Annotated in this window: 48 protein-coding genes (1 of these 48 running past the window's edge); 16 read left to right on the top strand and 32 right to left on the bottom strand. The window is 73.1% G+C overall.

What is annotated here, in order from left to right:
* Together T328_RS27795 and T328_RS27790 are read left to right on the top strand one after the other, a co-directional pair.
* Positions 1-781 carry the 3' portion of a DMT family transporter gene (locus T328_RS27795; RefSeq protein WP_496498936.1) on the top strand. Its footprint begins 176 nt before the window's first position, so the window shows 781 of its 957 coding nt (coding positions 177-957); the start codon falls outside the window, past its left edge; the stop codon is at positions 779-781.
* Positions 782-797: 16 nt separating this feature from the next.
* Positions 798-2,225, top strand: a complete 1,428-nt coding sequence (locus T328_RS27790) for a TerD family protein (RefSeq protein WP_496498935.1) — start codon at positions 798-800, stop codon at positions 2,223-2,225.
* Between the two features lie 82 nt (positions 2,226-2,307).
* Here T328_RS27790 and T328_RS27785 read toward each other — a convergent pair whose 3' ends face one another.
* The 3 genes from T328_RS27785 to T328_RS27775 all read right to left on the bottom strand — a co-directional run bounded on the left by T328_RS27785 (position 2,308) and on the right by T328_RS27775 (position 7,769).
* Entirely contained in the window at positions 2,308-3,354 is a 1,047-nt protein-coding gene (locus T328_RS27785; protein ID WP_496498934.1) for a 3-keto-disaccharide hydrolase, read from the bottom strand.
* Between the two features lie 206 nt (positions 3,355-3,560).
* Positions 3,561-5,927, bottom strand: a complete 2,367-nt coding sequence (locus tag T328_RS27780; protein WP_496499014.1) for a PQQ-dependent sugar dehydrogenase — start codon at positions 5,925-5,927, stop codon at positions 3,561-3,563.
* Positions 5,928-6,239: 312 nt separating this feature from the next.
* Positions 6,240-7,769: a hypothetical protein gene (locus T328_RS27775; protein WP_496498933.1), complete on the bottom strand. Its 1,530-nt coding sequence runs from the start codon at positions 7,767-7,769 to the stop codon at positions 6,240-6,242.
* A 220-nt stretch (positions 7,770-7,989) separates the two neighbouring features.
* On the opposite strand from T328_RS27775, the gene T328_RS27770 reads away from it, so the two are divergent.
* Positions 7,990-9,825 (top strand): DUF8508 domain-containing protein, encoded by a 1,836-nt coding sequence (locus T328_RS27770; RefSeq protein ID WP_496498932.1) that lies wholly within the window; start codon positions 7,990-7,992, stop codon positions 9,823-9,825.
* On the opposite strand, the gene T328_RS27765 is transcribed toward T328_RS27770, so the two are convergent.
* From T328_RS27765 to T328_RS27710, 12 genes are all read right to left on the bottom strand, one after another.
* On the bottom strand, positions 9,815-10,621 hold the full coding sequence (locus T328_RS27765; RefSeq protein ID WP_496498931.1) for an EI24 domain-containing protein: 807 nt from the start codon (positions 10,619-10,621) through the stop codon (positions 9,815-9,817). The genes T328_RS27770 and T328_RS27765 overlap by 11 nt on opposite strands.
* Before the next feature lie 138 nt (positions 10,622-10,759).
* The gene (gene dapD / locus T328_RS27760; protein ID WP_496498930.1) at positions 10,760-11,755 is read right to left on the bottom strand and encodes a 2,3,4,5-tetrahydropyridine-2,6-dicarboxylate N-succinyltransferase; all 996 of its coding nucleotides are present in this window, start codon (positions 11,753-11,755) and stop codon (positions 10,760-10,762) included.
* Between the two features lie 129 nt (positions 11,756-11,884).
* The gene (locus T328_RS27755) at positions 11,885-12,898 is read right to left on the bottom strand and encodes a CU044_5270 family protein (protein ID WP_496498929.1); all 1,014 of its coding nucleotides are present in this window, start codon (positions 12,896-12,898) and stop codon (positions 11,885-11,887) included.
* Positions 12,891-13,538 (bottom strand): RNA polymerase sigma factor, encoded by a 648-nt coding sequence (locus T328_RS27750; RefSeq protein WP_496498928.1) that lies wholly within the window; start codon positions 13,536-13,538, stop codon positions 12,891-12,893. Before T328_RS27750 ends, T328_RS27755 begins: the two co-directional genes overlap by 8 nt.
* A 141-nt stretch (positions 13,539-13,679) precedes the next feature.
* Complete coding sequence (locus tag T328_RS27745; RefSeq protein WP_420302421.1) at positions 13,680-14,015, bottom strand: metal-sulfur cluster assembly factor; 336 nt, start codon at positions 14,013-14,015, stop codon at positions 13,680-13,682.
* The gene (gene sufU, locus T328_RS27740) at positions 14,012-14,464 is read right to left on the bottom strand and encodes a Fe-S cluster assembly sulfur transfer protein SufU (RefSeq protein WP_496498927.1); all 453 of its coding nucleotides are present in this window, start codon (positions 14,462-14,464) and stop codon (positions 14,012-14,014) included. Before sufU ends, T328_RS27745 begins: the two co-directional genes overlap by 4 nt.
* A gap of 16 nt (positions 14,465-14,480) precedes the next feature.
* On the bottom strand, positions 14,481-15,737 hold the full coding sequence (locus tag T328_RS27735; RefSeq protein WP_496498926.1) for a cysteine desulfurase: 1,257 nt from the start codon (positions 15,735-15,737) through the stop codon (positions 14,481-14,483).
* The gene (gene sufC / locus T328_RS27730; RefSeq protein WP_496498925.1) at positions 15,734-16,504 is read right to left on the bottom strand and encodes a Fe-S cluster assembly ATPase SufC; all 771 of its coding nucleotides are present in this window, start codon (positions 16,502-16,504) and stop codon (positions 15,734-15,736) included. Before sufC ends, T328_RS27735 begins: the two co-directional genes overlap by 4 nt.
* 7 nt (positions 16,505-16,511) lie before the next feature.
* Complete coding sequence (locus T328_RS27725; RefSeq protein WP_496498924.1) at positions 16,512-16,847, bottom strand: non-heme iron oxygenase ferredoxin subunit; 336 nt, start codon at positions 16,845-16,847, stop codon at positions 16,512-16,514.
* Positions 16,844-18,025 (bottom strand): Fe-S cluster assembly protein SufD, encoded by a 1,182-nt coding sequence (gene sufD / locus T328_RS27720; RefSeq protein WP_496498923.1) that lies wholly within the window; start codon positions 18,023-18,025, stop codon positions 16,844-16,846. Before sufD ends, T328_RS27725 begins: the two co-directional genes overlap by 4 nt.
* Before the next feature lie 164 nt (positions 18,026-18,189).
* Positions 18,190-19,620 (bottom strand): Fe-S cluster assembly protein SufB, encoded by a 1,431-nt coding sequence (gene sufB / locus T328_RS27715; RefSeq protein ID WP_496498922.1) that lies wholly within the window; start codon positions 19,618-19,620, stop codon positions 18,190-18,192.
* Positions 19,617-20,378, bottom strand: coding sequence for a helix-turn-helix transcriptional regulator (locus T328_RS27710; protein ID WP_496499013.1), 762 nt, complete (start codon positions 20,376-20,378; stop codon positions 19,617-19,619). Before T328_RS27710 ends, sufB begins: the two co-directional genes overlap by 4 nt.
* Positions 20,379-20,560: 182 nt before the next feature.
* On the opposite strand from T328_RS27710, the gene T328_RS27705 reads away from it, so the two are divergent.
* From T328_RS27705 to T328_RS27695, 3 genes are all read left to right on the top strand, one after another.
* The gene (locus T328_RS27705; protein WP_496498921.1) at positions 20,561-21,496 is read left to right on the top strand and encodes an ABC transporter ATP-binding protein; all 936 of its coding nucleotides are present in this window, start codon (positions 20,561-20,563) and stop codon (positions 21,494-21,496) included.
* A 76-nt stretch (positions 21,497-21,572) separates the two neighbouring features.
* The gene (locus T328_RS27700) at positions 21,573-22,364 is read left to right on the top strand and encodes an ABC transporter permease (RefSeq protein ID WP_496498920.1); all 792 of its coding nucleotides are present in this window, start codon (positions 21,573-21,575) and stop codon (positions 22,362-22,364) included.
* Positions 22,365-22,451: 87 nt separating this feature from the next.
* Positions 22,452-23,426 (top strand): COX15/CtaA family protein, encoded by a 975-nt coding sequence (locus tag T328_RS27695; RefSeq protein ID WP_496498919.1) that lies wholly within the window; start codon positions 22,452-22,454, stop codon positions 23,424-23,426.
* 85 nt (positions 23,427-23,511) lie between these two features.
* On the opposite strand, the gene T328_RS27690 is transcribed toward T328_RS27695, so the two are convergent.
* Both T328_RS27690 and T328_RS27685 read right to left on the bottom strand, forming a co-directional pair.
* On the bottom strand, positions 23,512-24,066 hold the full coding sequence (locus tag T328_RS27690; protein WP_496498918.1) for a hypothetical protein: 555 nt from the start codon (positions 24,064-24,066) through the stop codon (positions 23,512-23,514).
* Positions 24,067-24,090: 24 nt separating this feature from the next.
* A complete protein-coding gene (locus T328_RS27685; protein ID WP_496498917.1) occupies positions 24,091-25,032 on the bottom strand; it encodes a heme o synthase in 942 nt (313 codons plus the stop codon).
* Between the two features lie 262 nt (positions 25,033-25,294).
* On the opposite strand from T328_RS27685, the gene tkt reads away from it, so the two are divergent.
* The 5 genes from tkt to pgl are packed head-to-tail and all read left to right on the top strand — an operon-like array spanning position 25,295 to position 32,002.
* Complete coding sequence (gene tkt / locus T328_RS27680; protein WP_496498916.1) at positions 25,295-27,394, top strand: transketolase; 2,100 nt, start codon at positions 25,295-25,297, stop codon at positions 27,392-27,394.
* A gap of 47 nt (positions 27,395-27,441) precedes the next feature.
* Positions 27,442-28,572 carry a transaldolase gene (gene tal, locus T328_RS27675; RefSeq protein WP_496498915.1) on the top strand — a complete coding sequence of 377 codons (1,131 nt, stop codon included), beginning with the start codon at positions 27,442-27,444 and terminating at the stop codon, positions 28,570-28,572.
* 6 nt (positions 28,573-28,578) lie between these two features.
* Positions 28,579-30,108, top strand: a complete 1,530-nt coding sequence (gene zwf / locus T328_RS27670; RefSeq protein WP_496498914.1) for a glucose-6-phosphate dehydrogenase — start codon at positions 28,579-28,581, stop codon at positions 30,106-30,108.
* On the top strand, positions 30,105-31,211 hold the full coding sequence (opcA, locus tag T328_RS27665) for a glucose-6-phosphate dehydrogenase assembly protein OpcA (protein ID WP_496498913.1): 1,107 nt from the start codon (positions 30,105-30,107) through the stop codon (positions 31,209-31,211). Before zwf ends, opcA begins: the two co-directional genes overlap by 4 nt.
* 8 nt (positions 31,212-31,219) lie before the next feature.
* Positions 31,220-32,002, top strand: a complete 783-nt coding sequence (gene pgl, locus T328_RS27660) for a 6-phosphogluconolactonase (RefSeq protein WP_496498912.1) — start codon at positions 31,220-31,222, stop codon at positions 32,000-32,002.
* A gap of 34 nt (positions 32,003-32,036) precedes the next feature.
* On the opposite strand, the gene T328_RS27655 is transcribed toward pgl, so the two are convergent.
* Entirely contained in the window at positions 32,037-33,020 is a 984-nt protein-coding gene (locus T328_RS27655; RefSeq protein WP_496498911.1) for a BadF/BadG/BcrA/BcrD ATPase family protein, read from the bottom strand.
* A 110-nt stretch (positions 33,021-33,130) separates the two neighbouring features.
* Here T328_RS27655 and T328_RS27650 point away from each other — a divergent pair, with 110 nt between their 5' ends.
* Positions 33,131-33,892, top strand: a complete 762-nt coding sequence (locus T328_RS27650) for a sugar isomerase domain-containing protein (RefSeq protein WP_496498910.1) — start codon at positions 33,131-33,133, stop codon at positions 33,890-33,892.
* On the opposite strand, the gene T328_RS27645 is transcribed toward T328_RS27650, so the two are convergent.
* From T328_RS27645 to uvrC, 12 genes are all read right to left on the bottom strand, one after another.
* Positions 33,862-34,920: a PP2C family protein-serine/threonine phosphatase gene (locus tag T328_RS27645; protein ID WP_496498909.1), complete on the bottom strand. Its 1,059-nt coding sequence runs from the start codon at positions 34,918-34,920 to the stop codon at positions 33,862-33,864. The genes T328_RS27650 and T328_RS27645 overlap by 31 nt on opposite strands.
* A gap of 99 nt (positions 34,921-35,019) precedes the next feature.
* Positions 35,020-36,672, bottom strand: a complete 1,653-nt coding sequence (pgi, locus tag T328_RS27640; protein ID WP_496498908.1) for a glucose-6-phosphate isomerase — start codon at positions 36,670-36,672, stop codon at positions 35,020-35,022.
* Between the two features lie 10 nt (positions 36,673-36,682).
* The gene (locus T328_RS27635; protein ID WP_496498907.1) at positions 36,683-37,909 is read right to left on the bottom strand and encodes an MFS transporter; all 1,227 of its coding nucleotides are present in this window, start codon (positions 37,907-37,909) and stop codon (positions 36,683-36,685) included.
* Positions 37,910-38,142: 233 nt separating this feature from the next.
* On the bottom strand, positions 38,143-38,478 hold the full coding sequence (locus T328_RS27630) for an RNA polymerase-binding protein RbpA (protein WP_078560063.1): 336 nt from the start codon (positions 38,476-38,478) through the stop codon (positions 38,143-38,145).
* Between the two features lie 92 nt (positions 38,479-38,570).
* Positions 38,571-38,801 carry a preprotein translocase subunit SecG gene (gene secG / locus T328_RS27625; RefSeq protein WP_037720488.1) on the bottom strand — a complete coding sequence of 77 codons (231 nt, stop codon included), beginning with the start codon at positions 38,799-38,801 and terminating at the stop codon, positions 38,571-38,573.
* 151 nt (positions 38,802-38,952) lie between these two features.
* Positions 38,953-39,738, bottom strand: coding sequence for a triose-phosphate isomerase (tpiA, locus tag T328_RS27620; RefSeq protein WP_496498906.1), 786 nt, complete (start codon positions 39,736-39,738; stop codon positions 38,953-38,955).
* A gap of 9 nt (positions 39,739-39,747) precedes the next feature.
* A complete protein-coding gene (locus T328_RS27615; protein WP_496498905.1) occupies positions 39,748-40,968 on the bottom strand; it encodes a phosphoglycerate kinase in 1,221 nt (406 codons plus the stop codon).
* An 84-nt stretch (positions 40,969-41,052) separates the two neighbouring features.
* Positions 41,053-42,057 (bottom strand): type I glyceraldehyde-3-phosphate dehydrogenase, encoded by a 1,005-nt coding sequence (gene gap / locus T328_RS27610; RefSeq protein WP_496498904.1) that lies wholly within the window; start codon positions 42,055-42,057, stop codon positions 41,053-41,055.
* A gap of 205 nt (positions 42,058-42,262) precedes the next feature.
* Positions 42,263-43,240 (bottom strand): DNA-binding protein WhiA, encoded by a 978-nt coding sequence (whiA, locus tag T328_RS27605; protein ID WP_496498903.1) that lies wholly within the window; start codon positions 43,238-43,240, stop codon positions 42,263-42,265.
* The gene (locus T328_RS27600) at positions 43,231-44,265 is read right to left on the bottom strand and encodes a gluconeogenesis factor YvcK family protein (protein WP_496498902.1); all 1,035 of its coding nucleotides are present in this window, start codon (positions 44,263-44,265) and stop codon (positions 43,231-43,233) included. The genes whiA and T328_RS27600 overlap by 10 nt, the downstream gene beginning before the upstream one ends.
* Positions 44,262-45,218 (bottom strand): RNase adapter RapZ, encoded by a 957-nt coding sequence (rapZ, locus tag T328_RS27595; protein WP_496498901.1) that lies wholly within the window; start codon positions 45,216-45,218, stop codon positions 44,262-44,264. The genes T328_RS27600 and rapZ overlap by 4 nt, the downstream gene beginning before the upstream one ends.
* A gap of 18 nt (positions 45,219-45,236) precedes the next feature.
* On the bottom strand, positions 45,237-47,255 hold the full coding sequence (uvrC, locus tag T328_RS27590) for an excinuclease ABC subunit UvrC (protein ID WP_496498900.1): 2,019 nt from the start codon (positions 47,253-47,255) through the stop codon (positions 45,237-45,239).
* 369 nt (positions 47,256-47,624) lie between these two features.
* On the opposite strand from uvrC, the gene T328_RS27585 reads away from it, so the two are divergent.
* Complete coding sequence (locus T328_RS27585; protein WP_496498899.1) at positions 47,625-48,572, top strand: carbohydrate kinase family protein; 948 nt, start codon at positions 47,625-47,627, stop codon at positions 48,570-48,572.
* A gap of 38 nt (positions 48,573-48,610) precedes the next feature.
* On the opposite strand, the gene T328_RS27580 is transcribed toward T328_RS27585, so the two are convergent.
* Both T328_RS27580 and uvrA read right to left on the bottom strand, forming a co-directional pair.
* Positions 48,611-52,018, bottom strand: a complete 3,408-nt coding sequence (locus tag T328_RS27580) for a phosphodiester glycosidase family protein (RefSeq protein ID WP_496498898.1) — start codon at positions 52,016-52,018, stop codon at positions 48,611-48,613.
* Between the two features lie 482 nt (positions 52,019-52,500).
* The gene (gene uvrA, locus T328_RS27575; protein WP_496498897.1) at positions 52,501-55,473 is read right to left on the bottom strand and encodes an excinuclease ABC subunit UvrA; all 2,973 of its coding nucleotides are present in this window, start codon (positions 55,471-55,473) and stop codon (positions 52,501-52,503) included.
* A gap of 224 nt (positions 55,474-55,697) precedes the next feature.
* Here uvrA and T328_RS27570 point away from each other — a divergent pair, with 224 nt between their 5' ends.
* The 3 genes from T328_RS27570 to T328_RS27560 all read left to right on the top strand — a co-directional run.
* A complete protein-coding gene (locus tag T328_RS27570) occupies positions 55,698-56,378 on the top strand; it encodes a maleylpyruvate isomerase family mycothiol-dependent enzyme (protein ID WP_496499012.1) in 681 nt (226 codons plus the stop codon).
* Positions 56,379-56,390: 12 nt separating this feature from the next.
* On the top strand, positions 56,391-57,047 hold the full coding sequence (locus tag T328_RS27565; RefSeq protein ID WP_496498896.1) for an MBL fold metallo-hydrolase: 657 nt from the start codon (positions 56,391-56,393) through the stop codon (positions 57,045-57,047).
* Between the two features lie 359 nt (positions 57,048-57,406).
* A partial coding sequence (locus tag T328_RS27560) for a transposase (protein ID WP_496498895.1) occupies positions 57,407-57,671 on the top strand: 265 nt, incomplete at its 3' end.

Here is a 57,671-nt window from a genome sequence, read left to right as displayed (position 1 = left end):
CCGGGCACTGGCCGAGCAGGCCGCGATCGGCGCCCTGTCCCAGGGCGGCTACCTGGGCGCCATCGTCTGGGCCGTGGGCCTCGGCGTCCCCGCCGGCACCGCCGCGCTGATCGCCGCGCTGCAGCCGCTGGCGGCCGGCGCGCTCGCGGGGCGGCTGCTCGGTGAGACCGTGACCCGGCGGCAGTGGGCGGGTCTTGCGGTCGGGCTCGCGGGGGTGACTCTGGTCGTACGGGACGACCTCGGCGGCGCCGGCGCGGCCCCGCCATGGGCGTACGCGCTGCCCTTCGCCGGCATGGCCGCGCTCCTCGGCGCCAGCTTCCTGGAGCGCCGGGCCCGCTCCCCGCTGCCGCCGGCGGACGCGGTGCCCGTGCACGTGCTGGTGAGCGCCGCGCTCTTCGGCGCGGTCGCGCTGGCCGGCGGCCGGGGCACCCCGCCCGCCGGGGCCGGCTTCTGGCTGGCGGTGGCGTGGGTGGTGGTGCTGTCCACGGCCGGCGGGTACGGCTTCTACTGGCTGAGCCTGCGCCGCAGCGGCGTCACCCGGACCAGCGCGCTGATGTACCTGACGCCACCGGTCACGGCGCTCTGGGCGTACGCGATGTTCGGCGAGGCGCCCGGTCCCGCGGCGGTGGCCGGAATGGCGGTCGCGGCGGCCGGGGTGGCGGCGGCGACCGTGCGCACTCCGGCCGCGGCGCGGCCGGCCGGGGGCGGGGGGCGTACCAGCTCACGGACGATCCCCTTCCGGCGGACACGGGAGGAACCGCGGACCGGGGCCGTTCGTTAGCCGGGGCATGACTGCGATGACCCCTGGCTCGAACCTACCGCTCAGCGCCGCCCGGGTGGCCGTGGACGTCACCGCGCCGGTGCGGCTCGACGTCTCGGGCCTCCTGCTCACCACCGCCGGCAAGGTGCGCTCCGACGACGACTTCATCTTCTACAACCAGCCCTCGGGCCCCGGGGTGAGCCACCAGTCGGCCGGCACCGCCGACACCATCACGGTGGACACCGCGGGCGTGCCCGCGGACATCGACAAGGTTGTGGTCACCGCCAGCCTGGACAGCGGGACGTTCTCGGGGACCGAGCCGACCGCGACGGTGCGGGACGCGGCCAGCGGCGCGGTCATCGCCACGTTCACGCCGCCGCAGCTGTCGAGCGAGACGGCCCTCGTCGTGGTGGAGGTCTACCGCCGCGGCGGCGCGTGGAAGGTGCGCGCCGTGGGCCAGGGGTACGCGAACGGGCTCGCCGGCATCGCCACCGACTTCGGCGTCAGCGTCGACGAGCCGGCGCCCGCCCCCGCGCAGGCCGCCCCCGCCGCGGCGCCCCCGCCGCCGGCCGCCCCGTCACCGCCGCAGGCTCCGGCGGCCCCGCAGGCCCCCGCCGCCCCGCAGCCGCCGCAGGCCCCCGCCGCCCCGCAGCCGCCCGCCGCGCCCATGCCGCCGTCCGCCCCGATGCCGGGCTCGATGCCCCCGCCGCCCCCGGGCCAGTGGGGCGCCCCCGGCGCCCCGCCCCCCGCTCCCCAGGCGCCCGCTCCCCCGGCGCCCGGTGCCCCGGCCGCCCCGCCCCCAGGCGGCTACGGCCCACCGCCGGCCGCCGCCCCGCAGCAGCAGCCCGGCCCCCCGCCGGCCGGCGGCCAGCCCGGGAAGATCAACCTCGACAAGGGCCGCGTCAACCTGCAGAAGAACCAGACGGTCTCCCTGGTCAAGGGCGGCCAGCCGCTGCTGACCACCGTGAAGATGGGCCTGGGCTGGGAGCCCGCCTTCGGCGGAGGCCGCCGCGCCAAGTCCATCGACCTGGACGCCTCCGTCATCGCGTACGGCCCCCAGCGCAACAAGATCGACAACTGCTTCTTCGGCAAGCTCCAGATCCTGAACGGCGCCATCCAGCACTCCGGCGACAACCTCACCGGCGAGGGCGGCGGCGACGACGAGGTCATCACCGTCCACCTCGGCGGCCTGCCGCCGGACGTCACCGGCCTGGTCTTCACGGTGAACTCCTTCTCCGGCCAGAAGTTCACCGACGTCGCCAAGGCGTACTGCCGCCTGCTCGACGGCCAGACCGGCGAGGAGATGGTCCGCTTCGACCTCACCCACTCCGAGCCCCGCACGGGGGTCCTCATGGCGAAGTTCATCAAGCAGTTCAGCGGCGAGTGGGAGATGACCGCCCTCGGCGAGTACGTCGACTCCCGCACCGTGAAAGGCATGGTCAAGCCCGCCGCGGCGGCGCTCTAGCCGGCGCCTACGGCGCGCGGCACGACGGCGGCGGGGTCCGGTCCACGACCGGGCCCCGCCGTTTCGTGTGCGTCCCCGGCCGTTACGACAGGTCGCGCACCCGGATGTTGCGGAACTCCACGACCGACTGCTCGTCGTGGTTCTGCAGGCCGACGTAGCCCTCGGCGAACTGCCGGCCGCTGGTGCCCGGGTCGTCCGGGCGGCCCGGGAAGGGCAGGCCGGGCTTGTTCTCGAACTCGTTGATGACCTCGCCGTTGCGGATCACCGTGTACTGCTGCCCGACCACCCGGATTTCCAGGTCGTTCCAGACTCCCTTCGCGGCCGGCTTCGCGGCGGCGAGGTCGAGGTCCGCGAAGCCGTAGACCGAGCCGGTCTTGCGCGGGTCGTTGCCGGAGGTCTCGTCCGAGTCGTTGATCTGGATCTCGTGCCCGCAGTTGACGGCCACCCACGCCGGGTCGTCCGTCCGGCACTCGGGGTTGGCCGCCGGGTCGACGCCCGGGAAGCGGACGAGGACGCCGCTGTTGGAGCGGCCGTCGTCCGCCCGCTCGTCGCGGAACTGCAGCCGCAGCGAGAAGTCGCCGAACTCCTCCTTCTCGTACCAGAGCATGCCGAGCCCGTCGCCCGCCGGCTCCGGCCCGGTGGCCATGGAGCCGTCGTCGTTCAGCTCGAAGCCGCGCCCGCCGACATAGCCCCAGTCGTCGAACGACTCCCGGCTGCCGTCGAAGATCACGTCGTACGGCGCGGGCCCGTGCTGTCCGCCGATGCCGGACCGCGTCGCGGTCGTGATCAGCCGCACGTACTCCCACGGGCCGATCACGTCGGCGCTCACGAGGGAGCGCGACACCTTCTCGGTGTGCCGCACGAACGCGCCCCGGTCCCGCCAGGCGCGCTCGTCGTCGATGAGGTCGTTGACCGTGCAGTTGCCCCACGCGGTGCGGTTCGGCACCCCGCTGTCGTCGTCCAGGAAGCGGACCGTCGGGCGGGCGTCGGGGGCGGCGCAGGTGGTGTCCCCGGCGGCGGTGCCGGCCGTGGCGTCCCCGGCGGCGGTCGCGGTCGGGGCGAGCAGTCCGCCGGCGAGGGTGGCGGCGGCCAGGGCGGTGCCGGCGAACGGCAGGCTCGTACGACGCATGGTGTGGCTCCTCGGGTGGTGTCGTCGGACGTACGGGTCAAGGGGCCGTGGGGGGATGGGATGACGTGCTACGGGCGGAAGGTGCCCGGAGCCGGCCGGTGCGGACCCGGCTCCGGGCGTACGGGCTCCCCGCCGCGTGCCGCCGGCGCTCCCCTCGGGGCGCCGGCTGGCGTGCGGTGGCGGCCGTGCGGTGGGGGCGCGCGGTGTCAGCCGCCGCCGAGGTGGAAGCTGTCCAGCTTGAACTCCCCTCCGGTGAACACCAGGTAGAGCGACGTCGTCCCGGCGGGCGCGCCCGTGACATGGGCGCTCACCTCGCTCCAGCCGGCCGCGTCGCCCGCCGGGGCGGTGGCGAGCACCGGCCCGTCGGGCGCGCCCGCGCGCAGCTCCAGGGCGCCGTCGGCGCTGCCGGCGGCGTCGACCCGGGCGGACAGGTGCGCGATGTCGCTCAGCACGTACGGCTCGAAGGCGATCCACTCGCCGCCCCCGCCGGTGACGGCCCGGCCGCCCTCGGCGCCGTCCGCGTCGCCGGCCTCGGCGCCCTCGGCGGTGTCGAAGTGCTCGGCCTGCCGGTGCGCGGGCTGCAGCTTGTGCTCGGCGCTGGTGTTCAGCGCGGGCACGCCGGCCGTGGCGCCGCCGCCGTCGGTGTAGCGGGCGCGGATGAGGCCGAAGAGGTTGGCGTGGTCGTCGTGCCGGTCCTCCGCGAAGGTCTCGATCGTGCCGGTGCAGCCCTCCTCGAAGGTCATCGGGTGGCCGTGGGTGTCGTGCCCGAGCGCGTAGTCGACGCGCACCCGGGAGCAGTCGATCTCGCCGTCCTCGGCGTCGGAGACGGCCACCTCGAACGGGATGGCGTCGCCGTACTCGAAGACCGTGCCGTCCTCCGGCAGCTTCAGCTCCACCGTCGGCGGGGTGTTGCCGACGACGACGCGGACGGCGGAGGTGCCGGTGTTGCCGTCCGGGTCGGTGACGGTGAGCACGGCGGAGTACTCGCCGTCCGCGGCGTAGGTGTGCTGCGCGTTCGGCTGCTCGGACGTGTTGCCGTCGCCGAAGTCCCAGCGATAGCTGAGCTGTTCGCTGTCCGGGTCGGCGGTGCCCGCCGAGGAGAACGCGACCTCCAGCGGGGCGTGCCCGGTGGTGGCGTCGGCGGAGGCGACGGGCTGGGGGGCGAAGCCCTGGGCGGCGTTCTGGATGCGGTACAGGGCGGAGTTGGCGTCGCCGTTGAAGAAGCCGGTGCCGTAGTCGAGGAAGTACAGCGCCCCGTCGGGCCCGAACTCCATGTCCATGATCTTGCTGCCGGACGAGAAGTCCTCGATGCCGGCGACCCCGCCGTCCCCGCCCACGGCGATGGTCTTGATCCACTCGCGGCCCTGCTCGCCGGCGAAGAACAGCTCGTCGTAGCGGTCCGGGAGCTGCAGCCGGGAGTCGAGGGCCGGGTCGTGGCGGAAGACCGGGCCGGCCATCGGGGACTCCGAGCCGCTGCCGAACTCGGGCAGGGAGTCGTCGTCGTAGGCGATCCAGGAGGGCTGGGCCGGGGGCAGCTCGGTCAGGCCGGTGTTGCGCGGCGACTCGTTGCGGGGCGCGGCGCAGTCGAACGCCTCGCCGGACTCCCCGGTGGCGAAGTCGTAGTCGACGTAGGCGTCGCCCGCGCCGTGGCAGTACGGCCAGCCGAAGTTGCCGGGCTCGGTGATCCGGTTGAACTCGACCTGGCCGCCGGGCCCGCGCGCCGGATCGGCGGCGCCGGAGTCGGGGCCGTAGTCGCCGACGTAGACGGTGTCGGTCGCCTTGTCGACGCTCATCCGGAACGGGTTGCGGAAGCCCATGGCGTAGATCTCGGGCCTGGTCTTCTCGGTGCCGGGCGCGAAGAGGTTGCCGTCCGGGACGGTGTACGAGCCGTCGGCGGGGTCGACCTTGACGCGCAGGATCTTGCCCCGCAGGTCGTTGGTGTTCCCCGCGGAGCGCTGCCCGTCGAAGGACGGGTTGCGCGTGTCGCGCTCGTCGATGGGGGTGTAGCCGTCGGAGGAGAAGGGGTCGGTGTCGTCGCCGGTGGACAGCAGCAGGTTGCCCGCGCTGTCGAAGGCGATGTCGCCGCCGTTGTGGCAGCACCGGCCGCGGTCGGTGCCGACTTCCAGCACGGTCTTCTCGCTGCCGAGGTCGAGGGTGCCGTCCGCGTTCAGGGTGAAGCGCGAGAGGCGGTTGACGCCCTCGTACGCCTCGAAGTCGGCGGGCTCGCCATCGCTCGGCGCGATCCCGTGCGGGGTGTCCATGACGGGTGCGTAGTAGAGGTAGACGGCGCGGTTGTTCGCGAAGTCCGGGTCCACGCCGACGCCTTGGAGGCCGTCCTCGTCGTGCGGGTAGACGGGCAGCTGGGCGGCGACGCGGGTGCCGCCCGCGGCGCCGGTGTGCCAGAGGGTGCCGTCGCGCGAGGTGTGCAGCACGGCGCCGTCGGGCAGCACGGCAAGTGCCATCGGCTCGCCGACCTGGTCCACGCCCTTGGCGAGGGTGACCTGCTGCAGGTCGGGTGCGGCGGGGCCGTCCCGGACCGCCGGCGGCTCGTGCGCGGCGCCGGTGGCGGACATTCCCGGTGCGAGGCCGCTGCCGAGGAGCAGGGCTCCCGCGAAGGCCGCCAGCGCGGTGCGGAGTCTCGGTCGTCTCTTGTTCACCATGCGTACTCCCGTGGAGGGTGCGGGGCATCGTTGCACGACACGCCTGATATGCGTGACATGCGTGACTGGTGTACGGACGTGTGGCTGGTGTGCGGACAGGCGCGCGCTGCAGCCAGGACCGTAACCGCTTTCATCCCTGCCGGAAAGAGCCTTCACAGCAACCGGAGTCAACTTCATCCCGGCATAGGACAAAGGCCAGTTGGGAGCCGCAGGCGGCGAGCGGTGTTACGCGGTGGGCCGGGAGCGGGCCTTGAAGGCCGCCTTGCGGGCGTCCTTGGCGACCTGTCGGTCCGGGTGCAGTCGGCCCATCGCCTCCAGCACCTCCGGGGTGGCCGGATGGTCCACGCGCCAGGCGGCGGCGAAGAAGCCGCGGTGCCGGCCCACCAGATGCTCCACCAGCTCGCGCAGCTCCGGCGTGTCGTGCGGCAGATCGCCCAGCTGGGCGGCGACCGTGTCGATGGCCAGCCAGAAGACCATGTCCTCGGTGGGCTGCGGCACGCCGGGGACGCCTCGCTCGGTGAGCCAGACCCGGGCCAGTCCGCCGAGTTCGCGGTCGTGGAGTACGTCCCGGACCGCCGGCTCCGCGTCCGGGCCGGCGACGGCCAGCGCCTGCTGGCAGGCGAGCCGGCGGGCCGGGGCGCGGTCGTCCGCGCCGCGGGCGGCGTCGAGGAGGGCGGTGGCCGCCTCGGCGGGCTTGCGGTCCGCCAGCCACGCCTCCGCCTCCGTCTGGGCGACGGGGTCCGGCAGCCGGGGCAGGGCGTCGAGGAGGACGTAGGCGTCCTCGCCCGCCAGCTCGCCGACGAGCGGGGCCACCATGCCCTCGGCCAGCATCCGCTGGCGCAGCGCGTACAGGCCGAGGGGGGTGAGGCGGACGACGCCGTAGCGGGAGATGTCGTCGTCGGCGGCGTCGGCGTCGGCGGTGTCGGCGGCGGCGGTGTCGGCGGCGGCGGCGTTGAAGCCGTCGTCGAGACCCCCCGCCGGCGCGGTGCCGGCGGCTTCGAGCAGGATCTCCTCGGCCACCGGGCGGTACGCCACGACGCCGACCGGCTCCAGCATCCGGAACTGCTCGTCGAGCCGCAGCACCGCCTCGGCGACCTCCGCGAGCACCGCCTCGGTCGGCTCGTCCATGTCGTCCGGTACGACCAGGGAGGCGGCCAGCGCCGGCAGCGGGACGGCGCCGTCGGCACCGGGGCCCTCCATGGCGGTGAGCAGGTAGAGGTTGCCGAGCGCGCCGTCGAGGAAGTCCGCGTCGGCCTCCGGGTCCCAGTCCAGCCGGTCGAGGTCCAACTCCTCGCCGGCGGTGATCTGCTGCACCAGCGCGCTCATGTCCGGCAGCGCGGCATCGGACAGCACGCACTCGCAGGCGGCGGCCCACAGGTCCAGCACGTCATCCGGCCCGCCCCCCGTGACCAGCCGCAGGTCGGCGCTCGGGGCCGCGGTGCCGAGGGCGTCGTCGCCCTCCTCCGGCGTGGTGACGTCGACCAGGCCGATGTCCACGGCGATACGCCACGCCTCGCCGGCGACGGCCCGCGCGTCGCCCTCGTCGTCGGCGCTCTCGCCAAGGCCCAACTCCGCCGCGGCCTCGCGTACCTCGGCGTCGGCCAGCTCGCCGCCGGCGCCCACCCGCAGCCCCGGCCGGGCCCAGCGGGCCAGCCGGACGGCCCGCGCGAAGAGCGGCGCGGCCAGTGCCTCCCGGGCCAGCTGCGCCTCCGGCGGCAGCTGGACGGGCGGCAGGACGGTGCGGTCTGCGGTCATCGACAACTCCGAAGACTGGGGATCAATCGGACGCTGCCCAGCGTAGCCCCCGCCCGGCCGCGGAGCTGAGCGAGCCGTTCCGGCGGGCCGCGCTCCCGGTGTTCACTTCGCGTTCCTTGACAACACCCGTACGCGCGCACGACATTGACGCGCGTAGACGAACATCTCTTCGCGCCGTCCCGCCCCTGTCATGCTCCCGTCCTGTCCCGGAGGACCCGCCATGCACCGCAGCGCCCCGCCCGTCCCGTACGCCGTCGCCGCCGCGCTCGCCGCCGCACTGCTCGCCGTCCCCGCCGCCGGGGCGGCGGGCGCCGAGGACGGCGACGGGCAGATACGCATCCGCGACATCCAGGGCGACACCCGGATATCGCCGCTCGCCGGCGAGCAGGTGACCGGCGTGCCCGGCACCGTCACCGCCGTCCGCGCCTTCGGCTCCGCCCGCGGCTTCTGGCTGCAGGACACCCGGCCGGACGCGGACGCCGCCACCAGCGAGGGCGTCTTCGTCTTCACCGGCTCCACGACCCCCGACGTCGAGCCCGGCGACGCGGTCGAGGTCTCCGGCTCCGTCACCGAGTACTACCCCGGCGGCAAGGACGCCGGGCTGCAGTCCGTCACCGAGCTGACCGACGCCACCTGGACCGTCGTCTCCTCCGGCAACCCGCTGCCCGACGCCTTCGTGCTCCGCGACGCCACCGTCCCCGGCCGCTTCGCCCCCGACGCGGACGGCGGCGGCATCGAGGAGCTGCGGCTGCGCCCCGGCTCGTACGCGCTCGACCGCTACGAGTCGCTGGAGGGCATGCGGGTCGCGGTGCGCGACGCCCGGGTCGTCGGGCCCACCACCGAGTTCGACGAGCTGTGGGTGACCGCCGAGCCCGCCCGCAACCGCACCGCCCGCGGCGGCGTGCTGTACTCCGGCTACCGCGAACCCAACGGCGGCCGGCTCAAGGTCGCCTCCCTCATCCCGTTCGCCGAACGCCCGTTCCCCGTCCTGGACGTCGGCGACCACCTCGGCGGCGACACCGCGGGCCCGCTGGACTACGACCAGTTCGGCGGCTACGAGCTGCAGGCCACCGCCCTCGGCACCGAGGAGCAGACCGGCCCGGACCGCGAGTCGACCCGCCCGCAGCGCGCCGCGGAGCTGTCGGTGGCCACGTACAACGTGGAGAACCTCTCCGCCCGCGACGACGCCGCGAAGTTCGACCGGCTGGCCGGCGCCCTCGTGGACGGCCTCGCCTCCCCCGACATCGTCGCCCTGCAGGAGGTCCAGGACGACAACGGCGCCACCGACGACGCGGTGACGGGCGCCGACGCCACCCTGCGCAAGCTGACGGACGCGATCGCCGCCGCCGGCGGGCCCGCGTACGAGTGGCGCCAGATCGACCCCGTGGACGACGCCGACGGCGGCCAGCCGGGCGGCAACATCCGCGTCGCGTTCCTCTTCGACCCGGAGCGGGTGTCCTTCGCCGACCGCCCGGGCGGCGACGCCACCACACCCGTCGAGGTCACGGACGACGCCGGCGCCCCGGCGCTGTCCGCCTCCCCCGGCCGTATCGCCCCCGGCGACGCGGCCTGGAACGACAGCCGCAAGCCGCTCGCCGGCGAGTTCACCTTCCGCGGGCGCACCGTCTTCGTCGTCGCCAACCACTTCAGTTCCAAGGGCGACGACCAGGGGCTCGACAGCCGCTTCCAGCCGCCCGCGCGCGGCTCGGAGGAGCAGCGGATCGCGCAGGCCGCCGCGGTCAACGAGTTCGTACGGGACGTGCTCGCCGTGGACCGCGAGGCGGGCGTCGTCGTCGCCGGCGACATCAACGACTTCCCCTTCTCCCCCGCCGTGGCGCGGCTGACCGTCGACGGCGCGCTCGTCGACCTGGTGAACGGACTGCCGCGCGACGAGCGCTACGGGTACGTCTTCAACGGCAACTCCCAGGTGCTGGACCACATCCTGACCAGCCCGGCGCTCGCTGCGGGCGCCGACTACGACATCGTGCACCTCAACGCCGAGTACGCCGACCAGGCCAGCGACCACGACCCGTCGGTCGCCCGGCTCAGGCCCTGACGGGCGGCGGGCCGGGAACGGGGCCCGGGGCCGGGGCGGGGCCCGGCGGAACCCGGGCGTCGTCGCCGACGAGGTGGCGGGCGAGCAGCGTCGCGCCCGCCACCGCGCCCGGCATCACCACCACCGCGGCCAGCGGCACCAGGAACAGCAGCACGATCGGCACGCCGAAGCCGAGCGCGAGCATCTTGCGCCGGCGCAGCAGCGCCAGCCGCCCGCGCACGTCGATCCCCCGGCGCTGCAGGGCGAACGAGGTCAGCTCGACGGTGAGGAAGAAGCCGGCGATGGCGAAGCCGAGCGCGGGCACGATCGTCTGCCCGATGAACGGCACGAAGCCGAGGAAGAACAGCGGCACGGTGAACATCAGCGCCCGCGACAGCACATGGACGCTCTCCTTCAGCGACCGCCAGAGCCCGCGCAGCAGCGGCTCGTCCGGGCCGGGCGGGCAGTAGCCGGCGGACTCCTCGACGCGGCCGGAGAGCGCCTCGTAGAACGGGTCCCCGATGAGCAGGGCGACCGCCGTGAAGGTGAGCAGCGCGAAACCGATGCCACCGAGCAGCAGCAGCGCGACGAACAGCCCGCGCAGCAGCCCCTGCCACGGCGAGTCCCAGTCGTCCGCGAAGGGCGTGGCCCACACGGCGATGTCGCCGGCCCAGTACGCGAGGGCGGCGAGCGCGGCGGCGTAGAGCACGAGCGCGATGAGCGCGGGCACGAGCCCGAGGGCCCACGACCGCCCGTTCCCCGCGGCCCAGCGCAGCCCCTTGCCGACGTAGCCGAATCCGGTGGTGAAGTCACGCATGCCCGCCACCTTATGGGGTGGCGGGCATGCGTGTCGCGGCTCGAAAGGCCCGCCGCGCACGGCGACATGCCGTGCGCGGCGGGCGTGCGCGAGGTGCGGCGGGTTCGGATCCGTCAGGTACGAACCGGCCGTCGGGCGTCAGTCGTTGGCGTGCAGAGCCGCGTTCAGCCCGCCCCACGAGCCGGAGCGCTGCCGGGCCTCGACCGCGCCGGTGGTGGAGTTGCGCAGGAACAGCAGGTTGCTCGCCCCGGACAGCTCGCGGGCCTTGACCACGGCGCCGTCCGGCAGTGCGACCTTCGTGCCGGCGGTGACGTACAGGCCGGCCTCGACGATGCAGTCGTCGCCGAGCGAGATGCCGATGCCGGCCTGGGCGCCCAGCAGGCAGCGCTCGCCGAGGGAGATGACGTTCTTGCCGCCGCCGGAGAGCGTGCCCATGATCGACGCGCCGCCGCCGACGTCCGAGCCGTCGCCGACGACGACGCCGGCGGAGATACGGCCCTCGACCATGGACGTGCCGAGGGTGCCGGCGTTGAAGTTGACGAACCCCTCGTGCATGACGGTGGTGCCGGAGGCGAGGTGCGCGCCGAGGCGGACGCGGTCGGCGTCGCCGATGCGGACGCCGGACGGCAGCACGTAGTCGACCATCCGCGGGAACTTGTCGAGGTGGCTGACCTGGAGGTGCTGCCCCGCGGCGCGGACCGCGAGCCGCGCCTCCTCGATCCGGTCGGCGGGAACGGGGCCGTGGGAGGTCCAGGCGACGTTGGCCAGCAGCCCGAAGATGCCGTCGAGGCTCTGCCCGTGCGGGCGGACGAGCCGGTGGCTGAGCAGGTGCAGCCGCAGGTACACGTCGTGGGCGTCGGCCGGCTTCTCCTCCAGCGAGGAGATCACCGTGCGCACCGCGACGACCTCCACCCCGCGCCGCGGGTCGGGGCCCAGCGCCGCCCGCGCGGGCTCCCCGAGCAGCTCGGCCGCGCGCTCGGCGGTCAGCCGCTCGGTGCCCGCGGGGCCGGGGTCGTCGGCGAGTGCGGGGGCGGGGAACCAGGTGTCGAGGACGGTGCCGTCGGGGGTGACGGTGGCCAGGCCGGTGGCGGCGGCGCCGGTGCCGTGGGTGGTGGAGGTCGCTGCGTCGGTCATACCCGAACGCTAACCGCCGCCCGGCGCGGGAGGCGAGCCGGTCCGTATGACAGACACGGCGGGCGGGGGCGCACACGTGTGGGCCCCGCCCGCCAGTGTGCGCCCCGCCCCGGGACCGTACGGCATCGCTCAGGGGCGCACGCCGTAGCGGTCCACCAGGGCTGTCTTGAAGACCGCGGACGCCATCACGGTGTCGCCCTTCTCCCACTCGGGAGCGTTGGTGCCGTCCGAGTCGGCTACGGCCACGCGCCGGAAGCCGAGATAGGCGTACGTCACGGGGTCGAGCAGCACCTCGACGCGCATGCCCAGGTCGTCGGTGCTGCCCTTGATGCGGGCGTCCAGGTGGAAGGAGAGGGCCGACCGGCCCCACGCGTCCTCGACGGTGTGGTCCAGCACCTGCACGCCCGGGATCGTGGCCATCGCCTCGTAGATCCGGGCCTGGCCGCCGGGGTGCATCGGCGCCGAGGCGAGCAGCATCCTCAGCGACCCGAAGTCCCAGGAGGCCCGCTCCTGCGGGCTCTGCCCGGCGCCGGGGTTCGGGGTGTCGGGACGCCCGCCGTCCTCGGGGTAGAACCAGCGGGCCTTCTGCAGCACCTGCTCGGGCTCCTCGGGCAGCTCGGCGAGATACTCGAAACGCTCCCGCGGGGAGTGGTCGTCGCCCTCGTTCCAGTTCTCGATCTCCGGATCCGCGTACTTTTCCCAGGAGGCTTCGATACGCATGGGGTCTGCCGTGTCGGTCATGTTCACCTCCATGCTATGGGTGTACACCCACTCCCCCACCTCCGGCCGCGGCACCGGGTCGTCGGCGACCTCCGCGGCGGCCAGCCGCAGCAGCTCCGGCGCGTCCTGCGTCACCGGCGCCTCCGGCGCCGGCGTCGCCGTCGTCACCTGACCGCCGCCCCTCGCCGCCGGCGTGCCCTCACCGCCGCCCGGGTCGCCGCCCAGCGTTGTCGACAGCAACGCCACCGCCGTGACGCCCACGGCCACCGCGCCCGCCGCCACGCGCCAGTCCCCCAGCACCGGCAGCCGGCGGCGCCTGCGGCCCGCCGCGTCGAGCAGCCGGCGGCGGCCCGGCGCGAGCCGGCCGCGATCGGGGGTCGGCGCGTCCTCGCGCCACTCGCGCAACTTCGTCATCTCATCCATGGGTTGCCGCCTCGGGTGCGTCGTACGTGAAGTGAGGGCCGGGCCCGAGGGCCGCACGCACCTTGCGCCGGGCCCGGCTCAGCCGGGAGCGCACGGTGCCGATGGGTATGTCCAGCGCCTCGGCGACCTCCGCGTAGCTGAGGTCGGCCCAGGCGACAAGCAGCAGCACGTGCCGCTCGCCGGCCGCCAGCTCGGCGAGCGCCCCCGCGAGCGGGGCGTACGCGGCCTGGGCGGCGAGCCGGTCGTCGGCCTCGTCCACCCAGGACTCGGCCACCGGGTCGACGCCGGTACGGGCCAGGGCGCGCAGGCCCCGCACCTCGGAACGGCGGTGCCGGCCGATGAGGTTGGCGGCGATGCCGTAGAGCCATGGCCGGGCGCTGGTCCGGCCGGGGTCGAAGCGGGCGCGGGCGCGGAAGGCGGCCAGGAAGGTGTCGGCGGTGATGTCGTCCGCCGCGCCCGCGCCGAGCCGGCGGGCCGCGTAGCGGTGGATGGCGGGGGCGTACCGGTCGTACAACTCGGCGAACGCCTCGGGCCGGTCCAGCGACTCCTCGATCACGGCGGCGTCGCCGTCGACGAGCGGCGAGACGTCGCCGGGTGGTTTCGCGGACTTCTCGGCGAAGTCGTGCGGTGGGTCGGTCACTGGGCGGTTCCCCGATCGAAGAGGTGGTGGCGGAGCCCTGTCACCTCTTGTTGCCCGACGGCACCGAACGCGTTCTCACGGGAAAGACCCGCCCCGGCCGGGCCGGGGCGGGTCTTTCGAAGGGCTACGACCCCGAAGGGCTCAGACGTTGAAGCCCAGCGCGCGCAGCTGCTCGCGGCCCTCGTCGGTGATCTTGTCCGGGCCCCACGGGGGCATCCAGACCCAGTTGATCTTCAGGTCGTTGACGATGCCGTCGGTCGCGGCCTTCGCCTGGTCCTCGATCACGTCGGTCAGCGGACAGGCCGCCGAGGTCAGGGTCATGTCCAGGGTGGCGATGTTGCCCTCGTCGACGTGGATTCCGTAGACGAGGCCGAGATTGACGACGTCGATGCCCAGCTCGGGGTCGACCACGTCGTACAGCGCCTCGCGGATCTCCTCCTCCTCGGCGGGCTTCGTCGTCACGTCGGTGTCCGTCATGCTGCGGCCTCCTTCAGCGCCTGGGCCGTGGCGTCTTTCCACGCCATCCAGGACAGCAGGGCGCACTTCACGCGCGCCGGGTACTTCGAGACGCCGGCGAACGCGACCGCGTCTTCCAGCACCTCCTCCATGGCGTCGTCCGGCTCGATCCTCCCACGCGACTGCATCAGCTCCAGGAACTGTTCCTGGATCCGCTGCGCCTCGGACAGCTCCTTGCCGACCAGCAGCTCGTTGAGCACGGAGGCGCTGGCCTGGCTGATGGAGCAGCCCTGGCCCTCGTACGAGACGTCCTCGACGATCTGCCCGGCGAGCTTCACGCGCAGGGTGATCTCGTCGCCGCAGGTCGGGTTGACGTGGTGCACCTCGGCGTCGCCGGCCCGCAAGCCCCGGCCATGCGGGTGCTTGTAGTGGTCCAGGATGACGTCCTGGTACATCGAATCGAGCTTCACGCTGTTCCCACGCCCTTCAGCCGAAGAAGTTCCGGACGTACTCCAGGCCGTCGACCAGCGCGTCGACCTCGCCCGGGGTGGAGTACAAATAGAACGACGCCCGCGTGGTCGCAGGAATTCCGTACCGCAGGCAGACCGGCCGCGCGCAGTGGTGGCCGACCCGGACCGCGATGCCCTGCTCGTCGAGCACCTGGCCGACGTCGTGCGGGTGTATGTCGCCGAGCGTGAAGGAGATCGCGGCGCCGCGCTCCTCGGCCGTCGTCGGACCGATGATCCTGAGGCCCGGCACGTCCTGCAGCCGACCGAGCGCGTACCCGGTGATGGCGCGCTCGTGCGCCTCGATACGGTCCATGCCGATGCCGGCGAGGTAGTCCACCGCCGCCCCGAGGCCGACGGCCTGGGCGATCGGCGGCGTGCCGGCCTCGAACTTGTGCGGCGCCGGGGCGTACGTCGAGGAGTGCATGGAGACGGTCTCGATCATCTCGCCGCCGCCGAGGAACGGCGGCAGGTCGTCCAGCAGCCCCTTGCGGCCCCAGAGCACCCCGATGCCGGTGGGGCCGGCCATCTTGTGCCCGGTGAAGGCGACGAAGTCGGCCTGCAGCGCCTGCACGTCCAGCGGCATGTGCGGGGCGGCCTGGGAGGCGTCGACGACGACCAGCGCGCCGACCTCCTGGGCGCGGCGGACGATGGCCTCGACGGGGTTGTGCGTGCCGAGGATGTTGGAGACCAGCACGAAGGACACGACCTTCGTCTTCTCCGTGATGACCTCGTCGAGGTCGCTCAGGTCGAGGCGGCCGTCGTCGGTGAGGCCGAACCACTTCAGCTTCGCTCCGGTGCGCTGCGCGAGCAGCTGCCACGGGACGATGTTGGAGTGGTGCTCCATCTCCGTGATGACGATCTCGGTCTCGCGGTCCACGCGGTACGGCTCGTCGGCGAAGCCGAGCATGTTGGCCACGAGGTTCAGCGACTCGGAGGCGTTCTTGGTGAAGACGACCTCGTCCCGGCTGGGCGCGTTGATGAAGGCGGCGACCTTGTCGCGGGCGCCCTCGTACAGCGCCGTGGCCTCCTCGGCGAGGACGTGAACGCCGCGGTGCACATTGGCGTTGTGCCGCTCGTAGTACGCGTTCAGCGCGTCGAGCACCTGGCGCGGCTTCTGCGAGGTCGCCGCGTTGTCCAGGTACACGACCTTCTTCCCGTCGTGGACGGTGCGGTCCAGGATCGGGAAGTCCTTGCGGATCGCCTCGGTGTCGAGGAGGCCCGGCAGCTGGCTCACGCTGATGCGCCACCCTTCACGTAGGCGGCGTAGCCCTCTTCCTCCAGCTTGTCCGCCAGCTCCGGGCCGCCGGACTCGGCGATCCGGCCGCCCGCGAAGACGTGCACGTGGTCGGGCTTGATGTAGCGCAGGATGCGGGTGTAGTGGGTGATCAGCAGGGTGCCGACCTCGCCGCTCTCGCGGACCCGGTTGACGCCCTCGGAGACGACGCGCAGCGCGTCGACGTCCAGGCCGGAGTCGGTCTCGTCGAGGATCGCGATCTTCGGCTTGAGCAGCTCCAGCTGCAGGATCTCGTGGCGCTTCTTCTCGCCGCCGGAGAAGCCCTCGTTGACGTTGCGCTCGGCGAAGGCGGGATCGACGTTCAGCCGCTCCATCGCCTCCTTGACCTCCTTGACCCACGTGCGGAGCTTGGGGGCCTCGCCGCGGATGGCGGTGGCGGAGGTGCGCAGGAAGTTGGAGACGGTGACGCCGGGGACCTCGACCGGGTACTGCATGGCGAGGAACAGGCCGGCGCGGGCGCGCTCGTCGACGCTCATCTCCAGCACGTCCTCGCCGTCGATGGTGACGGTCCCGGAGGTGATCTGGTACTTGGGGTGGCCGGCTACGGAGTACGCCAGGGTGGACTTGCCGGAGCCGTTGGGGCCCATGATGGCATGAGTCTCGCCCTGCTTCACGGTCAGGTCGACGCCCTTGAGGATCTCCTTCGTGGAAGTGTCACTGTCCACCTCGACGGAGACGTGCAGGTCGCGGATTTCAAGCGTTGCCATGGTGCCTTCAGGACTCCTGGGTGACGGAGACGAGCACGTCGTCCCCTTCGATCTTGACGGGGTACACGGGGACGGGGCGCGTCGCGGGCAACCCGGAGGGCTTGCCGGTACGCAGGTCGAAGGTGGAGCCGTGCAGCCAGCACTCGATCTGGCAGTCATCCACCTCGCCCTCGGAGAGCGAGACGTTCGCGTGCGAGCAGATGTCGTAGATCGCGAACACCTCGTCCCCGGTCAGCACGACCGAGACCGGCGTGCCGTCGATTTCCACCCGCTTGGGGAGGTCCTCTTCCAGCTCGCTCAGCGCGCAGGCGCGAACGTACGTCGCGTTGGTCGTGTCGGTCATGCCACGGACGCCTCCAGCTCGGCCTCGATCTTCTCGATCAGCCGCTCCTCGACGTCCTTGATGCCGATCTGCTGCACCAGCTCGGCGAAGAAGCCGCGGACGACCAGCCGGCGGGCCTCGTCGGCGGGGATGCCGCGGGCCATCAGGTAGAACAGCTGCTCGTCCTCGAAGCGGCCGGTGGCGGAGGCGTGGCCGGCGCCGATGATCTCGCCGGTCTCGATCTCCAGGTTGGGCACGGAGTCGACGCGGGCGCCGTCGGTGAGCACCAGGTTGCGGTTCAGCTCGTACGTGTCGGTGCCCTCGGCCCGCTTGCGGATCAGCACGTCGCCGATCCACACGGCGTGCGCGTCGGCGCCCTGCAGCGCGCCCTTGTACGCCACGTTGCTGCGGCAGTGCGGGGCGTCGTGGTCGACGAACAGGCGGTGCTCCTGGTGCTGGCCGGCGTCGGTGAAGTACAGCCCGTACAGCTCGGCCTCGGCGCCCGGTCCCGCGTAGTGCGCCCGGGGGTGCAGCCGGACCAGGTCGCCGCCGAAGGTGACGACGACGGACTTGAAGCTGGCGTCGCGGCCGATGAGCGCGGACTGCTGGGCGACGTGCACGGCCTCGTCGGCCCAGTCCTGTACGGAGACGACGGTGAGCTTGGCGCCGTCACCCAGCACGTACTCGGTGTTCTCCGCGAGCACCGCGTCGCCGGTGTGGTCGATGACGACGACGGCCTCCGCGAAGGCGCCCAGCTCGATGAGCTGGTGCCCGTACGAGACGCCGCCCTCGCCGTGCACCGAGACCCGGACCGGCTCGGTGAGCTGCGTGTCCTTCGGCACGGTCACGACCGTGGCCTTCTCGAACGCGGAGTACGCCTGGGCGGCGATCCGGTCCACCGGCGTGCCGGCCCGGCCGAGCCGGGCGTCGTCGCGGCCGACGGTCTCGACGGTGACGCCGTCGGGCGCGGTGATGGCCACCTTGGGCTCACCGGTCGCGGCGGCGCTGCCGTCGTGCAGTCCGCGGGTCCGCTCCAGCGGGGTGAAGCGCCACTCCTCCTCCCGGCCGTGCGGGACCGGGAAGTCGGCCACGTCGAAGGACGGCGGCGCGCTCATCCTGGTGGCGACGGTGGACTCGGCGGCCACCGCGATGGTTCCGGCGGCGGTGGAGCCGGCCGGGATCTTCTGGGCGTCGGCCATGACTGTTCTCGTACTCGCTTTCTGCCTCATCGTGTTCGCTGACCTCCGGGTACCTGGCTCCGGTACCGTCGCTCCCGGCCCGCGCTCCCGGGTGCTCCGGTCGCCCGGCCTCGTCGCTTCGGCACCGGCAGGCCCCCGAGCTGTGTCCGGTGTTGCCGGGGCGGCTAGCCCACCGCGCCTTCCATCTGCAGCTCGATCAGCCGGTTGAGCTCCAGCGCGTACTCCATCGGCAGCTCCTTGGCGATCGGCTCGACGAAGCCGCGGACGATCATCGCCATCGCCTCGTCCTCGGACAGGCCGCGCTGCATCAGGTAGAACAGCTGGTCGTCGCTGACCTTGGAGACGGTCGCCTCGTGGCCCATCGTCACGTCGTCCTCGCGGACGTCGACGTACGGGTAGGTGTCCGAGCGGGAGATCGTGTCGACGAGCAGGGCGTCGCAGAGCACGTTGGACTTCGAGTTCTCCGCGCCCTCGCCGATCTCGATCAGGCCGCGGTACGAGGTGCGCCCGCCGCCGCGCGCCACCGACTTGGAGACGATGTTCGACGACGTGTTGGGCGCCATGTGCACCATCTTGGCGCCGGCGTCCTGGTGCTGGCCCTCGCCGGCGAAGGCGACGGACAGGGTCTCGCCCTTGGCGTGCTCGCCCATCAGGTAGATCGCCGGGTACTTCATGGTGACCTTGGAGCCGATGTTGCCGTCGACCCACTCCATGGTCGCGCCCTCGTAGGCCACCGCGCGCTTGGTGACCAGGTTGTACACGTTGTTCGACCAGTTCTGGATCGTGGTGTACCGGCAGCGGGCGTTCTTCTTCACGATGATCTCGACGACCGCGGAGTGCAGCGAGTCCGACTGGTAGATCGGCGCGGTGCAGCCCTCGACGTAGTGCACGTACGCGCCCTCGTCGACGATGATCAGCGTCCGCTCGAACTGGCCCATGTTCTCGGTGTTGATCCGGAAGTACGCCTGCAGCGGGATCTCGACGTGCACGCCCTTGGGGACGTAGATGAACGAGCCGCCGGACCACACCGCCGTGTTGAGGGAGGCGAACTTGTTGTCACCGGGCGGGATGACCGTGCCGTAGTACTCCTTGAACAGCTCCGGGTGCTCCTTGAGCGCGGTGTCGGTGTCCAGGAAGACGACGCCCTGCTCCTCCAGGTCCTCGCGGATCTGGTGGTACACGACCTCGGACTCGTACTGCGCGGCGACGCCGGCGACCAGGCGCTGCTTCTCCGCCTCGGGGATGCCGAGCTTGTCGTAGGTGTTCTTGATGTCCTCCGGCAGGTCCTCCCAGGACTCGGCCTGCTTCTCGGTGGACCGGACGAAGTACTTGATGTTGTCGAAGTCGATGCCGGAGAGGTCGGAGCCCCACGTGGGCATGGGCTTCTTGCCGAACAGCCGCAGACCCTTGAGCCGGGTCTTCAGCATCCAGTCGGGCTCGGACTTCTTGCCGGAGATGTCCCGGACGACGGCCTCGGACAGGCCGCGCTTCGCGGCGGCACCGGCCGCGTCGGAGTCGGCCCAGCCGTATTCGTAGCGTCCCAGTCCTTCGAGCTCGGGATGCTCCGCGGAGGCGGTCTCGATGGGCGCAGTCATGCGGGGTTCCTCCCGGATGTCGGTGGCTGCCTGCGAGCGTGGTGCTCGCGGTTTTCGGGGACGAACGTCGTACACACCCCGTCGCCGTGGGCGATGGTGGCCAGACGCTGCACATGGGTGCCGAGCAAGCGGGAGAAGACCTCGGTCTCCGCCTCGCAGAGCTGCGGGTATTGCTCGGCGGTGTGCGCCACCGGGCAGTGGTGCTGGCAGAGCTGCTCGCCGGGGGCACCGGGCGCGCTGCGCGCGGTGGCAGCGTACCCGTCCTCGGAGAGCAGTCGGGCGAGAGCCTCGACCCGGCTCTCGGGGGGCACGCCGGCCAGCTCCGCGGCGTACCGCTCGGCCTGCTCGGCGACCCGGTCGCGGGCGAAGGCGGCGACGGCCGCCTCGCCCCGCACGCCGCCGCCCGCGCTCTGGGCGATCCAGCGCAGGGCGTCGGCGGCGAGCTGGTCGTACGCCTGGTCGAAGGCGTCCCGGCCGCAGTCGGTCAGGGCGAAGACCTTGGCCGGGCGCCCGCGCCCGCGGGCCCCGTAGACCCGCTGGTCGCGGGGCTCCACGATGCCCTCGGCGACGAGCGCGTCGAGGTGCCGCCGGACGGCGGCGGGGGTGAGTTCGAGCCGGTGGGCCAGGTCGGCGGCGGTCGACGGACCGTGGTCGAGGATGGAGCGGGCCACGCGGTTGCGCGTCCCGTGCTCGGGCACGGCAGCGCCGACGGCCGGCCCGGCCGCCTGCTCACTCGCCGTACTCCCACCCGGGTCCACGTTTTTCACAACGCCATTGTTGCTTAATTCGCCGGGGCGGGACAAGCCGGATCTCGATCACCGTGCGGTGGAATGCATCACTTAGGGTCACCTAAGTTCCGTACGTGCTCCCGGCCACCCCCCGGCGTGAACCACCCCGGGGCGGCGCCGGCCGGGCCCGCGGGCTCTTTAGACTCGCTGTCATGCAACAGCCCTCCACCGACGCGGCCGTCGAGGTGTCCGGCCTCGTCATGCGGTACGGCGAGAAGACCGCCGTGGCCGGACTCGGCCTCACCGCCGCCCGCGGCGACGTCACCGCCGTCCTCGGCCCCAACGGCGCGGGCAAGACGACCACCGTCGAAATCTGCGAGGGCTACCGCCGGCCGAACGCCGGCACCGTGCGCGTCCTCGGCCGCGACCCCCTCGCCGACGCCGCCGTGCTGCGGCCCCGGGTCGGCGTGATGCTCCAGTCCGGCGGCGTCTACCCCGCCGCGCGGGCCGACGAGATGCTGCACCACATCGCCCGGCTGCACGCCCACCCCCTCGACGTCGTGGCGCTGATCGAGCGGCTGGGCCTCGGCTCCTGCGGCCGCACCCCCTACCGCCGGCTCTCCGGCGGACAGCAGCAGCGGCTCGCGCTCGCCATGGCCGTCGTCGGCCGCCCCGAGCTGGTCTTCCTCGACGAGCCCACCGCCGGCCTCGACCCGCAGGCCCGCCGCGCCGCCTGGGAGCTGATCCGCGAGCTGCGCACCGACGGGGTGTCCGTGGTGCTCACCACGCACCACATGGACGAGGCGGAGCAGCTCTCCGACCGGGTCGCGATCATCGACGGCGGCCGGCTGGTGGTCGACGGCACCCCGGAGGAGCTGTGCCGCGGCGGCGCGGAGAACACCATGCGCTTCACCGGCCGGCCTGGGCTCGACCTCGGCTCACTGCTCAAAGCGCTGCCGCCGGAGACGGCGGCGCTGGAGCTGTCTCCGGGCTCGTACCGGATAAGCGGCGAGATCAACCCGGAGCTGCTGGCCACGGTCACGACCTGGTGCGCGCAGAACGGGGTGCTGCCGGAGCAGATGACGGTGGAGCGGCGCACGCTGGAGGACGTTTTTCTGGAGCTGACGGGGAAGGAACTGCGCTCGTGAACACGACCACCCGGGGGTACGGGGGTCGCCCCCCGGAAAACCGCAGCTTGGAGCTGACGGGGAAGGAACCGCGCGGATGAGCGCTCGGCAGGCCGGTACGGGCGTCTACGCCCCGCGCCCGGGGGCGGCGCCGCTGCCCCGCATGATCGCCGCGCAGGCCGCCCTGGAGACCCGGCTGCTCCTGCGCAACGGCGAGCAGCTGCTCCTCACCATGATCATCCCGGCGGTGCTGCTGCTGCTCTTCAGCACCGTGGACGTGGTCGACACCGGGCCCGGCCAGCGCATCGACTTCCTCGCCCCCGGCGCCATCGCGCTCGCCGTCCTGGCCACCGCCTTCACCGGCCAGGCCATCGGCACCGGCTTCGACCGCCGCTACGGCGTGCTGAAGCGGCTCGGCGCCTCGCCGCTGCCCCGCGCCGGGCTGATGGCCGCGAAGGCCCTCTCGGTGCTGGCCACAATCGCGCTGCAGCTGGTGATGCTGACCGCCATCGGGCTGGCGCTCGGCTGGTCGCCGCGCGGCGGGGCGGGCGGTGTGCTCGCCGTGGCGCTGCTCGTGGTGCTGGGCACGGCGGCGTGCTCGGGCCTCGGGCTGCTGATGGCGGGCACGCTGCGGGCGGAGGCGACGCTCGCCGCGGCGAACCTGGTCTTCGTGCTGCTGCTGGTGGCGGGCGGCGTGATCGTCCCCCTGGAGAAGTTCCCCGACGGCGCGCGGGCGGTGCTCGAAGTGCTGCCGGTCGCGGCGCTGTCGGACGGGCTGCGCGACGTCCTCCAGGACGGCGGCGGTGTGCCGTGGGGCGACCTGGGGCTGCTGGCCGGCTGGGCGGTGCTGGGGCTGGCGGCCGCCGCGCGGTTCTTCCGCTGGGACTGAGCCGCCGACCAGCGCGTACGGACGTACGGGGACGTCGGCCGCACCCCTCGTGAAACCGCGCACAAGGGGCGTCCTACGATAGGCGCCGTGCAGAACCCCCTCGCCCTCATCGCCGAGCGCTGGACCCCGACGCAAGCGACGGTCCGGCGCGCGACGTTCTCCGCGCTGCTGATGAGCGTCGTCATCGTCGTCACCGGGGGCGCCGTCCGGCTGACGGGTTCCGGGCTCGGCTGCGACACCTGGCCCAAGTGCTCCGACGACAGCGTGCTGGCGACGTCCGAGATGGGCATGCACGGCGCCATCGAGTTCGGCAACCGGCTGCTGACGTACGTGCTGTGTGCGGCCGTCGGCTGGGCCATCGTCGCCGCCCGTGCCACCAAGCCGTGGCGCCGGGAGCTGACGCGGCTCGGCTGGGTGCAGTTCTGGGTGGTCATGGGCAACGCCGTCCTCGGCGGCGCCGCGGTGCTCACCGAGTTGAACCCGTACACCGTCGCCGCCCACTTCCTGCTCGCCACCGGGTTGATCACGATCACGTACCTCACCTGGCACCGCGCCCGCGAGGGCGACGGCGGGCCCGACATGCTCGTCGGGGCCGTGGTGCGCCGGCTGACCCGGGCGCTGGTGGCGATGTCCGTCGTGCTGCTGGCCGCCGGCACCGTCGTGACCGGCACCGGGCCGCACGCGGGCGACTCCAGCGACGTGCCCCGGATGGGGTGGATCAGCTGGGAGCATGCGGCGAAGGCGCACTCGGTCGCGGCGTGGACGGTGATCGCCCTGACGGTCGCGATCTGGGTGACGCTGAAGCTCGTCGACGGCCCGCCGGGGCCGCTGTCCCGCACCCGCGACCTGTTCCTGGTGCTGATGTCGCAGGCCGTCGTCGGCTACGCGCAGTACCTCACGGACGTGCCCGAATTCCTGGTCATGATCCACTTGTTCGGCTCGACGCTGGTGTGGATCGCGGTGCTGCGGGTGGCCGTCTCGCTGCGGCACCGGCCGGACGCCACGGTCCCGCCTCCGGCGGTGAGCGCGGAGGCGCGGCCGGTGGGCACCCCGGCCGCGTAACGCGGCCCGCGGGACGCCCTCGGCGGGAACGGCGGTGGCGGATCCGCCACCCCGGGTCAACGCCCCACGGCTCGCGGAGTGGCGGTCAGGAGCCCTTCTCCCCGCCGTCCCCGCCGCTGCCTGCCTTGGCGTCACCAGGGTCTTCCCCGGCCGGGTCGCCCTCGGACCGCACGCCTTCGTCCGCCGCGGCCCCGGCGCCGTCCGTGTCGGCTTTCCCCACCGGCTCGGCCGCGGGCGCGGGCGGCTCCGCCGGCTCGGGCGCGGACGGCTCGTTCGGCTCGGCTCCCCCGCCGGAGGCCGCCGGCTCCCCGCCCGCCACGCCCGGCGCAGCCGGGTTCGGCGGGCCGCCCAGTTGGATTCCGGCCATCCGCGTCCACTCGTACGGCCCGGTCCGTACCCCCGCCGCCAGCTCGCCGTCGAAGCTCTCCTTCAGCGCGACCCCCGCGGCCTCCGCCGCCGCCGTCGCACTCTCGGTGCTCGGCGCCACCAGGTCGCCCCAGGTCCCGTCCGCCCCGACCAGCACGAGCCGCGCGCCCGGTTCGCCGAGGTACGCCACCTGCCCCCGCGCGCCGCCGTGGTGGCCGGCGAAGGACTCGATCTGCCGGGTGAGCTTGCGGGTCCTGCGGTCGTCGTCGCTCATGGAGCAGATGCTACCGGGCGGTAATCAGCGCAGGAAGGGATCCACGGCCACCGCGATGAACAGCAGCGACACGTAGGTGATGGACCAGTGGAAGAGCCGCATCTCCTTGAGCTTCGCGCCCACGACCCCGCTCTTCGCCCGCCGCAGCAGCCCGTGCGCCTCGCGCAGCCACACCGCGCCGAGCACCGTGGCCACCACCGGGTAGAACCAGCCGGTGTAGCCCAGCGGCCACAGCAGCAGGGAGACGCCGACCATGACCCAGCTGTACGCGACGATCTGCCGCGCCACGACCTTGTTCGACGCCACCACCGGCAGCATCGGCACCTTGACCCGCGCGTAGTCGTCCTTGACCTTCATCGACAGCGGCCAGTAGTGCGGCGGCGTCCAGAAGAACATCACCAGGAAGAGGATCAGCGAGGCCCAGGAGACGGAGTTCGTCACCGCGGACCAGCCGATGGCGACCGGCATACAGCCGGCGATGCCGCCCCAGACGATGTTCTGCGAGGTGCGCCGCTTCAGCAACATCGTGTAGACGAGGACGTAGAAGAGGTTGGCGCCCAGCGCGAGCGCCGCCGACAGCGGGTTGACGACTGTGGCGAACCACACGGTGGACGCCACCGTCAGCGCCAGGCCGAAGGCCAGCCCCTCGGCCGGCCGGACCATCCCGGTCACCAGCGGACGCAGCTCCGTGCGGTGCATCAGCGCGTCGATGTCCCGGTCCAGGTACATGTTCAGCGCGTTGGCGCCGCCGGCGGAGAGGTAGCCGCCGATGCAGGTGGCGAGCACCAGCCACAGGTCGGGCACGCCCTCGGCGGCCAGGAACATCACCGGAACGGTGGTGATGAGCAGCAGTTCGATGATGCGCGGCTTCGTCAGCGCCACGAACGCCTTGACCCGGGCACCGGCCGGCCGGTGCGCGATGTCCTGCCCGAGCACACCCGCTGGTCGGGATTCGACGGCCGTCACGGACACCTCTGCTCGCGGTCAAGGGACTTCTGCACGTCGTCACTGTAGACGCTGCGTATCGGCCCCCGGCGTGGGGGGTGCCCCGTGTGGGGGGCGTGCGCGCTCCGCCCGCGCGCGGGCGTCCGCAAGGCGTCCGGTAGACGTCCGGGGGGCGCAACCGGCCCGACACCGGCAGTCTGGTATCTGCGGGTTAGGCTCGGTGGTGCCCGGTGCTTTCGGTCGCCGGAGTTCCCGACCGTGGAGAGAGGAGCCCTGAACAAGGGTGAGCACGCAGCCGACCACCGACCTCGAGTGGAACGAACTGGACGAGCGCGCGGTGGACACCGTCCGCGTTCTGGCCATGGACGCAGTACAGAAGGTCGGCAACGGCCACCCCGGCACGGCGATGAGCCTGGCCCCCGCCGCCTACACCCTCTTCCAGAAGGTGATGCGGCACGACCCCGCCGACCCGCAGTGGACCGGCCGGGACCGCTTCGTGCTCTCCGCGGGCCACTCCAGCCTGACCCTCTACATCCAGCTCTACCTCGGCGGGTTCGGCCTGGAGCTGGCCGACCTGGAGGCGTTCCGCACCTGGGGCTCCAAGACCCCCGGGCACCCGGAGTACGGGCACACCACCGGCGTCGAGACGACGACCGGGCCGCTCGGCCAGGGGCTGGCCAACGCCGTCGGCATGGCGATGTCCGCGCGCTACGAGCGCGGCCTGTTCGACCCGGACGCGCCCGCCGGCTCCTCCCCGTTCGACCATCACATCTGGGTGATCGCGGGCGACGGCTGCCTGCAGGAGGGCATCTCGCACGAGGCGTCCTCGCTGGCCGGCCACCAGAAGCTGGGCAACCTCATACTGCTCTGGGACGACAACCACATCTCCATCGAGGGCGATACCGCCGCCGCCGTCTCCGAGGACACGATCGCGCGCTACGAGGCGTACGGCTGGCACGTCCAGCGGGTCGAGCAGAAGCCGAACGGCGACCTGGACCCCGAGGCGCTGTACCGGGCCTTCGAGGAGGCCAGGGCGGTCACCGACCGGCCGTCGTTCATCGCGGCCCGCTCGATCATCGCCTGGCCGGCCCCGAACGCACAGAACACCGAGGCCGCGCACGGCTCGGCGCTGGGCGCGGAGGAGGTCGCCGCGACCAAGCGGGTCCTCGGCTTCGACCCCGAGCGGCACTTCGACGTCGACGACGACGTGCTCACGCACACCCGCGCGCTCGGTGAGCGCGGCGCGGAGGTGCACGCCGCGTGGGACAAGCAGTTCGCCGTCTGGCGGCAGATCAACCCCGAGCGGGCCGCCGAGTTCGACCGGATCCGCGCCGGCGAACTGCCCGCGGGCTGGGCGGACAAGCTGCCGTCCTTCCCGGCCGGCAAGGCCGTCGCCACCCGCAAGGCGTCGGGCGAGGTGCTGAAGGCGCTCGGCCCGGTGGTGCCCGAGCTCTGGGGCGGCTCCGCCGACCTCGCCGGGTCCAACAACACCACCATTCCCGGCTCGACCTCGTTCCTGCCCGCCGACAACCCGCTGGCCGGCGCCGACCCGTACGGCCGGACCGTCCACAACGGCATCCGCGAACACGCGATGGCCGCCGTCATGAACGGCATCACGCTGCACGGCAACACCCGCGTGTACGGCGGCACGTTCCTGGTCTTCTCCGACTACATGCGCAACGCGGTGCGGCTGTCGGCGCTGATGCACCTGCCGGTGACGTACGTCTGGACGCACGACTCCATCGGCCTCGGCGAGGACGGCCCGACCCACCAGCCGGTCGAGCACCTGACGAGCCTGCGCGCGATCCCCGGGCTGAACGTGGTCCGACCGGCGGACGCCAACGAGACGGTCATCGCCTGGCGCGAGATCCTGCGCCGCTACACCAAGGAGTTCGGCGTCGGCGCCCCGCACGGCCTGGCGCTGACGCGGCAGGGCGTGCCGACGTTCGAGACGAACGGTGCCGTCGAGAACACGGCCCGCGGCGGCTACGTGATGTTCGAGGCCGAGGGCCCCGGCGGCGGGCAGGCCGAGCCGCGGGTGATCCTCATCGGCACCGGCTCCGAGGTGCAGCTCGCAGTCGCCGCCCGCGAGCAGCTGCAGGCGGAGGGCGTGCCGGCGCGGGTGGTCTCGATGCCGTCCGTGGAGTGGTTCGACGAGCAGCCGCAGGAGTACCGCGACGCCGTGCTGCCGCCCACGGTCAAGGCCCGGGTGGCGGTCGAGGCGGGCGTCGGGATGTCGTGGCAGCGGTTCACCGGAGACGCCGGGCGCGTCGTCTCCCTGGAGCACTTCGGCGCCTCCGCCGACTACAAGGTCCTGTTCCGCGAGTACGGGCTGACCGCCGAAGCCGTCGCCGCGGCGGCCCGGGAATCCCTGCGGGCCTGAAGTCGCTGACGCTTACAGACGAAACGATGTCAGGAGATGCAATACCGATGACCGACGCACTTGAGCGCCTCTCCGGTGAAGGCGTCGCGATCTGGCTCGACGACCTGTCCCGCAGGCGCATCACGTCCGGCAACCTCGCCGAACTGATCGACGAGAGCCACGTCGTGGGCGTGACCACCAACCCCACGATCTTCCAGAAGGCCATCTCGGCCGGCGACGGCTACGGCGGCCAGCTCCAGGACCTCGCCGTCCGCAACGTCACCGTCGAGGAGGCCGTACGGATGATCACGACGGCCGACGTACGCGACGCCGCCGACGTGCTCCGCCCGGTGTACGACGCCACCGGGGGGCAGGACGGCCGGGTCTCCATCGAGGTCGACCCGCGGCTGGCGCACGACACGGCCGCCACCGTCGCCGAGGCCAAGCAGCTGGCCTGGCTGGTCGACCGGCCCAACCTGTTCGTGAAGATCCCCGCCACCCGCGCCGGGCTGCCCGCCATCACCGAGGTACTCGCCAAGGGCATCAGCGTCAACGTCACGCTGATCTTCTCCCTGGAGCGCTACCGCGAGGTGATGGACGCCTTCCTCGCCGGCCTGGAGCAGGCGAAGGCCGCCGGCCTGGACCTGGCGGAGATCCGCTCGGTCGCCTCGTTCTTCGTCTCCCGTGTGGACACCGAGGTCGACAAGCGGCTCGACGCCCTCGGCACCACCGAGGCGAAGGAGCTGCGCGGCAAGGCCGCCGTCGCCAACGCCCGGCTGGCGTACGAGCTGTACGAGGAGGTCTTCTCCTCGGACCGCTGGACCGCGCTGGAGCGGGCCGGCGCCCACAAGCAGCGCCCCCTGTGGGCGTCGACGGGCGTGAAGGACAAGGCGTACAAGGACACGCTCTACGTGGACGAGCTGGTCGCCCCCGGGACGGTCAACACCATGCCGGAGTCGACCCTGCACGCCGTCGCCGACCACGGCGAGATCCGCGGGTCCGCCGGGGCGAAGGCCGTGCGCGGCACGTACGCGGAGGCCCGCGCCGACCTCGACGCCCTGGAGAAGCTGGGCATCTCCTACGACGAGGTGGTCGCCCTGCTGGAGGACGAGGGCGTGGAGAAGTTCGCGAAGTCCTGGACCGACCTGCTCGACTCCGTCCGGGAGCAGCTCGACCGCCACGTACGGGAAGGGGCGTAGTCGACGGTGACCGGCTCTGGCACCAACCCGCTACGTGATCCGCAGGACCGGCGGCTGCCGCGGATCGCGGGCCCTTCGGGCCTGGTCATCTTCGGCGTCACCGGCGACCTGTCGCGCAAGAAGCTGATGCCCGCCGTGTACGACCTGGCGAACCGGGGGCTGCTGCCGCCCGGCTTCTCCCTCGTCGGCTTCGCCCGCCGCGACTGGGAGGACGAGGACTTCGCGCAGGTCGTACACGACTCGGTCAAGGAGCACGCCCGCACGCCCTTCCGCGAGGAGGTGTGGCAGCAGCTGTCCGAGGGCTTCCGGTTCGTCCAGGGCGACTTCGACGACGACGAGGCGTTCGAGCGGCTGCGCACCACCGTCGAGGACCTGGACAAGGCGCGCGGCACGGGCGGGAACTTCGCGTTCTACCTCTCCGTGCCGCCGAAGTTCTTCCCGCTGGTCGTGCAGCAGCTCAAGGAGCACAACCTGGCCGATCCGGCGGCCGGCTCCTGGCGGCGCGCGGTCATCGAGAAGCCGTTCGGGCACGACCTGAAGAGCGCCGAGGAGCTCAACCGGATCGTGCACGAGGTCTTCGAGCCCGACCAGGTCTTCCGCATCGACCACTACCTCGGCAAGGAGACCGTCCAGAACATCTTGGCGCTGCGCTTCGCCAACACGATGTTCGAGCCGATCTGGAACCGGTCGTACGTCGACCACGTGCAGATCACCATGGCCGAGGACATCGGCATCGGTGGCCGCGCCGGCTACTACGACGGCATCGGCGCCGCCCGCGACGTCATCCAGAACCACCTGCTGCAGCTGCTGGCACTGACCGCGATGGAGGAGCCGACGGCCTTCGACGCGCAGGCGCTGGTGGCGGAGAAGATCAAGGCGCTGGAGTCGGTGCACCTCCCCGCCGACCTGGGCCGGCACACGGTGCGCGGGCAGTACGCGGCCGGCTGGCAGGGCGGCGAGAAGGTGCGCGGCTACCTGGAGGAGGAGGGCATCGACCCGAAGTCCGGGACCGACACCTACGCCGCGGTCAAGCTGGAGATCGACAACCGCCGCTGGGCGGGCGTGCCGTTCTACCTGCGCGCCGGCAAGCGGCTCGGCCGCCGGGTGACGGAGATCGCCGTCGTCTTCCAGCGGGCGCCGCACCTGCCGTTCGACACCACCGACACGATGGAGCTGGGCCAGAACGCCCTCGTGATCCGCGTCCAGCCGGACGAGGGCATCACCGTGCGGTTCGGCTCCAAGGTGCCGGGCACGTCGATGGAGGTGCGGGACGTGACGATGGACTTCGCCTACGGCGAGTCCTTCACCGAGTCCAGCCCCGAGGCGTACGAGCGGCTGCTGCTGGACGTACTCCTCGGCGACGCCAACCTCTTCCCGCGCCACCAGGAGGTCGAGCTGTCCTGGAAGATCCTCGACCCGATCGAGGAGCACTGGGCCGCGCACGGCAGGCCCGAGTCGTACACCGCGGGCACCTGGGGGCCGAAGGCGGCGGACGAGATGCTGGCACGAGACGGACGGAGCTGGCGGCGGCCATGAACATCGACCTCACCGAGACCACCTCGGCCCAGATCAACTCCGCGCTCGTGGGCGCCCGGCGGGCCACCGGCACGCCGGCCGTCGGGATGGTGCTCACCCTCGTGATCGTCACCGACGAGGGCAACCACTACGACGCGCTCAAGGCCGCCAGCCAGGCGTCCAAGGAGCACCCGTCGCGCATCCTGGTCGTCATCAAGCGCCCCGGCCGCTCCCCGCGCGAGCGCGCGCTGGCGCGGCTGGACGCCGAGGTGCGGGTGGGCAACGAGACGGACACCGGCGAGACGGTGCTGCTGCGGCTGCACGGCGAGCTGGCGGGGCACGCGGCCAGCGTCGTGCTGCCGCTGCTGCTGCCGGACGCCCCGGTGGTGGTGTGGTGGCCGGAGGACGCCCCGGAGAACCCGGCGGAGGACCTGCTCGGCAAGCTCGCCACCCGCCGGATCACGGACGCGGCGGCGGCCGAGGACCCGGTCGGCGCGCTGCGGCAGCGGGCCACGGCGTACGCGCCCGGGGACACGGACCTGGCGTGGACGCGGACCACGCCGTGGCGCAGCATGCTGGCGGCGGCGCTGGACCAGCGGCACGCGACCATCGAGTCGGCGGTGGTGGAGGGCGAGGAGTACAACCCCTCCACGGAGCTGCTGGCGCTGTGGCTGGCGGACCGGCTGCGGGTGCCGGTGGAGCGGACGGGCTCGCCGGGGCCGGGGCTGACCGCGGTGCGGCTGCTGACGACGGACGGCGTGATCTGCCTCGACCGGCCGAACGGGGCGCTGGCTGAGCTGGCGGTCCCGGGGCAGCCGGAGCGGCACGTGGCGCTCAAGCGGCGGACGACGGCGGAGCTGATCGCCGAGGAGCTGCGGCGGCTGGACCCGGACGAGGCGTACGCGCACGCGGTGGCGTACGGCGTGGAGCGGCTGGCGCCGGCGGGGGCGGTGGAGGCGGACATAGAGGCGGCAGAGGCGGCGGAGGCGAAGTCCGAAGCCGCGCAGTCCGAGTCAGAGAAGGCCGAGTCAGCGCAGGCCGGCGCCGGGAAGAAGGCGGCGCCGAAGAAGCGCTCGGCGGGGAAGCCCACCGCCACGTCCGAATCCTCTGCCGGGAATTCGTGAGCAGCGCCGTGAGCACGCCGCAGGTCGTCGTCCACCGCGACAAGGAGCTGATGGCCGAGGCCGCCGCCGCCCGGCTGATCACCAAGGTCGTGGACGCGCAGGCGGCCCGGGGCGCCGCCTCGGTCGTGCTCACCGGCGGCCGTAACGGCAACGGCCTGCTGGCCGCGCTCGCCGCCGCGCCGGCCCGGGACGCGGTCGACTGGTCGCGGCTGGACCTGTGGTGGGGCGACGAGCGCTTCCTGCCGGCCGGCGACCCCGAGCGCAACGCGACCCAGGCACGGGCGGCGCTGCTGGACGCGGTGCCGGTCGACCCGGCGCGGGTGCACGAGATGCCGGCGGCGCAGGCGGAGTTCGGCGCCGACGCGGACGCGGCGGCGGCGGCGTACGCGCGCGACCTGGCCGCCGCGGCGCGGCCGGAGGACCACGGGCCGGTCCCGGCGTTCGACGTGCTGCTGCTGGGCGTCGGCCCGGACACGCACGTCGCGTCGCTGTTCCCGGAGCTGCCGGGGGTACGGGAGACGGAGCGCACGGTCGTCGGCGTCCACGGGGCCCCGAAGCCGCCGCCGACGCGGATCTCGCTGACGCTGCCGGCGATCCGGGCGGCGCGGGAGGTGTGGCTGCTGGCGGCCGGCGAGGACAAGGCCCGGGCGGCGGCGATGGCGCTGTCGGGCGCCGGCGAGATCCAGACCCCGGCGGCGGGCGCCATGGGCCGCACCCGCACGCTGTGGCTCCTGGACCGGCCGGCGGCGGCCCTGCTGCCGCCGTCGCTGTACCCGCCGGCGTCGCCGTAGCGGGCGCCGCGACGAGCGGTTCGCTCGGCTCGCGTCAGAGCCCCACGCGCGCCAGCGCCACCGCGCCGGCCAGGCCGTCCGGGACCGGGGCGGGGGTCAGGCCGTACGGGCGCACGCGGGCGGTGAAGCGCGGCAGCAGGGGGCCGGCAGGGCCGAGGAGGCCGCCGGTGGTGACCAGGGGCTCGCCGGGTGCCGGGGCGTGGACGGCGACGTTCTCCACGAGGCGGTCGGCGGCCTCGTCCAGGATCCCGCCGGCCACCGCGTCGCCGGCCGCTGCCGCCCGTACGACCACGGGGCACAGCCGCGCGATCTCCACCGGCGCCCCCGCGAACCCGGCGTCCCCGAGCGCAATCCGCGCCGCCGCGGTCCGGCCCCCGGAACCGCCCGGCGGTGCGGCGCCGTCCCGCTCCCGTACGCCCCCCGCTCTTCCGCCCGTCGCCGACATCAGCAGACCCACCAGCTCCGTCGCCGGGCCGCGCCCGTCGAGCGCCCGCAGCGCCGCGCGCAGCGCCGCGCGGGCGATCCAGAAGCCGCTGCCCTCGTCGCCGAGGAGCCATCCGTGGCCGTCGGTCGTCGCGGTCTGCCGCCGGCCCGCGATCCGCGCCGCCGACGCGCCCGTGCCCGCGATCAGGACCACCCCCGATGCCGGCGCGCCGGGGCCCGCCGCGAAGGCGATCTCGGTGTCGCCGTACAGCTCCACCGGCGCCGGACCGACCCCGCCCCGGCGCAGCGCCGCACGCAGGGCCGCGTACACACGACGCGTGCCGGCGTCGTCCGGGTCCCGGGGCTCCGCGCCGGCGACGCCCGCGACCACCGCGGCGACCGGCCCCGCACCCGCCGTCTCCGCCAGCGGTGCCACGCACGCCGTCAGCCGGTCCGTCAGCACCTCCGCCGGCACCGACCGGGGGTTTCCCGCCCCCGCCGACGCCGTGCGCAGCACGGCGCCCCCGGCCGCCCTAGCGAGGGCCGCGCGGACGCGCGTACCGCCCGCGTCGATGCCGATGACCAGCTTCTCCATTGCCCGCTCCCGGTGGTCGGCGCCGCGTCGCACCCTTGACGAGCCGTACGCGACTGCCTGAGATTGACCCCGCGTACCGCATGTTGTCCAGACCACTCCCGGGAGCACCGATGACCCACAAGCCGATCAGCGCAGCCGCCTTCACCGCCGCGGCCCTGGCCTCACTCCGGCGGGTGGCGGAGGGGCAGCGCGCCGAGGTCGGCGCCGCCGCCCGGGTGTTCGCGGACGCGCTGGGCGGCGACGGGGTGGTCCAGGCGTTCGGCACCGGGCACTCCGAGTCGCTGGCGACCGAGATCGCGGGCCGGGCCGGCGGCTTCGTACCGACGAACAAGATCGCCCTGCGCGACCTCGTGATCTACGGCGGCGAGCCCTCCGAGCTCCTCGCCGACCCCAAGCTGGAGCGCGACCCCGGCACCGCACGCCGGCTGTACGAGCTGACCGCACCGCACCCCGGGGACGCCTTCGTCATCGCGTCGAACTCCGGCATCAACGGCTGCGTCGTGGAGATGGCCGCCGTCGTCAAGGAGCACGGGCACCCGCTGATAGCGATCACCTCGCTGTCCCACGGCGACCGGGCGGAGTCCCGGCACCCCTCGGGCAAGCGGCTGACCGACCACGCCGACGTGGTCCTCGACAACGGCGCCCCCTTCGGCGACTCCGTGCTCACGCTGCCGGGCGGCGGCACGGCGTGCGCGGTGTCGTCGATCACCGGCGCGCTGCTGGTGCAGCAGATCGTCGCCGAGGCGATCCGGCTGCTGCTGGAGCGCGGCACGACGCCGCCCGTGTACCTGTCGGCGAACATCCCCGCGGGCGACGAGCACAACGCCGCGCTGGAGGCCCGCTACGCGGGCCGGATCCGCCGCGGGGCGTAGCGCAGCAGCACCAGCGCCGAGTCGTCGCGCGGCTCGGGCGCCCAGTCCGCGAGGTCGCGCCGCAACGCCGCCAGCACCTCCGCGGGCGGGCAGCCGCGCGGCGCGCGGGAGTAGCACCCGGTCAGCGGGAAGAACTCGCCCGCCGCGCTGCGCGCCTCCAGCACGCCGTCGGTGGCCAGCAGCAGCTCGTCGCCCTCGGCGAGCGCCACGGTGCTCTCCGCCGCGCCCACGGTGAGCTTCGACAGGCCGAGCCCCAGCGGTGGCCCGCTCTGCAGGCCGGTCTCGCGTACGCGCCCGGCGGCGCTGCGCAGCAGCGGCGGGGGATGGCCGTGGCTGAGGGCCCGGCACAGCCCCTCGGCCGTGATCGTCAGCAGCAGCACGGTGGCGAAGCTCTCCGGACCGCCGTCACGCGCCAGACTGCGGTTCATGCGCGCGGCGATCCGGGCCAGCTCCGGCTCCTCGTACGCGGCCTCGCGGAAGACGCCGATGGCCATGCCGGTGGTGCGTACGACGCCGAGGCCGTGCCCGCGTACATCGCCCATGACGACGCGCACGCCCCAGCGGGTGCTGAGCACCTTGTAGAAGTCGCCGCCGATCAGAGCCTCGTCCGCGGCGGAGCGGTACGAGTGCGCCACGTCCAGCGGCCCGGCGCGGGCGGGCGGCGCGGGCAGCAGCGCCTGCTGCGCGGCGTTGGCGACCCGGGTGACGCTCGTGAACCGCCGCTCGCGGGCGAGGCGCTCACGGTGGACGACGAGCCCGATCGCGGTGGCGCAGCCGATGGCGAGGACCAGCGCCCAGAAGTCGAGGTCGATGGCGTGGAGGTTCCACCAGCTCAGCCAGCCGCCCAGCGCCAGCGCGACCGCGCCGGAGACGACGATCGCCCGCCTGGTGCCGTTGACCGCGACGAACACCGGCACGACGGCGAACAGGGCCGCCAGCGTGTGCCCCCGCGAGTCCAGGTCCACCGCGATGGCCCCGGCGAAGAACACGCCCGCGACCCAGTAGGAGGTTCCGCGCGGCGCCCGCATCCCTCCAGGCTGCCGCGCGGGACCCCGCCCCGCGAGCCGGGCACCGCCGACCGCCACCAGACCGCCGCGGGACCGCCGCCGGACGCGGGACGCCGCAGGTCAGCGACCCCGCAGCGCCCGATAGGCGTCGACCAGCGCGAGGGTCGAGCCGTCCAGCCCGGGCACCTCCGCGCCGTCCGCGAGCGCCGGCTCCAGCCGCTTGGCCAGCACCTTGCCCAGCTCGACGCCCCACTGGTCGAAGGAGTCGATGTCCCACACCGCGCCCTGCACGAACACCTTGTGCTCGTACAGGGCGACCAACTGCCCCAGCACCGAGGGCGTGAGCCCGTCGGCCAGGATCGTCGTCGTCGGGTGGTTGCCCGGGAACGTACGGTGCGGCACCTGCGCCGCGGGCACGCCCTCGGCCGCCACCTCCGCCGCCGTCTTGCCGAAGGCGAGCGCCTGGCCCTGGGCGAAGAGGTTGGCCATCAGCAGGTCGTGCTGCCCGGCCAGCTCTCCCAGCTCGGCGACCGGCCGGGCGAAGCCGATCAGGTCGGCGGGGATCATCTTCGTGCCCTGGTGGAGCAGTTGGTAGTAAGCGTGCTGGCCGTTGGTGCCGGGCGTGCCCCAGACCACCGGCCCGGTCTGCCAGCCGACGCGCTCGCCGCCGCGGTCGGTGGCCTTGCCGTTGGACTCCATGTCGAGCTGCTGCAGATAGGCGGTGAACTTCGACAGGTAGTGGCTGTACGGGAGTACGGCGTGGGACTGCGCGTCGAAGAAGTTCCCGTACCAGATGCCGAGGAGCCCCAGCAGCAGCGGCGCGTTCTCCTCCGGCGGCGCGGTGCGGAAGTGCTCGTCGACGAGCCGGAAGCCGGCCAGCATCTCCCGGAAGGCGACCGGGCCGATGGCCACCATCAGGGACAGGCCGATGGCGGAGTCGTACGAGTAGCGCCCGCCGACCCAGTCCCAGAACTCGAACATGTTGTCCGTGTCGATGCCGAACTCGGCGACCTTCGCGGCGTTGGTCGACAAAGCGACGAAGTGCTTCGCGACCGCCTCGTCGCCGGCGCCGAGGCCCGCCAGCAGCCAGCGCTTGGCGGCGGTGGCGTTGGTGATGGTCTCGATGGTGGTGAAGGTCTTGGAGGCGATGACGAACAGCGTGGTCTCGGGGTCGAGGTCGCGCACCGCCTCGTGCAGGTCGGCGCCGTCGACGTTGGAGACGAAGCGGACGGTCAGGTCCCGCCGGGTGTACGCGCGCAGCGCCTCGTACGCCATGGCCGGGCCGAGGTCGGAGCCGCCGATGCCGACGTTGACGACGGCGCGGACCGGCTTGCCGGTGTGGCCGCGCCAGTCGCCGGAGCGGATCCGGTCGGCGAAGGCGGCCATCCGGGTCAGCACCTGCCGCACGCCGGGGACCACGTCCGCGCCGTCCACCTCGACCGACTCGGCGCCGGGCGCGCGCAGCGCGGTGTGCAGCACGGCGCGGTCCTCGGTGATGTTGATCTTCTCGCCGCGGAACATGGCTTCGCGCAGCTCGGCGACACCGGTCGCGGCGGCCAGTTCGCGCAGCAGGCGCAGCGTCTCGTCGGTGACGAGGTGCTTGGAGTAGTCCAGGTAGAGATCGCCGACGCGGAGCGTGTACCGGCGGCCACGCTCGGGGTCGGCGTCGAACAGCTCGCGCAGGTGCGTGGCGCCGAACTCCTCGCGGTGCTTGGCGAGTGCGTGCCAGTCGGGGGTCTGGTCGAGCCTGGTGCGTGACGTGGTGTCGGCCATGACACCCAACCTAATTGATCCCGGAGCGCGCCGCCGGTCCGAGGGCGGCCACCCCGAGAGCGATCAGCACGGCGGCGGCGAGCGCCGGGGTGTTGCGCCCCAGCGAGCCGGCGAGCACCCCGCCGAGCACCGCCCCGAGCGGCACGACGGAGATCGACAGGGTACGGAACGCGGCGCTGACCCGGCCCACGGCGCCCGCCGGGCTGCGCCGCTGCAGGACGGTGACCTCGGTGGCGTTCCAGAGCATCCCGGCGAAGCCGAGGACGGCGAGCGCTGCGCCGGCCGCGGGGAGGCTGCGTACGGTGCCGAAGACCGTCAGGCACGCCGCCTGGGCGAGGCCCGCCCAGACCAGGGTGCGCGGGGCGCCGAGGGCGGCGGCGACGCGGCCCGCGGTCACGCCGCCGGCGACGCTCCCGACGCCGTACGCGGTGAGCGCGAGGGCGTAGCCGGTGGCGCCCGCGCCGAGCCAGCCGGTGAGGTGCAGCACGAGGGTGGCGACGAGGGCACCGAAGCCGGTGTTGGCGACGACGGTGGCCGCGCAGACGCCCCGGAGCACCGGGTCGTGCCACAGGGCGGCGAGGCCCTCGGCCACGTCCCGGCGCAGCGAGGTGCGGGGCCGCGCGGCGGCCGGGCGGGGCCGGTGCGGCAGGCCGGCGACGAGGACGGCGGCCAGCAGGTACGAGACGGCGTCCACGGCGTACGGCACGGCCGCCCCGGCGCCGACGAGCACGGGCACCAGCGGGGTGCCGGCGAAGCGGTGCACGGCCTCCTGGCCGGCCAGCAGCCGGCCGTTCGCGGTGCCGAGCGCCGCGGCGGGCACGACGGCGGGCAGCAGGGCGGTGGCGGCGTTGTCGAAGACGGTCTGCAGCGCGGTGAGCGCGAAGGCCAGGACCAGGAGCAGGGCGATGCCCGCCCGGTCCAGCCACACCGCGAGCGCGAACGCGGCCATGAGCAGGCCGCGCAGCACGTCCACGGTCCACATGGCGCGCCGCTGGTCGACCCGGTCGGCGACCGCACCGCCGAGCAGTCCGAAGAGCAGCCAGGGCAGGTGCCCGCAGGCGGTGACGAGCGCGACGAGCAGCGCGGAGTCGGTCAGCTCGACGGCCAGCAGCGGCAGCGCGGCGCCCCGCAGGGCGTCGCCGAAGCGGGAGACGACGGCGGCCGACCACAGTCGGCCGAACCCTCCGCGCCAGGGCGGTGCGGCGGCGTACCGCGGGGGTGTGGTCTCGGATCGCATGCCGGGACCGTAGGTGCGCGGGTGCCGGGGGCACCTCGGGCGGTTGCCCTATCCGCCGCCTCAGATCCGCGGCTTCGGATCCGCCGGTTCCCGCGGTGGGCGCGGCCCGGCGCGCACGGCGGCACGCTGCCTGCACCGAGAAGGCGGGGGTGTTGCTGCCGCTGTCGCGGCGGTATCGCGGCTCGGGCGGCTCGGCGCTGTGCCGGGCGCCGCCCGCGAGCGCGGCCGGTGGGTCAGATCTCGCCGCGGAGCTTGGCGAGCGCCTCGGCGAGGATCGCCTCGCCGTCGGCGTCGCTGCGCCGCTCGCGCACGTACGCGAGGTGCGTCTTGTACGGCTCGGTCCGCGGCGGGTCCGGCGGGTTGTCCCGGTCCTGGCCCGCCGGGAAACCACAGCGCGGGCAGTCCCAGCTGTCCGGGATCTGTGCGTCGGTGGCGAAGCTGGGTCGGGTCTCGTGCCCGTTGGAGCACCAGAAGGAGACCCGCAGGCGCGGCGCTGACTCGCCTCGCTCCGCCTCGCCCATCGGCCCGGCGCCGACCCGGCTTCCCCGGATCGCGTTGCCACTTGCCACGGTCGTAACTCCCTGCGTGAAATGCGGCGGGGCATCGTCGGCGACCCCGCCGCGGGCGCCCCAGTCTACGTACCGTCAGCCGTCGTGGTGGCTCAGCTGTCGAACTTCATCAGCAGGCCGAGCACGACGATGATGGCGAACCAGATCAGGCCCACGACCACGGTGATCCGGTCGAGGTTCCGCTCGGCGACGGAGGAGCCGCCGACGGAGGACTGCATGCCGCCGCCGAACATGTCGGACAGGCCGCCGCCCTTCCCCTTGTGCATGAGGACGAGCATCATCAGCAGCCCGCTGAAGATGATCAGGGCGATGGAGAACGCCACGGTCACGGCTTTTCCAACTCTCTCGGTGACGGACGGGTGGGTAAGGGGGCCGGCGGAGTCATGCTGCCTGACCGGCCCCCGACAGCCTACGACGAACAGGCGGCCCGGGCCTACTCCCCGGCTTCGGGGGAAGCGGCCCGGGGCCGCGGACTCACTGGTCGCGGAAGCGGACGATCTTGACGAACTCGTCGGCGTCCAGCGAGGCACCGCCGATCAGCGCGCCGTCCACGTCGGGCTGCGCCATGATCGCGGCGACGTTGCCGCTCTTCACGGAGCCGCCGTACTGGATGCGCACCGCGCCCGCCACCTCGTCGCTGTACAGCTCCGCCAGCCGCCGCCGGATCGCGCCGCAGACCTCCTGCGCGTCCTCCGGGGTGGCGACCTCGCCGGTGCCGATGGCCCACACCGGCTCGTACGCGACGACGATGCTCTCCGCGTCCGCCGCGGAGACGTCCTTCAGCGCCCCGTCGAGCTGCGCGAGGGTGTGCGCGACCTGCTCGCCGGCCTTGCGCACCTCCAGGCCCTCGCCGATGCAGAGGATCGGCGTGATGCCGTGCGTGAACGCGGCCTTCACCTTGCTGTTGACGAGCGCGTCGTCCTCGCCGTGGTACTGCCGGCGCTCGGAGTGGCCGACGACGACGTACGTGCAGTGGAGCTTGGCCAGCATCAGCCCGGAGACGTCGCCCGTGTACGCGCCGGATTCGTGCGGCGAGATGTCCTGGGCACCGTACTTGATCTTCAGCTTGTCGCCGTCCACGAGCGTCTGCACCGAACGCAGATCGGTGTACGGCGGCAGGACCGCGACCTCGACGGCCTCGTAGTCCTTGTCGTGGAGCGCGAACGCGAGCTTCTGGACGTGCGCGATGCCCTCAAGGTGGTTGAGGTTCATCTTCCAGTTGCCCGCCATGAACGGGATGCGGGTCGGCTTGTCGTTCATCGTTTCGGGTCAGTCCTCCAGTGCGGCGAGGCCGGGGAGCGTCTTGCCTTCGAGATATTCGAGGCTGGCGCCGCCACCGGTCGAGATGTGGCCGAACGCATTCTCGTCGAAGCCCAGAATGCGGACCGCGGCGGCGCTGTCGCCGCCGCCGACGACGGTGTACGCGGAGCTGTCCACCAGGGCCCGCGCGACCGCGCGGGTGCCCTCCGCGTAGTCGGGGTGCTCGAACACGCCCATCGGCCCGTTCCAGAAGACCGTGGCGGCGTCGGCGATCTTCGAGGCGAAGAGGCGGCCGGACTCCGGGCCGATGTCCAGCCCCATCATGTCGGCGGGGATGGCATCGGCCGGTACGGTCGCGGGCTCGGTCGGCGCCTGCGCCTTGACGTCCGGGAACTCCCGGGCGGCGACCACGTCGACGGGGAGCACGAACTCCACGCCGAGCTTCTCGGCCCGTGCCAGGTACTCCCGGACGGTGGGCACCTGCTCCTCCTGCAGCAGGCTGGCTCCGACCTCGTAGCCCCGGGCCTTGAGGAAGGTGTACGCCATGCCGCCGCCGATGAGGATGCGGTCGGCCTTCTCCAGCAGGTGGTCGATGACCCCGAGCTTGTCGGAGACCTTGGCGCCGCCGAGCACGACCGCGTACGGCCGCGCGACGTCCTCGGTGAGCTTGCGCAGGACGCCCACCTCGGCGGCGATGAGGTAGCCGACGTGGTGCGGGAGGCGGGCCGGCAGGTCGTACACCGAGGCGTGCTTGCGGTGTACGGCGCCGAAGCCGTCACCGACGTACACGTCGGCGAGCCGCGCCAGTTCGTCCGCGAACGCGCCGCGCTCGGCGTCGTCCTTGGCGGTCTCACCGGGGTTGAACCGCAGGTTCTCGAGCAGCGTGACCTCGCCGTCGCCGAGCCCGGCGACGGTGGCCTTCGCGCTCTCGCCCACGGTGTCCGTGGCGAACTCTGTCTTCTTCGCGGAGTCCCCGAGCAGTTCGCCCAGCCGGCGCGCCACCGGCGCGAGCGAGAACGCCGGGTCCGGCGTGCCCTTGGGGCGGCCGAGGTGGGAGGCGACGACCACTCGCGCGCCGGCCTCGGCCAGCTTGGCGATCGTCGGGGCGACGGCGCGGATACGGCCGTCGTCGGTGATGGTGGTGCCGTCCAGCGGCACGTTGAGGTCGGCGCGGACGAAGACCCGCTTGCCGGCGACCCCTTCGCTGAGCAGTTCGTCGATCGTCTTCATGACTCTTCCGTCGTCTGGCGGATCGGGCAGCCGCCGGGGCCCGTGCGGTGCGCACGGGCCCCGGCGTCACGGCACGGTCGGACCCTAGAGGCTCTCGCCGACGAAGGTGGTGATGTCGACCAGACGGTTGGAGTAGCCCCATTCGTTGTCGTACCAGCCGACGATCTTGACCTGCTTGCCCTGCGCCATGGTCAGCAGGGAGTCGAAGGTGCAGGACGGCGCGGTGTTGACGATGTCCGAGGAGACGATCGGGTCCTCGGTGTACTCCAGGATGCCCTTGAGCTGCCCCTCGGCGGCCTTCTGGTACGCGGCGTTGACCTCGTCCTTCGTGACCTCGCGGCTCAGCTCGACGACCAGGTCGGTGACGGAGCCGGTGGGCACCGGCACGCGCATGGCGATGCCGTCCAGCTTGCCCTTGAGCTGCGGCAGGACGAGCGCGGTGGCCTTCGCGGCGCCGGTGGTGGTCGGGATGATGTTCTCGGCGGCGGCGCGGGCGCGGCGCAGGTCCTTGTGCGGGAAGTCCAGGATGCGCTGGTCGTTGGTGTAGGCGTGGACGGTGGTCATCATGCCCTGCACGATGCCGAAGTTCTCGTCCAGCACCTTCGCCATCGGCGCCACGCAGTTCGTCGTACACGAGGCGTTGGAGATGATGTGGTGGTTCGCCGGGTCGTAGGAGTCCTCGTTGACCCCCATCACGACGGTGATGTCCTCGCCCTTGGCGGGGGCGGAGATGATGACCTTCTTGGCGCCCGCGTCGAGGTGCTTCTTCGCGTCCTCGGCCTTGGTGAAGATCCCGGTGGACTCGATGACCACGTCCAAGCCCAGGTCGCCCCAGGGCAGGTTCGCGGGGTCGCGCTCGGCGAGCATGGTGATGGGGCGCCCGTCGACGGTGATGGCGTCGGCGGTGTGGCTCACCTCGGCCTTGAGCTTGCCGAGCAGGGTGTCGTACTTCAGCAGGTGTGCGGTGGTCGCGGCGTCACCCAGGTCGTTGAACGCCACGACCTCGATGTCCGCACCCTGCTCCAGGATGGCGCGGAAGTAGTTGCGGCCGATGCGGCCGAAGCCGTTGATGCCTACGCGGATCGTCACGAACCGATCTCCTCGTTGGTACGCCGGTCCTTCATCGACCGGTGCTCTGACTGGGAATCCCCGACCAGTGCCGACCCTACCGCTTCCACTCCGGCGGGGCGGCCCGGACCCCGCCGGTGACGCGGACGGCGGCCCGTGACCCCCGGTCGGCGCCCGTCACGGCGCTGCCGGGCGGGCCGGACGGGGAGCGGGGCCGGGCGGGGCGTCAGCCCACCATCTCCTCCGTGAGGCTGGCCTCCGTGCCGGGGATGCCCAGGTCGCCGGCCCGCTTGTCGGCCATGGCGAGCAGCCGGCGGATACGCCCCGCGACCGCGTCCTTCGTCAGCGGCGGGTCGGCGAGGGCGCCCAGCTCCTCCAGCGACGCCTGCTTGTGATCCATGCGCAGCCGGCCAGCCGCGGCCAGGTGCTCCGGCACCTCGTCGCCGAGGATCTCCAGCGCCCGCTGTACGCGCGCGCCGGCCGCGACCGCCGCGCGCGCGGAGCGGCGCAGGTTGGCGTCGTCGAAGTTGGCGAGCCGGTTGGCCGTGGCGCGCACCTCGCGGCGCATCCGGCGCTCCTCCCAGGCCAGCACCGACTCGTGCGCCCCGAGCCGGGTGAGCAGGGCGCCGATGGCGTCCCCGTCCCGTACGACCACGCGGTCCACGCCGCGCACCTCGCGGGCCTTGGCCGGGATGCTGAGCCGGCGGGCGGCGCCGACCAGGGCGAGGGCCGCCTCCGGGCCGGGGCAGGTGACCTCCAGCGAGGAGGAGCGGCCGGGCTCGGTCAGCGAGCCGTGGGCGAGGAAGGCACCGCGCCAGGCGGCCTCGGCGTCGCAGGTGGCGCCGGAGACGACCTGCGGGGGCAGCCCGCGGATGGGCCGGCCGCGGCCGTCGACCAGCCCCGTCTGCCGGGCCAGCTGCTCGCCGCCGGCGACCACCCGGACCACGTACCGGCTGCCGCGGCGCAGCCCGCCCGGGGCCATGACGATCATCTCGGAGCCGTGCCCGAAGATCTCCAGGATGTCCTTCTTCAGCCGGCGGGCGGCGACCCCGGTGTCCAGCTCGGCCTCGATCACGATCCGGCCGCTGACCAGGTGCAGCCCGCCGGCGAACCGCAGCGTGGCGGAGACCTCCGCCTTGCGGCAGCACGTCCGGGTCACGGGGAGCCGGGAGATCTCGTCCTTCACCGCTGCCGTCATCGCCATGGCCCGATCCTTCCATGCATCCGAAAAATACGGTCGTACGCGGCGGCCAGCAGCTCCGGATCGTGCCGGGACGTCCCGTCGGCCCGCGCCACCGGCGCCAGCTCGACTGAGCCCTCAAGCTCTTTCGCAGCCTCGCGCAACCCGTCGCGCTCTGCCGCACCGGGCACTGCATCCTTGTCGGCCAGCACCACGTCGAGGGCGAGTTTAGGGGCGTGTCGTCGCAAAACCTCCAAATGACGCCGCGGGGAAAATCCGTCCGTTTCCCCGGGCTGCGGGGCGAGGTTCAGGGAGAGGACCTTGCGGGCCTTGGTCTCCACCAGGGCCTCGCGCAGATCGGGCACCAACAGGTGCGGAATGACGGAGGAGAACCAGGAGCCCGGGCCGAGCACCACCCAGTCCGCCTCGCGGACGGCCTCGACGGCCGCCGGGACGGCCGGCGGGTCGGCGGGCACCAGGTGGACCTGCTGCACCTCGCCGGGGGTGAGCGCCACGGTGGCCTGGCCGGCCACGGTGACGACCTGGTCGGGCCGCTCCGGTACGTGGCCGCGTACGTCGGCGCGCAGCTCCAGCGGCACCGCGGACATCGGCAGCACCCGGCCGTGCGCGCCGAGGAGCGTGCCGACGAGGTCGAGGGCCTGGACGTGGTCGCCGAGTTGCTCCCACAGCGCGACGATCAACAGGTTGCCGACGGCGTGGTCGTGCAGCTCGCCCTTGCTGGTGAAGCGGTGCTGGATGACCCGGGACCAGGTCTGGCCCCAGTCGTCGTCGCCGCACAGCGCGGCCAGCGCCTTGCGCAGATCGCCCGGGGGCAGCACGCCCAGCTCGGCGCGGAGCCGGCCGGACGAGCCGCCGTCGTCGGCGACCGTGACGACGGCGGTGAGATCGCCGGTGATCCGGCGCAGCGCGGCGAGGGAGGCGGACAGGCCCATCCCCCCGCCGAGCGCGACCACCTTCGGCTGCGAACCGGGCCGGCGGGCGACCCGGCGGCGCAGCCGGAGGTTCCGGCCGCCGGCGATCCGGCTCACTCGCGCCCCATGTCCCGGTGGACGACGACGGTCTCGATGCCGTTCGAGGCGAGCCGGCGGGCGAGCCGCTCGGACATCGCGACGGAGCGGTGCTTGCCGCCGGTGCAGCCGACGGCGATGGTCACGTACCGCTTGCCCTCGCGCCGGTAACCCTCGGTGACCAGGTGCATCAGCTCCGCGTAGCCGTTGAGGAACTCCTTGGCGCCGGGCTGGTTGAAGACGTACTGCGCGACGTCCTCGTTGAGCCCCGTGAACTGGCGCAGCTCCGGGACCCAGTGCGGGTTCGGCAGGAAGCGGCAGTCCACCACCAGGTCGGCGTCCACGGGCAGGCCGTACTTGTAGCCGAAGGACATCACCGTAGCGCGCAGCTCCGGCTCCTCGCCGCCCGCGAACTGGGCGTCCATCTTCGCGCGCAGCTCGTGCACGTTCAGGCTGGAGGTGTCGATCACCAGGTCGGCGTCGCCGCGCAGCTCGCGCAGCAGGTCCCGCTCGGCGGTGATGCCGTCGAGGATCGTGCCGTCGCCCTGCAGCGGGTGCGGGCGGCGTACGGACTCGAAGCGGGCCACCAGCGAGTTGTCCGCCGCCTCCAGGAAGACGATGCGCCGGGGAACCTGCTTCTCCTTCAGGCCGGCCAGAGACTCCTTCAGGTTGTCGAAGAAGCGCCGGCCGCGGACGTCCACGACGACCGCGATCCGCGCCACGTTCCCCTGCGAGCGGGCGCCCAGCTCCACCATCGTGGGGATGAGGGCGGGCGGCAGGTTGTCCACGACGAACCAGCCGAGGTCCTCCAGGCACTTCGCGGCGGTGCTCCGGCCGGCGCCCGACATCCCGGAGATGATCACCAGCTCGGGGATGCCCGCCTGTCCGGTGTCCGCCGTCCCGTCCGGCCCGGGGGCCAGGTCACCCGTGGTCACGGCGGTGCTGTCGGTCTCGTCCGTCCCGTTCTCGTTCATCTCTCTGTCCCCCGGTCCTCACTCGTCCATGATCTCTCCGGTGGCGGTGTTCACCGCCGGCGCGGCCGGTGCCGCCTGCGCGAGGGTCGCGGCGATGGTTTCGGCCGTCTTGCGGCCGATGCCGGGAACCTCACAGATCTGATCAATAGTCGCAGCTCTGAGTCGTTTCACCGAGCCGAAGTGCTTCAGCAGCGCCCGGCGGCGGCTCTCCCCCAGCCCGGGCACCGCGTCCAGCGGCCCGGCCTTCATGCTCTTGGCCCGCTTCTTGCGCTGGTAGGCGAGGGCGAAGCGGTGGGCCTCGTCCCGTACGCGCTGGAGCATGTACAGGCCCTCGCTGCTGCGCGGCAGGATGACGGGGTCGTCGCTGTCCGGCAGCCACACCTCTTCGAGGCGCTTGGCCAGGCCGACGACGGCCACGTCGTCCACGCCCAGCCCGCCGAGGGCCTTCTTGGCGGCGGCGACCTGCGGCTGTCCGCCGTCGACGACCACGAGCTGGGGCGGGTACGCGAACTTCCTGGGCCGCCCGGTGTCCGGGTCCCGGCCGGCGGGCCCGTCCGCCATCGCGACCGCGGGGACCTCCCCGTGCCTGCGCTCGGCCGCCGCCTCGGCCTCCGGGTCGCCCCACTCCCCCGTCTTCTGCTTCTCCTGCACATAGCGCCGGAACCTGCGGGTGATCACCTCGTGCATCGCGCGCACGTCGTCCTGGCCGGTGAAGCCCTTGATCTCGAAGCGGCGGTACTCGCTCTTGCGGGCGAGGCCGTCCTCGAAGACGACCATGGAGCCGACGACATCGTCGCCCTGCAGATGGGAGATGTCGTAGCACTCGATGCGCAGCGGCGCGGAGTCCAGCTCCAGCGCCTCGGCGATCTCCTCCAGCGCCCGGGAGCGGGTGGTCAGGTCGGAGGCGCGCTTGGTCTTGTGCAGGGTGAGTGCCTGCTGCGCGTTCCGCGCGACCGTGGCGAGCAGGTCCTTCTTGTCGCCGCGCTGCGGCACCCGCAGGTCCACCCGGGCGCCGCGGCGCTCGGCCAGCCACTCCCGTACGGGCCCCGCCGGCTCCGGCAGCGCCGGGACCAGCACCTCGCGCGGGATGCCCTCGCCCTGCTCGTCGCCGTAGAGCTGCTGCAGCGCGTGCTCGACGAGGCCGGCGGTGTCGACGGCCTCCACCCGGTCGGTGACCCAGCCGCGCTGGCCGCGGACCCGGCCGCCGCGGACGTGGAAGATCTGCACCGCCGCCTCCAGCTCGTCCTCGGCCAGGGCGACCAGGTCGGCGTCGGTGGCGTCGGCGAGGACGACCGCGTTCTTCTCCATGGCGCGCTTCAGCGCACCTATGTCGTCGCGCAGCCGGGCGGCCTTCTCGTACTCCATCTCCTCGGCGGCCTCGTGCATCTGCCGCTCCAGCCGCTTGAGGTACGCGCCCGTGCGGCCGGCCATGAAGTCGCAGAACTCCTCGGCCAGCTCCCGGTGCTCCGCGGCCGTGACGCGGCCGACGCAGGGCGCGGAGCACTTGCCGATGTACCCCAGGAGGCAGGGCCGGCCGATCTGCGCGCTGCGCTTGAACACCCCGGCGGAGCAGGTCCGCACCGGGAAGGCGCGCAGCATCAGGTCGACGGTCTCGCGGATGGCCCAGGCGTGCGCGTACGGCCCGAAATAGCGCACGCCCTTGCGCTTGGGGCCGCGCATGACCTGCACCCGCGGATACTCCTCGCCGAGCGTCACGGCGAGCGAGGGGTAGCTCTTGTCGTCGCGGTACTTGACGTTGAACCGCGGGTCGTACTGCTTGATCCAGGTGTACTCCAGCTGGAGGGCCTCGACCTCGGTCGCCACCACGGTCCACTCCACCGAGGCGGCGGTGGTGACCATTGCGTGCGTGCGCTGGTGCAGTCCGGCGAGGTCCTGGAAGTACGAGGAGAGGCGCTGGCGCAGGCTCTTCGCCTTGCCGACGTAGATGACCCGGCCGTGCTCGTCCCGGAATTTGTAGACCCCCGGGGAGTCGGGGATCTGCCCGGGCTTGGGACGGTAGCTGGACGGGTCGGCCATGGTCTCCACCCTACTGTCGGCCACTGACGCCGGGCCGTCCGTCCACACCCGTGTGCCGACCCTGCGACAGTCCGGTGACATCCGGTGCGCCGCCCGGCCGCCGTGCGAGGGCCGGGGCCACGGGCGACGCCGTGGAGGTTGCGGGTGGCGGTGCGGCGAGAACGCACATCCCTCCTGCTCAGCCTGGGGAACGGCGGTGACACGCACGCTGCTGCGGAGCCCGTGGATCCGGCCGCGGAAGCCGGCGGCCTTCGTCTGCGTCGCCGCCCCGTCCGGCCGCCGGAACGCCCCGGCGCCGGGCACCAGGCGGGCGCCGGACCGCGGCGGTACGGGCGTCTTGTGTGGGCGGGGTGCGGTCATACTTGGCGCATGATCGTGGTTGGTGGTGAGGCTCTGATCGATCTCGTGCCGGCCGGGGGCGGGGGCGTGCTCCCCGCGCTACAGCCGGTGCGGGGCGGCGGGCCGTACAACACGGCGGTGGCGCTGGGGCGGCTCGGCGCGTCCGTGGCGTTCGCCTCGCGGGTCTCGACGGACGCCTTCGGGGCGTCGCTGATGGCCGGGCTCGACGCGGCGGGCGTGGACACCGCCCTCGTACAGCGCGGGGCGGAACCCACGACGCTCGCCGTCGCCGACGTCAGCCCGGACGGCTCCGCGGGCTTCCGCTTCTACGTCGAGGGCACGGCCGACCGGCTGTTCCGGGCGCCGGACGCGCTGCCAGCGGGCGCTCGGGCGCTGGCGGTGGGGACGTGCTCGCTGGTGCTGGAGCCCGGGGCGACCGCGTACGAGACGCTGCTGAAACGGACCGCCGCCGACGGGGTGTTCACCCTCCTCGACCCGAACATCAGGCCCGGCCTGATCGCGGACGACGCCAACGCCTACCGCGCCCGCTTCCGCTCCTGGCTGCCGCACGTGGCGCTGCTGAAGCTGTCGGTGGAGGACGCTCAGTGGCTCGCCGGCGGGCGGCCGTGGGCCGAGGCGCTGCCGGAGTGGCTGGCGGCGGGTCCGCGGGCGGCGGTGCTGACCCGCGGCGGCGAGGGGCTGACGGCCGTGACCGCGGCGGGGCTCCAGCGGTACGACGTGCCCGCGCCGCCGGTCGACGTCGTCGACACGATCGGCGCCGGCGACACCGTCAACGCCGCGCTGTTGCACTGGTTCGACACCCACGACGCCCTGACCCCCGCCGGCCTGGGCGCCCTGGACGGCGCCGGCTGGCGGGCCGCGCTCGGCCACGCCGCCCGCGCGGCGGCGATCACCTGCTCGCGCGCGGGCGCCGAGCCGCCGTACGCGGCGGAGCTGGCGGATTCCGCGGACGGCTGATCGCGGGGTCCCGCGAGACCCCGCGACCGCCCGCCGCACTACCGGCTGACCGTCACCCGGTCCCCCTGCGTGACGCCGTTGATCGTCACCGTGAGCGTGACCGTCCCCGGCCGCAGCCCCGTCACCTCGCCGGTGGCCGGGTCGTACGCCGCGATGTCACCCCGGTTCGCCTCCCGCGGCGGGCCGATGTGCAGCCGGTCCGTACCCGACCAGTCCGCGCTGACCGGCCAGCCGACCGGCACCTGCCGCGCGCCCTGCGTGACCGACGCCGTCGCCGCCGCCGAGCGGCCGACGCGGACCTCCTCGGGCGCGGTCACCGCCAGGCCGTCCACGTGCGGCCGGGTCTGCACGGAGACCCAGTCGGGCAGCCCGCGGTGCGGCGCGTCCCGGGCCTCCTGCTGCTCGCCGTACGAGACCTGGTCGACGCCGATCAGCGACCAGCCGGAGAACCCGCCCTCGCCGGGCGGGGTGGCGGGGTTCTTCCCGGAGTTGCCGTTGATCAGGTACGGCACGCCGTCGACGTGCTCGGCGTGGAAGGTGCCGACGTGCCCGCCGACGAACGCCGCGCCCTTGCCCGTACGCGCCCGGAAGTCCGCGAGCCAGTCCTCCAGCACATGCGCCTCCTTGCGGTCGCTGAGCTGACTGCCCCGCTGCGGCGTCGGGTCGCGCGGCGGGACGTGCTGGACGACGGTCACCGAGCGCACCGACGGGTCCTTCGCCGCCGCCTCCAACTGCCGCTTCAGCTCCGCGATCTGCGCATAACCGCCGCCGCGGAGCGTCAGCGAGGAGGTGTCGAGGGTCAGGAAGCGGGTGCCCTTGTGGTCGAACGTCCGCTGCGCGGGGCCGAACTCGGCGACGAAGTTGTCGAGCGAGCCGCCCATCACCTCGTGGTTGCCCGGCACGTAGTACCAGGGCACGGCGTCGCCCAGCTCCTCCTCCAGTATCCCGCGGGCGAACGTCAGGTCCTCGGGCGAACCCTCGTCGACCAGGTCGCCGTTGATGACGAGGAAGTCGGGCCGGGCCGCCCTGATCTCCTGCAGCGTGCGCCGGGTCTGCCGGACGATGGCGCTGTCCGGATCGCGGGCGACGAACTGCGCGTCGGACATCACCGCGTACCGCCAGTCCCGGCCCGCCGTCTCGGCGGCGGAGTCGATCAGCGGGTCGCGGTGGGCCGGCGTCCGCGGCAGTTCGACCGCAGGCGGGCTCTGCGCGGTCAGCTCGTCTATGACCAGCTCGCTGCTGTACTGGCTGGCCGGCTTGGCCTCCGCCAGATAGAAGCGGAAGACGGACAGCGGGTACTGGGTGCCCTCCGGCACCTGGAAGACCACCTGCTGCCAGCCCTGCCAGGTGACGTAGTCACCGCGCAGCACCAGGTCGGCGCCGGCGCCGTCCTTGAGGTGCAGCGACGGCCAGGCGCCCTTGCCGTCACCCTTGATCCACAGCCCGAAGCTCAGCGGCTGGCCGGGGATCTCGATGGGCTGCGGGGGCGTGACGTAGGCGGCGCGGTTGGCGGTGGACTGGGAGAAGTCGTACGTGATCTTCATGCCGGCGCCCGTGTGGCCCTCGGGCTCCGGGGCGAGCGAGCCGGTGGCGCGGGCGGTGGAGAACGCCCAGTCGGCCGCGTCGTCGAAGTTCGCCAGCTCCGCCTCGGTGAGCCCGACGGTCAGCGCGACGTGCGTGACCTTCCCCTGCACGGTCGCCTTGAGCACGCCGGACGCCGTCGGCTCGGCGCCGCGGGCGCGGACGGTGAAGCCGCCGCTGCGTGCGTCCGGGGCGATGTCGAAGAGCGTGCGGTCGTAGTCGAGGCGTACGTCCGCGGGGTCGACGGGCGCGCTGGCGCCGTGGGCGTCGCGGCCGACGATGCCGAAGGCCGCCTCGTCGTGCGGGTCGGCGAGGCCGGCGCGCTCGCTGGTGGGCGTGATCCGCTCCAGCCGGTCGAGGACCGTCAGCTCGGTGCTCCCGGACGCGCCGCCGCTGCGGGCGGTGACCTTCGCGGTGCCGCCGCGGCGGGCGGTGAAGGTGCCGTCGCCGTCGACGGTGCCGACGTCGGGACGGCTGCTGTACCAGTACGGGCGGCCTTCGGCGGGGCCGTACGTCTCGTCGTAGCCGGCGGCGTCGAGGTCGCGGGTCAGACCCGGGAAGACCCGGTCGGGGTGGCCGCCGGGCACCGGGTCGACGCCGGGCGCGAGCGCCGGGTCGGCGGCGGTGGTGACGCGGAAGTCCGTGAGTTCGCCGCTGCCGCCGGGGGCGGTGAACGCCAGGCCGTTGGGGACCTCCCGCTCCTCGCCGTCGGACGGCGAGTTCTCGACGAACCGCTCGTCGGAGCCGGGCGCGCGGGCGACGAGGGTGGAGGAGCCGCCGCCGTCGAGGTTCAGCGCGTCGTACGCGCCGAGGGCCTCCATCATCTTCGCCAGCTGGGTGAGCGTGACGCCGCCGGCGTCCGCCTGGCGGCCGTCGACGGTCAGCACGTGCATGGTGCCGCCGTCCCTGGAGAAGCCGACCGCGGTGCGGGGGGCGGCGGTGTTGTTCGGCCGGCCCTCCCAGTCCTGCGGCACGCCGTCCTCGACGAGGACCCCGCGACCGCCGACCGCGGTACGGGGCACGGGGCCGCCGTCGTCCGTGCGGACGTCGTACTCCACCTGCACCGCGTCGCCGGGCCGGAGTTCGGCGAGGATCTTGGCGCCGGTGTCGCGGCCGACGAGCACGGTGGTGCCTTCGGGTATCGCGCCCTGCCCGGGCCCGCCGGTCACCTCGGCGACCTTGCCGTCCCGCACGGCGACCTCGGTGACCTCGGTGGCTCCGTCGACCGTCAGGGCGCGGTCGGCCGTGCCCCACTGGGCGTTGTACGCGCCGATGCCGTCGGCGGGGACGTTGGCGGCGTTGTGGCCGCCGAGGGGGTGTTCGCCGTCGGGGAGGGTGACGGTGCCGTCGAAGTAGAGGTCGAGTACGCGGCCCGCCTGGTCGGGGCCGACGCCGACGGCCTCGGAGACACCGGGCTCGGGCGAGTGTGTGGCGCGGCCCTCCTCGACGCCGGGGCCCAGCGGCGCGCCGGTCTCGTTGATGTCGAAGAAGTCGGCGTTGATGGCGGCGACGGTGGTGCGGCCGGGGCCGGGGTCGTGCTCGGCGGCCAGCTCGGAGACGGGGGCGCGGTCGGAGACCGCGCCCCCGAGGTAGTCGACGCGGGTGCCGGCGCCCAGGTCGACGCTGAGCGCGTCGGCCTTGAGCCACTTGTCGGTCTCCAACCGTTCGAAGGACGTCAGCTCCATGCCGGGGGCCACGGGCCGGGAGGCGGAGGCGATGTCCATGCCCTCGCCGGCGGGCACGGAGACGAGACCGGCCGCACCGGCGGGGACGGCGGGCCGCTCCTGGCCGACGGCGACCGCGGGTGCCCCGAGGAGCAACAAGGAAGCCGCCGCTACCGCGACGGCTCCGGGTCGGAAGGGCATACTGCGTACTCCCGCTCTGAGCACGTCTTCTCCTTGGAACGACACGGGAACGCACGCTTCTTGCGCACGGCGGGCCACAGCCTGGCAGTGGAAAGTGGTCTACACCAGAGGGCGCGCGCAAACTCCGACCGAACAATTGCCCCCGCGGGTCCGTCGTTTGAAACCGGGTCAGGTAGATCCGTGCCAGGTGGGACGCGGTGGGCGTGTCGGCATGACACGGCGGCGCGGAAGCTGCGCGCGGATCGCACCGCCGGTACGCAGGCGCCGGGCGCACGGCAGCGGGTACGCCCCGCAGGTACGAGGCGCCGGGTACGCCGTGCCGGTGCGCGCAGCCGGTCCGGCGTGCGGCACCAGTCGCCGGCGGCCAGTGGCGCACGCCAGGTCGGTGCGTCATCCGCGCCGCTTGGCCCGCGGCGAGCGTGGCGTCGCACGCCGCCCGGACGTCGTGGCCCAGGCCGGCCGCAGGCGGCCGGGCCGGTGCGTCAGCCGCGCGGCTTGGCCGCCGTCTTCTTCGCCGCCGTCTTCTTGGCAGACGCCTTGGCCGCAGTCGCCTTCGTGCCCGTCGCCGCCTTCTTAGCGGTCGCCCGCTTCCTCGCCGGAGGCGAGTCGCTCACCCGGTCGCCCAGGATGTCCCGCAGGAACTTCCCCGTGTGGCTGGCCGGCACCGCCGCCACCTCCTCCGGCGAGCCCTCGGAGACCACCAGTCCGCCGCCGCTGCCGCCCTCCGGGCCGAGGTCGACGACCCAGTCGGCGGTCTTGATGACGTCCAGGTTGTGCTCGATGACGATCACGGTGTTGCCCTTGTCGACCAGCCCGGACAGCACCCTTATCAGCTTCTTGATGTCCTCGAAGTGCAGCCCCGTCGTGGGCTCGTCCAGCACGTACACCGTGCGGCCCGTCGAGCGCTTCTGCAGCTCGCTCGACAGCTTCACCCGCTGCGCCTCGCCGCCGGACAGCGTCGGCGCCGGCTGGCCCAGCCGCACGTATCCGAGGCCCACCTCGTTGAGCGTCTTCAGATGGCGCGCGATGGCCGGCACCGCCTCGAAGAAGGCCAGCGCCTCCTCGATCGGCATGTCCAGCACCTCGGCGATGGACTTGCCCTTGTAGTGCACGTCCAGGGTCTCGCGGTTGTACCGCGCCCCGTGGCAGACCTCGCACGGCACGTAGACGTCCGGGAGGAAGTTCATCTCGATCTTGATCGTGCCGTCGCCCGAGCAGTTCTCGCAGCGGCCGCCCTTGACGTTGAAGGAGAACCGGCCCGGCTGGTACCCGCGGACCTTCGCCTCGGTCGTCTCCGCGAACAGCTTGCGGACGTGGTCGAAGACCCCCGTGTACGTCGCGGGGTTGGAGCGCGGCGTACGGCCGATGGGCGACTGGTCGACGTGCACCACCTTGTCCACCTGGTCGTCCCCGTCGACCCGGGTGTGCCGTCCGGGCACGCTCCGCGCGCCGTTCAGCTCGCGCGCGAGGTGCGTGTACAGGATGTCGTTGACCAGCGTCGACTTCCCCGACCCCGAGACGCCCGTGACCGCCGTGAGCACCCCGAGCGGGAACGCCACGTCGATGTCCTGCAGATTGTTCTCCCGCGCCCCGCGGACGACGAGCTGCCGCCCGCCGTCGACCGGCCGCCGGATCTCCGGCGTGGGGATCTCCTTCTTCCCCGACAGGTACTGCCCGGTGACCGACGCGGCGTTGTCCAGGAGTTCCTTCAACGGGCCGCTGTGCACCACCTCGCCGCCGTGCTCACCGGCGCCCGGTCCGATGTCGACGACCCAGTCGGAGGTCTTGATGGTGTCCTCGTCGTGCTCGACGACGATCAGCGTGTTCCCCAGGTCGCGCAGCCGGACCAGGGTCTCGATCAACCGGTGGTTGTCCCGCTGGTGCAGTCCGATGGACGGCTCGTCCAGCACGTACAGCACGCCGACGAGGCCGGAGCCGATCTGCGTGGCGAGCCGGATGCGCTGGGCCTCGCCGCCGGAGAGCGTGCCGGCGGCGCGGTTGAGCGACAGGTAGTCCAGGCCCACGTCGACCAGGAAGCGCAGCCGCTCGTTCACCTCCTTCAGCACCCGCTCCGCGATGGTCTTCTCCCGGTCGGTCAGCTCCATCGCGCCGAGGAAGTCGGCGCAGTCGCTGATCGACATCGCCGAGATGTCGGCGATCGACCGGTCCTGCACCGTGACCGCGAGGACGACCGGCTTCAGCCGCGTCCCGTTGCAGGTCGGGCAGGGGACCTCCCGCATGTACCCCTCGAAGCGCTCGCGGCTGCTGTCGCTCTCCGCCTCCGCGTGCCGCCGCTTGACGAACGGCACGGCGCCCTCGAAGGACGTGGTGTACGACCGCTCCCGCCCGTACCGGTTGCGGTACCGCACCTCGATCTTCGTCCGGTGCCCCTGCAGCAGCGCCTTCTGCGCCCGCTGCGGCAGCCCGGCCCACGGGATGTCGGTACGGAAGCCGAGGTCGTCGGCGAGCGCGCCGACGATCCGGGCGAAGTAGTCCTTGGTGTGCCCGTGCGACCACGGGTTGATGGCGCCCTCGTCCAGCGACTTGTCCGGGTCGGGGACGATCAGCTCCGGGTCGACCTCCATGCGGCTGCCGATGCCCGTGCAGTCGGGGCAGGCGCCGAACGGCGAGTTGAAGGAGAAGGAGCGCGGCTCCATCTCCTCGAAGGACAGGTCGTCGTACGGGCAGTAGAGGTGCTCGGAGTACATCCGCTCGCGGTCCGGGTCGTCCTCGTCGAGATCGACGAAGTCGAGGATGACCATGCCGCCGGAGAGCCCGAGGGCGGTCTCGACCGAGTCGGTCAGCCGGCGCTTGGCACTCTCCTTGACCGTGAGGCGGTCGACGACCACCTCGATCGTGTGCTTCTCCTGCTTCTTCAGCTTGGGCGGGTCGGTCAGCGACGACGTCTGCCCGTCGACCCGCGCCCGGCTGTACCCCTTCGACTGCAGGTCGGAGAAGAGGTCCACGAACTCGCCCTTGCGCTCGCGCACCAGCGGCGAGAGCACCTGGAAACGGCTGCCCTCCGGCAGCGCGAGCACCTTGTCCACGATCGCCTGCGGCGACTGCCGGGTGATCGGCCGGCCGCACTCCGGGCAGTGCGGCCGGCCGATGCGGGCGAAGAGCAGCCGGAGGTAGTCGTAGACCTCGGTGATCGTGCCGACCGTGGACCGCGGGTTGCGCGAGGTGGACTTCTGGTCGATCGAGACGGCGGGCGACAGGCCCTCGATGAAGTCGACGTCGGGCTTGTCCATCTGCCCGAGGAACTGCCGAGCGTAGCTGGACAGCGACTCTACGTAGCGGCGCTGGCCCTCGGCGAAGATCGTGTCGAACGCCAGGGACGACTTGCCGGATCCCGAGAGTCCCGTGAAGACGATGAGGGAGTCGCGGGGCAGGTCGAGCGAGACGTTCTTCAGATTGTGCTCGCGAGCGCCACGGACGAGGAGACGGTCGGCCACGCCGGTCGGACCTTTCGTGATGAGCGGCGGGGACCGTCCGGACGGGCGGCACCCCTTGTCAAGCGTATGGGGGTGGCCGCGGAGGTGTCCGCGGCTTTCTCCCATCGAGCCACACGCTAACGTCTGGGTCTGACAACGCCGCCCGGCCCAGCATTCCCACCCACCCGCCTCCGGGGGATCCGATGACAGAAAGCGCAGGTCGCGCGTACGACCCCGTACGCGACATGGCCACCCTACGAGCCGCCACCGACAGCCTCCTCGACCGCGCCGCCCGCCTCGACGACACCGCGGTTCGCGCACCCAGCGCGCTCCCCGGCTGGACCCGCGGCCACGTGCTCACCCACCTCGCCCGCAACGCGGACGCCCTGGTCAACGTGCTCTCCGGCCGCCCCATGTACGCCAGCGCCGAAGCCCGCGACGCCGACATCGCCGCCGGCGCCCCCCGCCCGCTCGCCGAGCAGCTGGACGATGTACGCGCGACGGCGGCCCGGCTGGCGGAGACGGCGGCGGGCATCCCGGCGGACGGCTGGTCGGCCCGCTGCGAGCTGCGCGGCGGCGTGACGGACGTCATGGCGCGGATCCCGTTCCGGCGGCTGGTGGAGGTGGAGCTGCACCACGTGGACCTGGACGCGGGCTACACGCTCGACCAGCTCCCGGAGGACTTCGTCACCCGCGAGATCGACTTCCTCACCGCCCGCTTCGACGGCAACGAGCAGGTCCCGCCCCTGTCGCTGTCCGCCGACGGCCATACCTGGACCACAGGCGCCCCGCCGTCTTCCACCGCCCCTCCGGTCCTGGTCACCGGCCCTGCGTACGCCCTGATGGGCTGGCTCGCCGGCCGCACGACCGGCACGGGCGTACGCGCTGAGCACGGCGCCACGCTGCCAACCCTCCCCCCGCTCTGAGAAGCTGGCCCCATGTCGTACACGGGCAAGGTCACCGTCGGCGGCGCCGCCGACGTGCACGAGCTGCCGGACCTGATGATCTCCAAGGTCGCCGTCGGGCCGATGAACAACAACGCCTACCTGCTGCGCTGCCGCGCCACGGACGAGCAACTGCTCATCGACGCCGCGAACGAGCCCCACACCCTGCTCACCCTCATCGGCCGCGACGGCATCACCTCCGCCGTCACCACCCACGGCCACGGCGACCACTGGCAGGCCCTGGGCCCGGTCGTCGCGGCCACGGGCGCCCGCACGTACGCGGGCCGCGCGGACGCCGCCGACATCGACGTCCCCACGGACGTCCTCGTGGACGACGGCGACACCATCACGGTGGGCCGCATCCCCCTCACCGTCCGCCACCTCGTCGGCCACACCCCGGGCTCCATCGTCCTGATCTACGACGACCCCCACGGCCACCCGCACCTCTTCACGGGCGACTGCCTTTTTCCCGGCGGTGTGGGCAACACCTGGGACGACCCGGAACGCTTCGCGTCCCTCCTGCACGACGTGGAAACCAAGATCTTCGCCGAACTCCCCGACGAAACCTGGGTCTACCCGGGCCACGGCGACGACACCACCCTGGGCGCCGAAAGACCGCACCTGGCGGACTGGAGAGCCCGAGGCTGGTAAGCGTCTCTGATCAGCTAAGCGAACCCGTGCGAACTGTGGGGTTCGGTGTGGGTTGTGTCCACCTGGGCGGGGTGGCGTGGGCGTGGAGATGGAATCCTGCGCCGAGTGCTGCTCCGCGTGGCCGGTGGCCGGTGGCCGGTGGTGGGTGTGCTGATCGTGGTCACGTCCTGGTGCCGGTGGGCTGCGCGGGGCAGCCGGGTCCGGTCCGTTGGTGCGTGTCCCTCCGGACGCTTTCCGCAACGACCTGAAGGTCGTGCCGGGGAGGGAACCTCACGTCGCCTGGGCGTGAGGCGGTTGGTTCGTGGCCGGGGTCGGGCGTGTACAACAGACGGTGGAACTGGATCATGGAGTGACACCGAATGACTGACGTTGTACCCGAGGTTGAGAACGAGGCAGCCGCCCAGGCGGAGGGTGCTGGCCGGGAGCCGGTGGTGGGTGACCAGCTGATCGGGATGCTGGTCGACCGGGCCCGGGCGGAGGGTCTGCAGCTGGCTGGGGAAGGCGGGCTGCTGCAGCAGCTGACCAAGCGGGTCATCGAGTCCGCGCTGGACGGTGAGATGACTGACCACCTCGGCTACGAAAAGCACGACGCGGCCGGCCGGGACGGCGGCAACTCCCGCAACG

The sequence above is a fragment of the Streptomyces sp. CNX435 genome (genome assembly GCF_059570575.1).
The sequence above is the reverse complement of the archived record's forward strand: the minus strand, read 5'-3'. Positions and strand labels throughout refer to the sequence as shown.

Bases quoted from the DNA above. Each gene is read 5' to 3' on its own strand.
- T328_RS27645 (WP_496498909.1), bottom strand. From the start codon at position 34,920: ATGCGGGCGCCGCGCGGAACCTCCTACTGGGTCGCGGGCGTGTTCTTC.
- tpiA (WP_496498906.1), bottom strand. From the start codon at position 39,738: ATGAACGACAAGCCGACCCGCATCCCGTTCATGGCGGGCAACTGGAAG.
- T328_RS27570 (WP_496499012.1), top strand. From the start codon at position 55,698: ATGGCCACCCTACGAGCCGCCACCGACAGCCTCCTCGACCGCGCCGCC.
- T328_RS27615 (WP_496498905.1), bottom strand. From the start codon at position 40,968: ATGAAGACGATCGACGAACTGCTCAGCGAAGGGGTCGCCGGCAAGCGG.
- rapZ (WP_496498901.1), bottom strand. From the start codon at position 45,218: ATGAACGAGAACGGGACGGACGAGACCGACAGCACCGCCGTGACCACG.
- T328_RS27745 (WP_420302421.1), bottom strand. From the start codon at position 14,015: ATGACGGACACCGACGTGACGACGAAGCCCGCCGAGGAGGAGGAGATC.
- T328_RS27655 (WP_496498911.1), bottom strand. From the start codon at position 33,020: ATGGAGAAGCTGGTCATCGGCATCGACGCGGGCGGTACGCGCGTCCGC.
- T328_RS27765 (WP_496498931.1), bottom strand. From the start codon at position 10,621: ATGCGTGACTTCACCACCGGATTCGGCTACGTCGGCAAGGGGCTGCGC.
- pgi (WP_496498908.1), bottom strand. From the start codon at position 36,672: ATGGCCGACACCACGTCACGCACCAGGCTCGACCAGACCCCCGACTGG.
- sufD (WP_496498923.1), bottom strand. From the start codon at position 18,025: ATGGCCGACGCCCAGAAGATCCCGGCCGGCTCCACCGCCGCCGGAACC.
- T328_RS27790 (WP_496498935.1), top strand. From the start codon at position 798: ATGACCCCTGGCTCGAACCTACCGCTCAGCGCCGCCCGGGTGGCCGTG.
- T328_RS27755 (WP_496498929.1), bottom strand. From the start codon at position 12,898: ATGGATGAGATGACGAAGTTGCGCGAGTGGCGCGAGGACGCGCCGACC.
- opcA (WP_496498913.1), top strand. From the start codon at position 30,105: ATGAACATCGACCTCACCGAGACCACCTCGGCCCAGATCAACTCCGCG.
- T328_RS27635 (WP_496498907.1), bottom strand. From the start codon at position 37,909: ATGCGATCCGAGACCACACCCCCGCGGTACGCCGCCGCACCGCCCTGG.
- T328_RS27565 (WP_496498896.1), top strand. From the start codon at position 56,391: ATGTCGTACACGGGCAAGGTCACCGTCGGCGGCGCCGCCGACGTGCAC.
- T328_RS27785 (WP_496498934.1), bottom strand. From the start codon at position 3,354: ATGCGTCGTACGAGCCTGCCGTTCGCCGGCACCGCCCTGGCCGCCGCC.
- T328_RS27700 (WP_496498920.1), top strand. From the start codon at position 21,573: ATGAGCGCTCGGCAGGCCGGTACGGGCGTCTACGCCCCGCGCCCGGGG.
- T328_RS27690 (WP_496498918.1), bottom strand. From the start codon at position 24,066: ATGAGCGACGACGACCGCAGGACCCGCAAGCTCACCCGGCAGATCGAG.
- T328_RS27770 (WP_496498932.1), top strand. From the start codon at position 7,990: ATGCACCGCAGCGCCCCGCCCGTCCCGTACGCCGTCGCCGCCGCGCTC.
- dapD (WP_496498930.1), bottom strand. From the start codon at position 11,755: ATGACCGACGCAGCGACCTCCACCACCCACGGCACCGGCGCCGCCGCC.
- T328_RS27705 (WP_496498921.1), top strand. From the start codon at position 20,561: ATGCAACAGCCCTCCACCGACGCGGCCGTCGAGGTGTCCGGCCTCGTC.
- sufC (WP_496498925.1), bottom strand. From the start codon at position 16,504: ATGGCAACGCTTGAAATCCGCGACCTGCACGTCTCCGTCGAGGTGGAC.
- T328_RS27780 (WP_496499014.1), bottom strand. From the start codon at position 5,927: ATGTCCGCCACCGGCGCCGCGCACGAGCCGCCGGCGGTCCGGGACGGC.
- T328_RS27580 (WP_496498898.1), bottom strand. From the start codon at position 52,018: ATGCCCTTCCGACCCGGAGCCGTCGCGGTAGCGGCGGCTTCCTTGTTG.
- T328_RS27585 (WP_496498899.1), top strand. From the start codon at position 47,625: ATGATCGTGGTTGGTGGTGAGGCTCTGATCGATCTCGTGCCGGCCGGG.
- T328_RS27775 (WP_496498933.1), bottom strand. From the start codon at position 7,769: ATGACCGCAGACCGCACCGTCCTGCCGCCCGTCCAGCTGCCGCCGGAG.
- whiA (WP_496498903.1), bottom strand. From the start codon at position 43,240: ATGGCGATGACGGCAGCGGTGAAGGACGAGATCTCCCGGCTCCCCGTG.
- sufB (WP_496498922.1), bottom strand. From the start codon at position 19,620: ATGACTGCGCCCATCGAGACCGCCTCCGCGGAGCATCCCGAGCTCGAA.
- T328_RS27725 (WP_496498924.1), bottom strand. From the start codon at position 16,847: ATGACCGACACGACCAACGCGACGTACGTTCGCGCCTGCGCGCTGAGC.
- uvrC (WP_496498900.1), bottom strand. From the start codon at position 47,255: ATGGCCGACCCGTCCAGCTACCGTCCCAAGCCCGGGCAGATCCCCGAC.
- tal (WP_496498915.1), top strand. From the start codon at position 27,442: ATGACCGACGCACTTGAGCGCCTCTCCGGTGAAGGCGTCGCGATCTGG.
- T328_RS27650 (WP_496498910.1), top strand. From the start codon at position 33,131: ATGACCCACAAGCCGATCAGCGCAGCCGCCTTCACCGCCGCGGCCCTG.